Genomic DNA, 57671 nt, shown 5'->3' with positions numbered 1-57671 from the left:
AGCGGCACGCAGTGACCGCCGACCGCGGTGGCGTCATCGACGCGGATCTGCCGATCACTCTCTCCCCCGGGTGGCACACCATTACCCTCTCGACCGCCGAGTCCAAGCCTGTCGAGGCGCCCGTCTTCATCGTGCGGCCTGAAGCCCGCCTCGGTGTCGTCTCCGATGTCGATGACACCGTGATGGTGACCGCGCTCCCCCGCCCGTTCGTGGCGGCCTGGAACACTTTCGTCCTCGACGAGCACGCGCGGATGCCCACTCCCGGCATGGCAGTGTTCCTTGACCGCTTCGCTCGTCAGTACGAGGGCTCGCCCGTCATCTACCTCTCGACAGGAGCGTGGAACGTCGCTCCGGCGCTGACGCGATTCCTCTCGCGGCACCTTTACCCGGCCGGTGCCCTCCTTCTGACCGACTGGGGGCCCACGCACGACCGTTGGTTCCGCAGCGGGAAGCAGCACAAGGAGGAGAACCTCCGCCGACTCGCTAAGGAGTTCCCGGACGTGCGCTGGCTGCTGGTGGGGGACGACGGGCAGCACGACGAAGAGATCTACTCGGACTTCGCGCACGAGCATCCCGACCATGTGGCCGCTATCGCGATCCGGCAGCTCTCGACGGGAGAAGCGGTGCTCGCGGGCGGCCGGTCGACGGCGCAGGACCGCTCCCGCACGAGCGGTACACCGTGGGTCTACGCGCCCGACGGCGCCGGCATCTCGGAGCAGCTGAGGGAACTCGGCATCCTCTAACGCACCACCCAATCACGACGGAGCCGCCCGTTCCCCCGAAAGGGAGGGGCGGCTCCATCGGACGGCGCGGACTACGCCTGGTGTGCGGCCTGGAGGTCGAGCGTGATGGTGACCTTCTCGCCGATGAGCACGCCACCGGTCTCGAGGGCGGCGTTGTAGGTGAGACCGAAGTCGGTGCGGTCGATCGTCGTCTTGGCGGTGAGTCCGGCCTTGTAGTTGCCGTACGGGTCGGTGCCGAAGCCGCCGAACTCGACCTCGAAGGTGACGGGCTTCGTGGTGCCCTTGATGGTGAGGTCGCCGTCGACGAGGAAGTCGTCGCCGTTCGGGCGGACCGCGGTCGACACGAAGCGAATCTCGGGGTACTGCTCGGCCTCGAAGAAATCGCCGGTTCGGAGGTGGCCGTCGCGGTTGGGTTCGTTGGTGTTGACGGAGGCGACCTCGGCGGTGGCCTCGACCGTCGAGTCGAGCGGGTTCTCACCCGTGGTGAACGTCGCGGTGAAGCGCTCGAACTTGCCCTTGACCTTGCTGATCATCAGGTGGCGAACGCTGAAGGCGACCTCGCTGTGGGTGGGGTCGATGGTCCAGGTGCCGGCCTTGTAGCCGGGGATGGTGATGATGTCGGTCATTGTTTCTCCTCGAGAGTGACGGTCGTCGCGGGGAGGTCGTCCCCCTCCGATGTATGCAAGCGCATCGACGTCGATCAGTATTGCATGTAGCGACAACTATTTCACCTCCGACTCTTCGTAGAGTGCACGCAATCGGCCCGTCGATGGGCGCCACGCCCCGAACGGGGGCGTCTGTGCAGGCGAGCCTGTTCCCTCTCCGCGGAGTCAGCGGTCGGCCGAGGGAGGATTCCGGATGCCCAGCAGAGAGACGGCCCCGCCCACGAACAGGAGCGCCGCCGTTGCCACCGCCGCCCGGGAGAAGCCCGCGACGTCGAGCGAACCGTGGACGACGAAGGAGGTCGCGGCGATCGCCACAAGGCCCGCGATGCGCGAGACGGCGTTGTTCACCGCGGACCCGACCCCGCTGTGCTCGTTCGCCACCGCGCCCAGGATCGTCGAGGTCAGCGGCGCCACGGTCACCGCGAGACCCAACCCGAAGAGAAGAATCCCGGGCAGCAGGTGGGTGACGTACTCGGCCGACTCATCGACGACGGAGAGGAGGAGGAAGCCGAACCCGGCCAGGAGAGGGCCGACGCCCATGAACAGCCGCGGGCCGAACCGCGCCGAGAGGGTGCCGAACACCTGCGAGAGCAGGAGGAGCAGGATCGTGGGCGGCAGCGTCGCTAGGCCGGCCATCGTCGCCGAGAAGCCCAACGTCTGCTGCAGAAAGAGCCCCAGGGCAAAGAACCCGAACGACAGCGCGCCATAGACGAACGCCGTCGAGACATTGCCGACCGTGAAGTTGCGGGAGGCGAACAGCGAGAGCGGCAGCATCGGATGCGGCGCGCGACGCTCCCACAGCACGAAGGAAAGGAGAGCGGCGACGCCTCCGATCAGCGCGATCAGGACGAGCGGATGAGCAAGACCAAGGTGCTCCTGTTCGATCAGCGCGAAGACCGGACCGCCGAGTCCGACCACGCCAAGCAGCGCGCCCACACCGTCGATCGGCACACGACTCCCCGAGTCGACCGCGCCGAGCCGGCGTAACAGCACGAGGGTAACGGCGATGGGCAGGATATTGAGGGCGAAGACGTAGCGCCAGGACCCGGCGTCGACGAGAAGGCCACCGAGGAGGGGGCCGGCGATCGTCGCGGTCCCCGTCCACGCCGTCCAGGCGCCGATGGTCCGGCCCTGAGCGGCTCCGTGCACGGTCGCGATAATGAGCGCGAGCGAACTCGGCACCAGGATCGCTCCTGCGGCGCCCTGCAGCATCCGGGCGACGATGAGCACTTCCGCCGTCGGCGCGAACGCGCAGAGCAGCGAGGTGACACCGAAGCCGATCAGACCGATCATCATGCTGCGCGCGCGCCCAATGCGGTCGGCCAGCGAACCGGCGACCAGGATGAGCGCGCCCAGAGTGATGAGGTAGCCGTCGACGACCCACTGCTGCACCGCAAGACCGCCGCCCAGCTCACGAGTGATCGCGGGCAGCGCGACGTTCACGACCGTGCCATCGAGGAAGGCGACGAAAGAGGCGAGAACGGCCACCACGAGAACCGCGCGGCGGCGCGTCTCGGCGGGGTCGATGGAAGAGGTCATGCGTGGGCTCGGCTCACGTGTTCACCGTACCCGTGGGCGGCGTGGCGCGCCGGGTTCAGCCGCGTCGCCTACTCTCGTAGCCATGTCTGCGCAAGGAACCGCCCGCAGCGGCGTGCTCGCTCGAGTCCTCGGGATCGTCGGGGCCAGTCTCGCGGGAGGGCTGCTGATCACTGTCGGCGTCACTCCGGCGCTCGCCGTCACCGGACTCGCCTCCAACAATCCGATCGGCCTGTTCGAGACCGTGCCCGAGTATCTTGAACTCGGCCAGCTGGCCCAGAAGACCGAGATCTACGCGAAGCGCACCGACGGCTCTGACGAACTACTCGCTTCGTTTTACGCGCAGAACCGCGAAGAGGTCGCCTTCGACCAGGTGAGCCAGTTCGCGAAGGACGCCGCGATCTCGACGGAGGACCCCCGCTTCTACGACCACGGCGGGGTCGACCTCCAGGGCACGATCCGCGCCGTGCTCACCAACCTCGTCGGCGGCGACCTGCAGGGCGGTTCCTCGATCACTCAGCAGTACGTGAAGAACGTCCTGGTGCAGAAGGCGGAGGCACTCAGCGCAACCGATGAGGACGCCTCCGCCGCCGCCTATGCAGAGGCGACGGCGACCACTCCCGGCCGCAAGGTCAAAGAGATGAAGCTCGCCGTCGACCTCGAGAAGAAGTACAGCAAGGACGACATCCTGCTCGGCTATCTCAACATTGCCGGATTCGGCGGACAGGTGTACGGGATTCAGGCAGCCGCCGAATACTACTTCTCGACCAACGCGGCCACTCTCAGCCTCGCTCAGGCCGCCAGCCTGATCGCGACCGTCAATAATCCCAACAGCCTCCGTATCGACGACCCGGAGAACATCTCGGCCAATAAGGGACGCCGCGACTACGTTCTCGGTCAGATGCTGCAGGAGGGCAAGATCTCGCAAGCCGACCACGACGCCGCCGTCGCGGAGGAGGTCGTCCCCGCGATCACACAGACGCCCACCGGCTGCCAGACCGCGGGAAACGCGGCGTTCTTCTGCGACTACATCACCCGCGTCGTCCAAAACGATCCGGCCTTTGGCGATGACGATACGACCCGCTTCGCGAACTTCCAGCGCGGCGGCTACAAGATCTACACGACCCTCGACCGCGACCTCCAGGACACCGCGGCCAACGCGACGAACAATGCGGTGCCGAAGGTCCCGACTCTCTCAACCAACATCGGCAGCTCGACAGTCTCGATGGAGGTCGGCACCGGCCGCATCCTGGCGATGGTGCAGAGCAAGGACTACGACGCGGCGGGCTCGCTCAACGGGGCGAATTTCTCGGCCGTGAACTTCAACACCGACACTGCCTACGGCGGCTCAGCAGGGTTCCAGGTCGGATCGACGTACAAGGTGTTCACACTGGCGCAGTGGCTCGCGAGCGGGCGGACGCTGAACGAGACGATCAACGGGCGGGAGCGGACCTTCCAGGGCTTCCCGGCCAGCTGTGCGCCGGGTGGCGAGAACAACTCCCCCTTCCCCGTGAGGAACGACGACAGTGAAAACGGCAGTTACAGCGTGCTCACCGGAACGATGAAGTCCATCAACACGGTGTACGTGTCCATGGCGCAGCAGCTCGACCTGTGCGCGATCCGCGACCGAGCCGCCGCGTTCGGGGTCAAGGCGGCCAACGGCGGGACGCTCGGTGCGCAGCCGTCCTCGGTGCTCGGCTCCGACTCCAACATCTCGCCGCTGTCGATGGTGACGGCCTTCGCCGGCCTCGCCAACAACGGCAACGCCTGCTCCGCGATTGCCATCGACTCCATCACCGACCCGACTGGAGCGGCGGTGCAGCCACCGGTCTCCACCTGCAACCAGGCCCTCAGTCCCGAGCTGACGGCGGTCGCCAACTATGCCCTGCAGCGGGTCGTGACTTCGGGAACCGCCGCGCAGTCCGATCCCTCGGACGGGATCGAGCACATCGGAAAGACGGGCACGACGGACAACGCCGAGTCGACGTGGATGGACGGTGCGAGCTCGCGGGTCGCCACGGTCGTCTGGGTCGGCAACATCGACGGGCACACGTCGATGCGCGAGGTCCGCTTCCCCAACTCCGACCTCGGCACCCGGCCGTATGCCTCCAACATCCGCCACTACATCTGGAACTCGGTCATGACCCGGGCCGATCAGAAGTACGGCGGCAGCGCCTTCGCCGCGCCGACCAGCGCACTGCTCAACGGCCGCCAGATCGCGGTGCCGGATGTCTCCGGCCGCTCAGTCGCCGACGCCACCGAGGCTCTCCAGGACCTCGGCTTCGACGTGACGAAGGGCGCCACCGTCGACTCGGCCGCGCCCGCCGGCACGGCCGCGGGCACCACTCCGGCCGCGGGGACAACCGTCGCCCGCTACTCGAACATCACGCTCCAGATCAGCAATGGTTCGCAGGCTCCCGCCGTGCCCGCACCTCCTGCGACCGGTACGCCGGATCCGACCGCGCCTACGGCGACGCCGACAGCGGATGTGACGGAGTGAGCTTCGACGCGGAGTTCCTTGGGGTCACCGCCGCGGCGTTGCGTCCCTCGTCCGAGCGGGAGGTGCGGCTGCTGTCGTACACGCACTTCGAGGTGGTGCTCGCTCCGGAGCGACGTCTGGCACTCGCGACCGCCGTGAACATCGACGGTGCTCGCCTGGTCGACCTCGGCCGCGGCGACGACTGGCACCTCGACGAGCGCATCCCGGCCTCCGAGCAGACCGGCCCGGAGGTGTACGCCCGCAACAACCTCGACCGCGGCCACCTCGTGCGCCGCCGCGACCCCGTCTGGGGCGAACCCGCCGACGCGCGTGCCGCCAACCACGACAGCTTCTGCTACACGAATGCCGCTCCACAGGCCAGCGGGTTCAACCAGTCGCAGGAGTTGTGGCTGGGACTTGAGACGCTGGTGCTCGAGTACGCGCAGACGTGGCGGACCCGGCTCAGCGTCTTCACCGGCCCGGTCCTCGCCGACGACGACCCGGAGTACCGCGGCGTCGGCATCCCTCGGCGATTCTGGAAGATCGCGGCGTGGAGCCCGGACGGAGCCTCACTCGCGACGAGCGCCTACCTGCTCGATCAGAGCGACCTCGTCGAGCGCGTCAGCGAGAGCCTTGTACCGCTCGGCGGCTTCCGCACGTTCCAGCTGCCCGTCGCCGAGATCGGGTCGCTGACCGGGCTCGACGTCGCGGCTCTGGCCGACGCGGATGTGCTGCCGAAGACGGGGATGCTCTCGGAGCCGTGGCGCGAACTCTCGAGCGCCGAGGACGTGGCGAACGGGCTCCTCCCCCGCTGAGTCGGCGACGGGAGCAGGATGGGTGTGTGACAGATCCCGTCCTCGTGGAAATCGACTCCGGTGTCCCCCTGCTCCGCGATCCGCGAGCGCCGCTCGTACATGTCGACGAGGCCGGTTACCTTCGCGGTGACGGTGTCTTCGAGACGGTGGCGGTCCTTCGAGGCCGGCCCCGAGCGCTTCCCGAGCACCTCGACCGGCTCGACGCGTCGGCGCGTGCAATTGGGCTGTCGATCCCCGAAGCGGCGATCTGGTCGCGGGCACTCGATCTCGCTGTGGCCGAGCACGAGGCGGTCGACGATCTGACGGTGCGGTTCGTCGCGGCGTACGGCAGGGACGACACTGCGCGGTGCACGGTCCGCGCCTCCCCCACGCCGGATGCGCGGGAGCTGCGGGAGCGCGGGGTGGCGATTGTCGTGCTCGACCGGGGCTACGCGAGCGGGCCTCTGGCGCCGTGGCTCCTGGGTGGAGTGAAGACAACCTCGGGCGCGGTCACCCGGGCGGCCTTGCGCGAGGCCGCGGCGCGCGGTGCGGAGGACGTCGTCTGGCGGACGAGTGACGGGCTGCTTCTCGAGGGAGCGACGTCGAGCCTCGTGCTGCTCGTGGACGGTGTGCTGGCGACGCCGTCCTCGAGTGGGGTGCTCGCGGGGACGACCGTGGAGCGCATCCTCGCGCTGGGTGTGGAGCACGGGCTGGAGCCAGCGCGGCGCGAGCTACCGGTCGCGGCGCTCACGGGGGCGGAGGCGGCCTGGCTAGTGTCGAGCACGCGGCGAGCGGTGCCGATCCGCGCTGTGGACGATGCCGTACTGCCGGTGCATCGGGAGCTGACGGCGACGTTCGAGACCGGACTGCTCGCCTGAGGCGAGCCGCCTCGACGGCCGGAACGGACACGCACGGGGTTACGCCGACTCCGCACGGGCGTGCGCGGTGTGCGGGCCGACGCCTGCTTTCTCGGCATCGTGCAGGTCGCTGAGGGTGTCGACATCAAGCCGCACGGTCGAATTCGACGGCAGGTCGACGAGGGCGCAACCCGCGGCGCGGTGGCGTGCCAGCGAGTCCGGTCCGAACGCCGGAGTGATGAGCGCGCCAGCAGCGAGCAGAAGCGCGGTCGTGCCGCTCCCCTCCCGATCGGGCACGACCGCCGGGAGGGAGGTGGCCACGGCGAGAGCCTGCTCGAGGTCGGACGTCAGCAACGCCGGCAAATCCCCGGTCAGCACGATCACGGGAGCCTCCGGGCGCAGGCGCAGAGCCGCCGCGCTGCCGGCGGACACGGCGGAATCGAGGCTGCCGGGATCGGGCACGACGACGAGTTCCGGATGCTCGATGCGCGCCCGCTCGGCCACGACGGTGTCCGAGGTCACCAGGAGAAGCGCCGCCACCGCGGCCGCGGCCGCAGCGAGCGTGTCGAGGAGGAATGCCTCGGCGAGTTCCCCTCGTGCAGCGACGTCGAGGCGAGTCTTTGAGTTCCCACGCCCCTTGAAGACAACGACGGCGCTCCAGGGGGGTGTCACTCGCGCTCTCCGCGGGCCGCCGCGACTCCCGCCGCGTAGCCCTGGGCGAACGCCTCGTCGGCGCCCAGCCGGAACATGTCTTCCGGCCCCGTCCGGGTGAGCGAGCGGGCGCCAGGGGCATCCAGCCCGCTCACCAGCCGGGACAGCCCTCGAACGACCGCGACAGGACGGCCGTTGGCCTTGCCCTTCACCAGATCGCCGAGCGCGGCGATCTCATCCGCCACGGCGGGCAGGGTGACGGCGAGCGCGCGACCGAGCGCATCCACCCCGCCGCGCAAGTCATCCACGACGAGCACCCCCGCAGCACCGATCGCGGCGTCGGTTTGGCCAATGCGCCAGGCGCGGCCGAGGGTGTCGCTCACCAGCACGCCGACGCTGATGCCGAGACGCTCACGGAGCCCCGCGCAAAGCGCCCGGGCCGAGGCGTCGGGATCGACGGGGAGGAGCAGCACGGTGCCCTCCGTGACGTTGCTCGCATCGACTCCGGCCGCCGCCTGGACGATGCCGAGGCGGTTCTCGACGATGCGGGTGACGCCGGTGGCATGGGACCGCGTGGCGACGACACGGACGGTCTCGGCGGTGATGGCGTCCTCGCGGTCGGCCGCGGCGACGACCCGGCCCTCGGCCTTCGAGACGATCTTGCTGGTGACGACGAGGATGTCGCCGTCGACCGGTCGGTCCTCGGTGTCTGCGGCGGAGGCGGCTGCGAGGATCAGCTCGAGCAAATCGTCCTCTGCGGTCACCTCCGGGATGCCGTCGAGGGCCCAGGCTTGCACACGCGCTTCGCTCACCGGTCCATTCTCTCGGCTGCGACCTCGGACGTCGCGCGAGACGCGGTGTGGGTCAGGAGGCGGCGAGGTAGGCGGCGACCGCGCGCGGGACATACGGGGCGACGTCCCCACCGAGGGACGACACTTGGCGGACGAGCGAACTCGACACGTGCGCGTGGGCCGGGTCGGGCAGGAGGAAGACCGTTTCGACGTGCGCCAGATTGCGGTTGACGATCGCCATCGGGGTCTCGTAGGCCACGTCGACCTGCGAGCGGATGCCCTTCACCAGGATGCTCGCGCCCACGTCGGTGCAGTAGTCGACGAGCAGACCCATGCTCCAGGAGGCGACGACGATCCGTCCCGCGATTCCCGCCTCCGCGATCGACTGCTCGATCAGAGCGACCCGCTGCGAGATCGGCAGCAGCGCAGACTTGCCGGGGTTGTGCACGACCACGACGTGCAGCTCGTCGACCAGGCGCGCGGCTCGCTCGATCACGTCGAGGTGCCCCAGAGTGACGGGGTCGAAGGAGCCAGGGACGACGGCGATGCGGGCCATGCCGACAGCGTAGGGGACGCGGGCTCGCCGGCGTCTGGCCCGGGCAAGTCGCAGCTAGCTCTTGGCCAGGAACTCCCGGTCGCGGTCCTGCACCCGGCGCTCCAGAGCGGCGCGGAGCAGCTCGTGCGCGGCAAGCGTTGGATCCTCCTCGAGGAGCCGCTCCGCCAGGGCTCGCGCCTCGACGATGACGTGGGCGTCCTGGACTACGCGTAGCAGACGCAGCGAGGAGCGGCCGCCAGACTGCGAATCGCCCAGCACGTCGCCCTCGCGCCGCAGCTCGAGGTCCACCTCGGCGAGCTCGAAGCCGTCGAGGGTCGCGGCGACCGCCTCGACCCGCTTCCGCGCGAGGGTGCCCTCCTCCGCCGCCGTGACGAACAGGCAGACGCCTGCCACGCCACCGCGCCCGATCCGCCCGCGCAGCTGGTGCAGCTGCGAGACACCGAACCGCTCGGCGTCGAGCACCACCATCATCGAGGCGTTCGGCACATCGACGCCCACCTCGATCACGGTGGTCGAGACGAGCACGTCGATGTCCCCGGCCGCAAACGCGCGCATGACGGCGTCCTTCTCGTCGGTGCTCATCCGACCATGCAGGGCCGCGGAGCGTCGCGTGCCGAGCAGCGGATGCGCGCGCACGCCCTCGATCGTCGCCGCGACCGTCGAGAGCGGCGCGGCGGTCGGAGCATCCTCCGCGGCGCGCTCGGTCGGCTCACCCGGCTCGATCGCCGGGCAGACGAGGTAGACCTGGTGACCGGCGCGGATCTCCTCCTCCGCCCGCTCCCACGCCCGGGCGATCCACGCAGGATGCTCGGCGAGCGGCACCACGTGGCTCGTGATGCCGGGGCGGCCGGCGGGCAACTCCCGAATGGTCGAGGTGTCGAGGTCGCCGAAGACGGTCATCGCGACGGTGCGCGGGATGGGCGTGGCCGTCAGCACGAGCACGTGCGGCGGCTTCGCCCCCTTGCGCCGCAGTGCATCGCGCTGGTCGACGCCGAACCGGTGTTGCTCGTCGATCACGACGAGTGCGAGGTCGTAGAAGGTGACTGCATCGCCGAGCAGCGCGTGTGTGCCGACGACGATCTTTGCCGTGCCCGAGACGATCCGCAGCAGTGCGGAGCGACGCTCAGCAGCTCCCAGCCCGCCGGTCAGGAGCGTCGGCACGAGTTCCGTCGCGAGTTGGGGCCCCAGCGTGCGCACGATCGAGCGCAGATGCTGCCCGGCCAGGACCTCGGTCGGCGCGAGCAAGGCAGCCTGGCCGCCGCTCTCGGCCACCGTCAGCATGGCGCGGAGTGCGACGAGCGTCTTGCCCGAACCGACCTCACCCTGCACCAGCCGGGTCATCGGGCTCTCGGTCGCAAGGTCGGCCTCGATCTCACGACCCACCGCGCTCTGTTCGCCGGTGAGGCGAAAAGGCAGGGCGGAGTCGAAACGCTCGAGGAGGCCGCCGGGCGAGGGCACGCGGGCGGTCGCGGAGGTGCTGCGCGCCGAGGCGCGGCGCTCGAGGAGGGCGAGTTGCAGGAGGAACGCCTCGTGGAAGCGCAGTGTCTCGCGCGCCTGCGCCTCCTCGCCCTCGCGCTGGGGCCGGTGGATCAGCTCGAGCGCGTCGCCGAGCGGCAGCAGCGCACGGCCGAGCCATACCGGCTCCGGCATCGGGTCGGGCACGTCGCGCAGCCCGTCGAGGAGCACGCCGATCGCCGCCTGGAGCTGCCAACTCGAGAGCGCACTCGTCGCCGGGTAGATCGGGATAGGCCGCTCCGCCCAGTCCTTCGCTAGTTCGGCGCCGCCCGAGGTCACGGCCGCCTCCTCGTCGTCGAAGAGCCGGTAATCGGGATGCGTGAGCTGCGGAGTGTCGCGGAACATCGAGACGGTACCGGCGAAGATCCCGCGCACACCACGGTGCAGCTTGGCCGCGCGCCACGGCTGCCCGAAGAACGTCAGCGAAAGGGTCCCCGACCCATCCGAGATGACGACCTCGAGCAGCGTGCCCCGTCGGTTGCGCATCGGGCGCTCCCGCACCTCGCGCACCTCCGCGACGATCGTGACGCTCTCACCAATGGGCAGTCGCGAGAGCGCCGTCAACTCACCGCGCTTGGCGTAACGGCGCGGGTAGTGTCCCAGCAGTTCGCCGACCGTGCGGTAGCTGAACGCCTTCTCGACCGCACCGGCGGTACGAGGCCCGATCAGCGGCGCGAGAGAGGCGTCGAGGGGGTCCGAGATCACCTAGCGATCATAGGTCGGACCTCCGACGCCCGAATCTGGCCAGCGGGTCGAGCGCCGATCGTGGCACCAGCGCTGCGAAAGTTCGCCGCCCAGGTCCGGCGCTACCGCGGAGAGCGGCGACCACCGCGGCCGCAGCATCCCACGACTCCGCCTCGGTCGACTGCGGGGCGTAGCGCCGGCGCTCGATCCGCTCCCGCAGGCGGCACAACGACTCCCGCGCCGCTGCGTTGAGTTCTGGAGCGATGTGCGCTTCCTGAGCCCGCGGCGACTCTCCGGACTCGACCGGGATGCCGAGGTCCCGCGCGCTCGCGAGCAGCTCAGCCCAGGCGGCCTCGCTGGAGCCGGCACGAGCGGCGCGACGGCGCAGGGTCCGCTGGAGAACGCGGAGTAGCCAGGGCACCAGGAGCACCAGGAGCAGGAGCACCCAGAGCGTCACGGCTGGAGCGGCGCTCGTCGCCGTGTCATCAATTGCACCGGCCGTCGGAGTCGGTGTGGCGGCCGAGGCGGCGCCAATCTCCGCAGGTGCGCTCGACGCCCCGGGCGCCGCGCTCGGCGTCGCGCCCGGAGTTGCCGGCCGCGTCGAGGCGGTCGCGCTCGGCAGCGTGTAGGAGGCGGGCGCGCCGCGGCTCGGTGTGGGCTCGAAGGGCAGCCAGCCGACGCCCTCAAAGTAGAGTTCGGGCCACGCGTGCAGATCGGAGGAGAGAACGCGGTAGCTGGTCAGGTCGTTGCCGCGAGAGGGCACGACCGATCCGGGCTGGTAGCCGATCGCGAGACGCGAGGGAATGCCCAGCTCGCGCGCCATCACCGCCATCGCCGAAGCGAAGTGCACGCAGTACCCCTCGCGCGCGTCGAGGAATGCGGCGAGGACGCCAACACCGTCCCCGTCGTAGCCCTCCTCGGCAGGCGTCTGCTCCGAATAGCGGAACTCGGACGAGCGGAAGAACGACTGCAGGGCCCGTGCGCGGTCATAGCCGGTCGGAGCGTCGACCGTGGCCTCGAGCGCCGTCGAGCGGACAATCTCGGGGACGTCGTCCGGGAGCACCAGGTAGCGGTCCAGTCCCGTCGGAGCGGGCGCGTCGACGAGCTGCTGCGGATCCGGCGCGAGGCGCAGCGCCTGAACCTCGTAGTCGTCGCCTGCCCTGGTGGTAGCCTCGCCGCGAATCGAGCCATCCTGAACGTCCTGCAGCCAGCTCTCGCCCACACCCGACATGGAGGACACGGGGTAGGGCACGGGGAGCCATGTGCTCCGCAGCGTCTCGATCGAGACGTCGACCTCCTCCGCCTCGCGCGGAACGCCCTCGCCGAGGCCTTCGGGAGGGATCGGCGCGTCGATCGCGGCCGTCTGCTCGGTGTCGCTCGGACCCCAGTTCTCGCCGGCGAAGTCCGAGACGGTGAGCACGCGAAGATAGACGGGCAGGTCCGAGTCGGTGGCGTAGCGCAGCACCGTCACCGGATTCGGTCGGCGCAGATCGCTGCCGAGCGCGACCACCGGATCAATCGCGCCATTGAAGAGCGCGCCCGAAACCCCTGAGCTGGCGGTGGTCCGCGCGTAGCCGGTCGCCGACCCCGCGAGTAGGCCGGCGCCGATGACGACGACCGTCACGATCGCGAGCGACGGCAGGGACGCGGCCGGTGCGACCCGCCAACCCTTGCTCCGCTCCGGTGTCGCGCTGACCGCGAGAACGCCCGCGTAGGCCACGGCAGTGACCACCAAGCTCGCCCAGGAGACGTCGGAGGGGTCGATGACCGCGGGCACGGCGAGCAGCGCGGCAGGGAACAACCCGGTCAGCGCGGGCAGGCGGATGGAGAACGCGAAGAGATCGGCCGCCCACGTCAGCACCACGACGCCGCCGATCAGGAGTAAGGAGATCCCCGCATCAGCGACAGCCGGCAAACCTTGTTGGGCGATGGAGACGAAACCGCCCTCGGCGAGCGCCTTCGCCTGCGCCACGGCACCGGGCGTGGGCACGACAAACAGCAGCGCCCGTGCCGGCACGAACATCGCCGTCAGGACGCCGACGGCCGCCAGCGTCCCCAGGATTGGCGGGACGACCGGATGCGAGCGGAGCGCCCGCGCAGCGGCAGGGACCGCAAGCACCACGGCCGCGGCCACCGCCAGCTGCACCAACCAGCCGACTCCGACGAACAAACGCCCGGCGCCCGCCGCGGCCGCGACGATCGCGAGCCAGAGCAGCGCAGTGAGCAGCACGGACCCCGAGCGCGGATCACGCTCGGAGCGGCGGCTCACGTGACCACCCGCAGAGCGAGGGCCTGCGCCCACGCATCCTCCACTGAACTGTCCGGATCGACCACGACGGGGTACCAGCCGAGCGCAGCCAGAGCACCCTCCTCCTCCGCGGTTCCACCCACCAGAAATGCGATAGCCGGCCGAGCGTGCGTGGCGAGCGTGGCAAGGGCGTCGAGGTCCTCCTCGTGCAGACGCGAGAGCACCGCGAACACCGGACGGACTCCCTGCGCCTCGCGCATCTGGGCGACGACCCGCGGAACGGCCGGAACCGACTCCTGCGAGGGCACGAGCTCGGCGAGGCGCAGCAGGACGTCGTGCGCTACCTCGCGCTCGTCCTCCGAGTGCTCCCCCTCCTCCGTCGCCCCGGTCTCGACAAGATGCGTCTCGAACCCGCGCTCGAGCAGGTGCACGGCCAGCGACGCGGTCATCGAGACCGCCCACTCCAGGCGCTCGTCCCCTCGTCGGTCAGCGATCCGCTCCGCCCGCGTCTCGAGCAGGATCCAGGCGTGCGGGTCAGTGCTCTGCTCGTCCTGGCGGACCATCAGCTCACCCGAGCGCGCACTGGCGCGCCAGTGCACCCGCCGCATCGCGTCGCCAGGACGGTAGTCGCGCGGGATGACATCGTCGGTGCCGGCTCCGGCCGTCGCGTGGGCGACCGGGCTCGATCCCCCGGCGCCACGCGCGTCGAGCACGTCGCTCTGCAGCGGGACCGCGCGCGGGGTCACGACGAACGGCTGCGCGGCTCCCACGATGCTCTCGCGCACAGCCAGGCCGAGCCCGTCGCCGCGCACCAGGCGGAGAGGACCGATGCGGTGGATCCCGCGCCGCTCCGCCGGAAGCCGATACCGGGCACGGACTCTGCCCCGCGGTGAGACGGCCGGGAGTGCGAACTTGCCCTCCGCGACAGCCCGACCGACGACGGCGCCGCGCTCGATCCGCTCGAGGCGGTCCTGTGCGCTCGCGCCGGCACGCAGAGCACCCGCGCGGTTCTCGAGCACGACATCGACCTCGACGATGTCGCCCGCCGAGACGGTTTGCGGAGCGAATCGACGCTGCACACGAAAGGACGGCGTCGAGAGGACAAGCGACACGAGCGCTCCGAGCGGCAAGCCGAGCAGAACGAGGCCGAGGAACAGCAGCTCGCGGAACTCGGCCAGCGGAGCGATGACCACGCCCGCGAGCCCAAGCAGCACCAACACCCAGCCGCGCAGGGTCAGCGCCACCCCGGCAAGCGCGGGCAGGCCGCGGAGACTGGCCGACGGGGCCTCGGTCTCGCGCGCCTCAGTCGCCACGGCCGCTGAAGGGGACGGGGGTGGCGGCGACGATGCGCCGGACGATCTCAGTCACCGAGTGCGACGCTCCGACGCCGGAGCGGCCGGGGAGGCGGGTGGCCGGCAGGAGGCGGTGGCCGAGCACCGGCACTGCGAGGGCGTCTACATCATCGGGGACCACGAAGTCGCGGTCGTTGATCGCAGCGAGCGCCTTGGCAGCGGCGATGAGCTGCAGTGTGGCGCGCGGACTCCCGCCCAGACGCAGCTCAGGATCGATACGGGTCGCCTGCATGATCGCGACGACGTACTCCTGCACGGGAGGTGCGACGTAGATCGAGCGCACGTAGGCCATCATCCGCTCGAGTTCGACGAGCGCGACCACCGGACGCAGATCATCGAGCGGGCTGGCCGCGTCGCGCGTGCGGATCATCTCGAGCTCGGCGCGCTCGTCCGGGTAGCCGAGCGAGAGACGCGCCATGAAGCGGTCGCGCTGCGCCTCGGGGAGGCTGTACGTGCCCTCCATCTCGACCGGATTCTGGGTGGCGATCACGGCGAAGGGGCTGGGGAGGCGGTGGGTAACGCCGTCGACCGAGACCTGCCGCTCCTCCATGCACTCCAACAGGGCTGACTGCGTCTTCGGCGAAGCGCGATTGATCTCGTCGCCGATCAGGATGTTCGCGAACACCGGGCCCGGCTTGAACTCAAAGTCGCGGGTCGCCTGGTTATAGACCGAGACACCAGTGACGTCGGAGGGCAGCAGGTCAGGAGTGAACTGGATCCGCGCGACACTGCCGCCGACGGAGGCGGCCAGCGACTTCGCCAGCACCGTCTTGCCCGTGCCGGGGACGTCCTCCATCAGGAGATGCCCGCCGGCCAGGAACACGGTCAACGCCATCGAGACCTCGGCCGATTTTCCGTCGATCACGCGGGTGAGGTTCCTCAGGACAGCGCCGCAGCGCGCCGTGAACTCCTCGCGGGTGAGCGGCGTCTCGGGTACCGCCCGGCGGCCGGCAGCGGAGCGGGTGTCTTCCAGAAACGTCATAGCTATGGATTCTCGCAGTGTCAGCGGGAAAAGGACTCAGGTTTCCCGAGTTCGGCGCGCATGCCCGCGTCGAGATGCCGGAATTACTGGCGAAAGCCGACGTATACTTCGGCGTCCCGGCGAGAGCGGGCCATCTCGCTGCGTGGGAGGCACCCCGCCCTATGCTCGTGCGGTGACCAGGATCATCGCCGGATTCGCCGGCTCGCTCACCCTCCGGGTTCCGCGCGCGGGCACCCGCCCCACCAGCGATCGCGTGCGCGAGGCCGTGTTCTCGGCCCTCGAGGCGCGCGACGCTCTTGATGGAGCGACCGTCGTCGACCTCTACGCCGGCTCCGGCGCTCTCGGTCTCGAGTCGGCCAGCCGGGGCGCGAGCGCCGTGGTTCTGGTCGAGCGCGACCCGAAGGCCGCCCGCACCGCCGACGAGAACGCTCGGGCAATCGCGACGGCAGCCACGAAGAACAGACGGCCCGTGCCGCGGATCGAGGTGGTGACCGGCTCCGTCCGCTCCTTCCTCGACTCCTCACCGGCGCTGAACACCGACACGGTGTTCCTCGATCCGCCCTACGACCTCGGTGAGGATGACCTCGCCGCCGACCTGGCCGGCATCATGCCGATGCTGCGCGAGGATGCGGTCGTCGTGGTCGAGCGCAGCTCGCGCAGCCCGGAGCCGCGCTGGCCCGCGGGCCTGGCGCGGGAGCGGAGAAAGGACTACGGCGAGACCACGATCTGGTGGGCCTCAGCCGCTTCCGACTAGGCGCCATTCTTAAGAACGAGTGGCACCGGATGATGTGAGCGAGCACCACCGCGTGACCTTATTGCGACAGCTCGGTGTCGAGGCGATCGAGGAGCGCTTCGAGGGAGATCTCGAACTCTTCGTCGCTGCGGTCTTCGCTGAGGAGAGTACGAAGGCGGCGGACCTCGGGTGCGACGTCCAGCGAGACGTTGCCGTCTCCCTGGGGAATGGTGGCGCCGCCTTCATCGAGGGGGTCCTCCGCCGGGCCCGTCTCAGCTCCGTGCACTGCCGACTGCAGGAGCAGTTGCCCCAGCAGGAAGCTGCTAAATGAGCGGTAGGCGCCGACGGCTTGCTCGTCGGTGAAGCCGTCAGCAGTCAGTGTGCTGAGGAAGGTGTTGACGACCTCGACGCTCCGCAGCGGCGGGCGCAGCCAGGGCGCAGCGGGATGTCGGGTCGCCACGAGGGGGAATGCGCGGGGATGATCTGTTGCAATTCGGCGGACCTCGTGGGCGACAGTCTGCAGGAACTCCTGCCAGTGCTGCGCAGTCGCTTCGGCTAGGCGCGCGGTGAGGTCCACCATCAGCATCGCGATGACGCCCTCCAGCAGATCTTCCTTCCCGTGCACGTAGCGATACAGGGACATGGCTTCCACGCCGAGCTCCTGGGCAAGGGATCTCATCGACAGCCCTTGGGCTCCGAGGCGGTCGATCTGCTCAAGGGCGGTGCCGACAATCAGGGCGCGGCTCAGCTTGGGTGCGCCAGAGCGTCCCCTGCCCGACTTGCCCTGTTCTTCCATCGACGATGCCTTCCTCCGGGACGCCCAAATAGCAGCGCAGAAGCGCGAGGGTCAACCACCGCGAACTTCTTCAGCGTAGACGAATGTACGCCGTTACCTTGTTATCAACTTACGTCGTAAGCAACCGCTACGACTCACGTGATGACGGGCACCGCCCCGAGGAAAGGCAGTTATGGCCAGCCACTACACGAACGGCACCACCACAGCACATTCGGTGACGAAAGACGACGACACCACACAGGAGTCGCTGATCGGAACCGAACGCAGTCGGCGTGACTCGAACATCTCGTGGGGCTCGGTGATCGCCGGCGTCATCACCTTCCTCGCCGTGACCATCCTCCTCTCGCTTGTCTCAGCAGGCATCGGACTCGGCGGCTCCGGCGTCGGCGCCGGGATCTGGAGCATCATCGCTCTCGCTCTCGCCCTCGTCGCGGGCGGCTTCGTCGCGGGAGCGCTCGCTGTGCGCAGCGGACTTCTCCACGGCTTCCTCACCTGGGCCACCTCGCTCGTCGTCGCCCTCGCCCTGGCCGTTGGCCTCGGCGCCGGTGTCCTCGGCGCAGCCGGCGGCATCGTCGGCGGCGTCGTCTCTTCCGCCTCGCAGGCCGCATCCGGAACCGACCTGAACCAGGCCGCCGACCAAGCAGAAGGCGCCGTCAGCGAGGAGGACGTTCAGAATGCGCAGGACAAGGCGGACGAGGCGCTGACTGACGCGCAGCAGGTTGCCGATGACGCCGCCGAGACCGCGCAGGCCGCCTCCTGGTACGCCTTTGTCGGGCTCTTGCTCGGCGCGATCATCGCTTCCGTCGGTGGGGCGCTGGGAGTTCGCAGCGTCCTCTCGCGTCGCGAGCGTACGACCGCCGCTGTGACGAGCAACCGCTAACCGACCGCTTCTCGCAGAGTCTCCACGGCGTCTCCACTCCCCCACTCGTGGAGACGCCGTGGAGCGGGCTCTCCCGCTCCTTCCGACCTATCCCTTCACTCCGACCAGCGCCGGCCCCTGCCGGACGAAAGCGAGCACACCATGATCGACAGCAGCATCATCAATGACCTGATCGGCGCTGAGGTGCGCGGCAGCGACGACACGAAGATCGGCACCGTCGGCCAGATCTACATCGACAACGACACGCAGCAGCCCAGCTGGGTCACCGTCCGTACGGGACTGTTCGGCTCCTCGGAGTCGTTCGCACCGCTCTCGGATGCCTCGTTCGAGGGCGGCGTCGTGCGCCTCGCCTACGAGAAGACGTTCGTCAAGGACGCCCCGCGCAGTGCTGACGACGGCGAACTCCGCGCCGACGAGGAGCAGGCGCTGTACTCCTATTACGGCAACGGTGACGGCGATGACCGCCCCGCCCGGACCGAGCAACCCCTCTACGACCAGGACGCCGACCGGACCGCAGACGCTGTCGGCACCGAGGGCTATGACACCTCAGGCCCCACCACCGACGACGCGATGACCCGTTCCGAGGAGCGCCTACACGTGGGCACCGAGCGCGTCGAGGCCGGACGCGCCCGTCTGCGCAAGCACATCGTCACCGAGCAGGTGACCACGACTGTCCCCGTCCGCCACGAGGAGGTCGTCGTCACCCGCGAGCCGATCACCGATGCGAATGCCGGCGACGCCCTGGCCGGTCCCGACCTCAGCGAAGAGGAGCACGAGGTCGTCCTCTCCGCCGAGCGAATAGTGACCGCGAAGGAGACAGTCCCGGTCGAGCGCGTGGCGCTGGGCACCGAGACCGTCACCGAGCAGCGGACCGTGAGCGAGGACATCGCCCACGAGGAGATCGAACTGATCGACCCCACCACGGCTCCGTCGACTGCCCCTCATCGCTCTCGCTGACACCCTCGGCGTCCCCTAGCTGTGGGACCGATTACCCGGAGCCCGCCATGGACACGACATCCCCGACCGAACTCATCGCAACGAGTGAGTCGAGCTGGATCATTGCCGACGCCTCTGCCAGGGTCCGCGGATACGTCACGTATGACGGTGGCTGTTACACCGCCTTCGACGCCGACGAAATGCCCATCGGCAATCATGCCGCTCGTCAGGACGCTATCGACACTGTTCTCCGCCGAAGCCGACCTCAATGACGCTAGGGGCGCAGAGCCCCATCATCCCTCCAGCCCGCGACAGACGAGCCCGGCGCCCGCGCCACCTCGTCGGCGGAGCCCCACTTCCTGCCCCCTTTCCGGGGTTCAGCGGAGGATCTCGCGCGTTCCAGGGATCTGTCAACCGGCCTCCATTCTTCATTCAGCAGCCATACCGTCGGAGACGAGCAATGCACCTCGAGAAGCCGCCAAGCACGTCGCCCCCTGCGGTTCTCCTGGTCGTTCTCGATGACTCTGACACTTTCGAGAAAAAGGAAGTCCCATGATCGACACCACGAACATCGACAGCATCTACGGCTCAAGCGTCTACGGCTCGGACGGCGACAAGATCGGCTCTGTCGAGCAGGTCTACCTCGCCGACGACTCCGGCGCCCCGGTCTGGGCGACCGTCAGGACCGGCCTTTTCGGCACCTCGGAGTCGTTCGTCCCGCTTGAGGGCGCGTCCCTCGACGGGGACCGTCTGAGCGTCGCCTACGACAAGTCCTTCGTGAAGGATGCCCCGCGCATCGACGCCGACGGGGCCCTCACCGAGCACGAGGAGGCGGAGCTGTACCGCTATTACAACCTCTCCGACACCGCCGACCGCGCGGCCGGCTACTCCGACAGCACTACCGGCGTCGACACGAGTGTCGGACACGACACGTCCGGTCCGACCACGGACGACGCGATGACCCGCTCCGAGGAGCAGCTGCACGTCGGTACTCAGCGCGTCGAGGCGGGCCGCGCGCGGCTGCGCAAGCACATCGTCACCGAGCAGCAGACGGTCACGGTCCCTGTCAGCCACGATGAGGTTCGCGTCGTCCGAGAGCCGATCACCGACACGAACGTCGGCTCGGCGACCTCGGGTCCCGAGCTCAGCGAGGAGGAGCACGAGGTGGTCCTGGGTGAGGAGCGGGTCGTCACCGCGAAGGAGACGGTCCCGGTCGAGCGCGTCGCGCTCGGCACCGAGACGATCACCGAGCAGCAGCAGGTAACCGAGGACGTCCGCCACGAAGAGATCGACGTCGAGGACGACGGCGTTACCCCGCGCCGCGACCGCGACCGCCTCTGACAAACCTCTGCCGGTAGTAGGAGGCCCGCCGCCTCCTACTACCGGCGCCATCGTTGTTACCCCCAGCGTTTCCCGCGTGAGCAGATTGAGAACGACCGTGGCCCAGACCAGCACCCAGCGAGAGCGCACCGCGCCGGACCCCGACGACGCGCGCAAGCCGGATGACCCGACCGACGTCACCAAGCGGTCCTGGGGCTACGTCCTGAAGAAGACCCTCCGCGAATTTGGCGCCGACCAGTGCACCGACATCGCCGCAGGCCTCACCTACTACGCCGTCCTCGCGCTGTTCCCGGGGCTGCTCGCGATCGTCTCGATTCTCGGCCTCTTCGGCCAGGCCGAAACGACGACCGACACGGTCCTGGAGCTGCTTGGCGGCTTTGTCTCAGCCGACGTCCTCGACACCGTCCGCGGACCGCTCCAAGAACTCACCTCGACGCCCGCCGCCGGCCTGGCCTTCATGACCGGTGTCCTCGGCGCCCTCTGGTCCGCCTCCGGCTACGTTGGCGCGTTCGGCCGCGGCATGAACCGCGTCTATGACATTGACGAGGGGCGCCCGATCTGGAAGCTGCGTCCGACAATGCTCGGCGTCACCCTCGTGACCGTCATCTTGCTCGTGGCCTCGGGCCTCATCCTCGTCCTCAGCGGTCCGATCGCGCGAACGATCGGCGACGCGATTGGCCTGGGCGACGTCGCCCTGACCGTCTGGAGCATCGTGAAGTGGCCGGTGCTGATCGCGATCATGATAGTGATCATTGCCGTGCTCTACCACTGGTCGCCCAACGTGCGGCAGCCGAAGTTTCGCTGGACCAGCTTGGGCTCGGTCCTCGCACTCGTCGTGTGGGCGCTCGCGTCCGCCGGCTTTGCGTTCTACGTCGCCAACTTCGGCAACTACAACAAGACCTATGGTGCCCTGGGCGGCGTGATTGTCTTCCTCCTCTGGCTTTGGATCACGAACCTCGCGCTTCTCTTTGGCGCCGAGTTCGACGCCGAACTCGAGCGCGGCCGCCAGCTACAGGCCGGCATCCCAGCCGAGGAGCACATCCAGCTCCCGCCGCGCGACACCAGGCACAGCGAGAAGAAGGCGAAGAAGCACGCCGAGGACATCGCCGACGGCCGCGAACTCCGCGAAACCGCCGGACACCCCGACCGATGAGCACCACCGAGTCCGCAGAGCCCGGGCAGGAACCGATCACCGTCGTCCGGTCTGAGGAGCGCCTCGACGTCAGGACCGTCTACACGCCGACCGAGCGCCTGCACATCCGCAAGGTCATCGTCACCGAGGAGCGGACCGTCACCGTGACACTTCGGCGCGAGGAACTCGTCTTAGAGCGCGAACCCCTCGGCGCGTCGCTCGACGGCGGAGAGCTTGGGTCCTCCGAGGAGAGCCCCGAGCCGGTCACCTTCGTCCTTCACGCCGAGGAACCAGTGCTCACCACCCGAGTCGTCCCTGTCGAACGCGTGCACGTCGCAATCGACCGCATCGTTGCAATGCAGTCGATGACCGAGACGGTAAGGAAGGAGCGCGTCGATATCCGCACCGAGCCGCAGATCCTCGACGACAACGCCGAGTAAATCGCGTGCTCCGGGTTCGCCCTCCGACTCACCCAGCCGCGGGCGTCAGCCCTTCGAACCGTCCCACCCCAGGTAGGGATCCCACCCGCCGCGCTCCACGAGCGGCGCACCGCCCAGTCGCACCTCCGGCGTGCCCTCCCGCACGACTCCGAGAGCCGTGAAGCCCGCGGGGAGCGGGGTACGGGACCCGAAACATGCCAGCATTGCGTGGTCCTCGCCGCCGCCCAACACGAGCGCCCGCGCGAGATCGGGACTGACGACCTCGAACGTGAGCAAGTCCCTCGCATGCACGTCCACCGCCGCCGGATCCAGGTCGATCACCACACCGCTCGCCCGCGCCATCCGCCGCGCGTCGAGCACCACACCGTCCGAGACATCCATCATCGCCGTCGCGATCCCGCCCGCCGCCATGCCCTGCGCGATCGGCGCCGTTGGCCGCAACTGGGCGTCGAGCAGCGCCGGGAAATGCTGCCGGAGGCGCGCGGCGAGGGCGGCCGACGGCTCCCCCTCCTCCCGCGCCTGCTCGAAGAGCAGCCGCAGCCCGAGCCCCGCTCGACCGAGTGGGCCGGCCGTCGCCAGTACGTCGCCCGGCTGTGCGCCGCTGCGCAGCACCGGTGGTCGGCCGTCGAGCGAGCCGAACGCGGTGATCGAGAGTGTCAGCGTCGCGGAGGCGGAGAGGTCGCCACCGACGACTCCGCAGCCCGGCGCCATCGCGGCGCACCCCGCGGCGAGCCCCCTCGCGATTCCCTCCACCACGTCGATGCCGAGCGTCTGCGGCGCAGCGAGCGCGACGACGAGCCCGGTGGGACGTGCGCCCATCGCGGCGATGTCAGCGAGGTTCGACGCGGCAGCCTTCCAGCCGAGATCATCGGGGGTCGACCAGGCGAGCCGAAAGTCGGGCCCGTGCACCATCATGTCTGTCGTCACGACGAAGCGGCCGTCAGGCGCCCGCAGCACGGCACTATCGTCGCCCGGTCCAACCAGGGTCTCTGAACCGGCCACTCCCCCGCGCTCGAACCGGGCCAGCACCCGCGCGAGCACATCACCCTCGCTCAGCTCGGCCAGGGTGGGACTGCGATCGGCTGCCATGCTTCACACGGTAGCGTCGACGACAGTCCCGTCACGACATGCGTTCTTGTGAACCAGGCTCTCAGCGGTCGCTTGATCTGAGGGCACCTCTGCGGCCCAACAAGTTATCCGACTCGTCCACCCATCGACGACCAGAGGGCATGCTGCCCTCCACTCATGCTATAGAGCACGAAATTACTGTCATCCTGCATGACTACTTTAAATTCCTCCCCGGAGTGTCCATTCGTCCCGGAACTCCAGAGAGCGCGGTCGCCCGGGCCGTATACAACGATGTTGCCATCGCCCTGGAGATGCAACTGCCTCCCGGACGACCGCGTATTTGAGGCACAGTACGGCGATCTATTCGCGTCGTGCGCTACGAAATTGCCGTCCATGCGAGCGCTGTCACCAGAAGTGCCGTGTTCACCTTCGAGTTCTTAACCATATACTTTCCCTCCGTGATTGACAAAGCCTAAGGTTAGCGATGCGACCCGGTGAATATGCTCAGCCGACCCGCCGCGTACCAATTTCGCAGAAGAGTCCGACACACATCAGGGAACATCCTGTAGATCTTTACATTTGAGCCCACCACTGGGAGCCAGACCATTCACCGCTTGGTTGAGATTATCGAGCACAGTACTCCCGGATATCTTTTCGCTATCTATGATTACCTCAATAGCCGGGTCTCGCCCAAAGGTGATGAATCGGTAATTCGGGGCATCTGTGTCGTCCGGAATCCAGTCGATTCCATCAACGTTCAGGCAGCGCGGATCTGCAGCAGGCGGTTCTATGCCGCAACGGAGCAAGACGATCGCTGGCGATCCCCAAGCCGCCGTACCTTGAGCACTAGTTTCACGTCGCGCTATTTCGCCGCCGTTGCCGTCATCTAAGGCATCCGGCAACCGAGCCGACACTGATGCGCAGCCAACGCTAGCTGCGTCTTGTGCCGGCTCTAGTGCGACCGTCGGGGAGCATCCGCTGAGGACAAACATACCCGTCACAATCGTGACAACGAGCGCTGTCGACCTCACGATCCTCTCACGAGGTGTGCGCAAACAATACCAATTCATAAGAATATCCAACCTGTCGCCTAACTTACCAACGAGGATACGGATTGCTCACCATGTACAAGACTGGCAGTCAAAGCCACTCCGACGACCCGCAGCGCCGCCTCCCCCGTCACTCCGAGCTCGCGCGCTCGCGCCGCATACACCGCAGCCGCCGCCTGTAGCTCGCGCTCGAGCGCGTCGACCCCGCCAGCGACGATCGTGCCCGCGCGACCACGCGTCTCGACCACGCCTGCCGCTTCCAGCTCGCGATACGCCCGTGCGACGGTTCCGGGAGCAAGGCTCAGCGTCTCGGCCAACGCGCGGACCGGTGGGAGCCGCGTGCCCACCGGCAGCTCCCCCGCCGCGACGAGTGCGGCGATCTGCTCGCGGATTTGCTCGAACGGCGCGGTCGACGCTCCCGAATCGATGTCGATGGCGAGCGCCGAAGTCATCGCGCGGCGACCGGGACGCGGTCGAGCGCCGTGTCGATCAGCTCGCTGATGAGGTCGGGGTACTCGACTCCGCTCGCGCCCCACATCCGGGGGAACATCGAGATCGGCGTGAAGCCCGGCATGGTGTTGATCTCGTTGACGACGAAACCCTCAGCCGTGAGGAAGAAATCGACCCGGGCGAGCCCCTCGGCACCGATTGCGTCGAACGCTCGGACAGCGAGAGCACGCATTTCGGCCAGCTCGTCATCGGTCAGGTCGGCGGGGCAGACAAGTTCGATTCCGGCAGCGCCCAGGTACTTCGCCTCGAAGTCGTAGAAGCCACGGCCGGTAACGACGACCTCCCCGGCGACGGAGGCACGCGCCGGCGCACCGTGGTGGCCGCCCAGAACCCCGATCTCGACCTCGCGGCCGAGAATTCCCGACTCGATCAGCACCCGCGAGTCGTGCGCGAAAGCTTCCTCCAGCGCTGCCTTGAGCTGTCGCGGTTCCTCGATTCGGCTGACACCCACACTCGATCCGGCACGGGCGGGCTTGACGAAAGCGGGCAGTCCCAGCTCTTCGAGAGCGGCGGAGGCGTCGCCGGGATCGGCGCGCCACCGGGCCTCGGTCACGGTGTACCAGGGAGCGACCATCAGCCCCGCGGCCCGCAGGACAGTTTTGGCGAAGTGCTTGTCCATCCCGAGCGCCGACGCGAGCACCCCCGAGCCGACGTAGGGCAGCCCGACGAGTTCGAGCAGTCCCTGGATCGTGCCATCCTCGCCCCACGGACCGTGCAGGATGGGCAGCACCACATCGATCTCGCCGAGCGAGCGGACGGCATGGTCGGCGGTCGTGACGGTCATCTCGCGCGAGAGCGCCGACTCCGGCCAGCTCACCCGACTCCCGTCGTCCTCGACGCGAGGCAGCGCAGCGGCGTCGAGTGCGAACTTCTCGGGGCGGTCCTCCTCCAGCACGAACGCACCGTCGGCGGTGATCCCGATCGGAATCACCTCGAAGCGCTCGCGGTCAATCGCCCGCAGCACCCCGGCCGCCGTTGCGCAGCTGATCGAGTGCTCGCTGGAGCGCCCCCCGAACAGAACGGCCACGCGGAGCTTGCTGGTCATCGAGGTTCCTCTCACCCTGTGGCTCGTCCGAATCCGTGGTCAGGTGCGGCGCGATGTCCTTGGGATCGAGCGTACCGGCGAGCACCTGCGCGACCTGCTCAACGATGGGCATAACGACGCCTCTCGCGCGAGCCAGTTCGAGCACCGGGGCGACGGACGCGAGCCCCTCAGCCGTCTGCTGCATCGACTTCACCACGTCGGTGAAGCTGTACCCCTGACCGAGCAGACGGCCGGCCGTGTTGTTGCGCGAGAGCGACGAGCTGGACGTCGCGATCAGGTCGCCCAGCCCGGCGAGCCCCGACATGGTCTCGGGCCGTCCGCCGTAGGCGACCGCGAAGTCGGTCATCTCGGCGAGGCCGCGCGTGATGATCGAGGCCTTCGTATTCTCGCCGTAGCCCACGCCGTCCACGATGCCGATCGCGACGGCGATCAGGTTCTTCAGCACTCCGCCGAACTCTGTGCCGATCACGTCCGTGTTGACATAGGACCGGAAGTAGCGGTTGGTGGCCGCCAGGGCCACCTCCTGTGCGGTGCTGAGACTCGCGGAGGCGATGACGGCGGCGGTCGGCTGCTCCTTCGCGATCTCGAGGGCGAGGTTGGGTCCGGAGGCGACCGCGATGCGATCCGGAGCGACAGGCAGCATCTGCGCGATCACCTCGCTCATCCGCTGGCCGGTGCCCTTTTCGACGCCTTTCATCAGGCTGACGAGCACGGTGCGATCGGTGAGGAACGGCGTGATCGCTTCGAGGTTGCTGCGCAGCGATTGCGACGGGATCGAGAGATAGACGTGGTCCGCGCCCTCCAGCGCCTCCTCGATCCGAGGTGTCGCACGGATCGTGCGCGGGAGGTTGATGCCGGGGAGATAGTCGCTGTTGCGCTTGGCCTCCGTGATCTCACGCGCGAGTTCGGCCCGCCTCGCCCACATCACCACGTCTGAGCCGCCGTCCGCGAGAATCTTTGCGAACGTCGTCCCCCAACTGCCGGCGCCCAGGACGGCGACGCGTCGCGGCACAGGGATCGGCGTCTTCCTACTACTCGGACTCAAAGCGACCCGTGCCCTTCTGATTGTGGTCGGCCGGGTTCCAGCGCTCGTCGGGCGCTCTCTCACCGCGCAACTCCTCGAGCAGGCCGGTAATCGCCGCCATCACAACCGCGGAGGCCTCGTTCAAAGTCGCGGAGTCAAGACTCCGCCCACGGAAGGCGGAGAAGTCGACGGGGTCGCCGACGAGGACGTCGACCCGCTTGCGCCGGAAGAGCGTGATCCGCCGGGAGTAGCGGCCCATGAGCTGCTGCGCGCCCCAGTGCGCGACGGGGACGACGGGGAGGCCGTACTGCAGCGCCATCCGCACCGCACCGGTCTTGCCGCGCATGGGCCAGAGCTCGGGATCGCGAGTGAGCGTGCCCTCGGGATAGATGATGATCGAGCGCCCCTCGTCGACGAGGGCCTTCGCGGCTTTTAGCGGCTCTCTGCCGCGAACGGAACCAGCGCGCTCGACGGGGATCTGGCCGGAGCTGCGCAGGACGGCGCCAACGACGGGGACCGAAAAGAGCGATGCCTTGGCGAGAAAGCGGGGCGCGCGGCCAGAGCGCCAGAGCGTCCAGCCGGTAATAATCGGGTCGATTTCGCTGTAATGGTTCGGCGCGAAGACGAAGGCGCCGGTGCTCGGGATCTTGTCGGCGTCCCGAATGCGCAGGTCGACCGACGCGGTCATCGCCGGGATCACCGCCGCCGCCAAAAACCAGAAGATGGACGGACGACTTCTCTCAGACACCCGCCTATCCTCCCATCCCCGCTCCCCCATTCCTCCACGCCGGGGAACCCCGGGGGCGACGAACCCGGGGGCTACGCGTCGAGGGAGAAATCGGCTCCCAGCAACTCGAGCTTGGTGAGGAAATTCTCGTAGCCCCGGCTGATGATGCCGACGTTCGAGACCGTGGAGGTGCCCTCGGCCGAGAGAGCCGCAATCAGGTGAGAGAAGCCGCCGCGCAGGTCCGGCACGACGATGTCGGCGCCGTGCAGCTTCGACGGACCCGAGATCACAGCCGAGTGCATGAAGTTGCGCTGGCCGAAGCGGCACGCTTGCCCACCCAGGCACTCGCGGTGGATCTGGATGGTCGCGCCCATCTCGACAAGGGCGTCGACGAAGCCGAAGCGCTGCTCATAGACGGTCTCGTGCACGATTGAGACGCCCTTGGCACGGGTCAGCGCCACGACCAGTGGCTGCTGCCAGTCGGTCATAAAGCCGGGGTGCACATCGGTCTCGATGATAACCGGCTTGAGTTCGCCGCCAGGGTGGTAGAAGCGGATACCGTCCTCGGCGATCTCGAATGCGCCGCCGACCTTACGGAAGACGTTGAGGAAGGTCGTCATTTCCTGCTGGCGCGCGCCGCCGACGAAGATGTCGCCGTCGGTCGCCAGCGCCGCGGCGGCCCAGGATGCGGCCTCGTTGCGGTCGAAAAGAGCGCGGTGCGAGTAGCCGGTGAGGCGATCCACGCCCTCGATGCGGATCACGCGATCGGTATCGACCGAGATGATGGCGCCCATCTTCTGCAAGATGTTGATGAGGTCCATGATCTCGGGCTCGATCGCCGCGCCCGAGAGTTCGGTGATTCCGGAGGCGCGCACTGCGGTCAGCAGAACCTGCTCTGTCGCCCCGACGCTCGGGTAGGGCAGCGAGACTTTCGCGCCGTGCAGGCCCTCAGGAGCAGACATCCGGATGCCCGAGGGCAGCTTCTCGACGACGGCACCGAAATTGCGGAGCACCTCGAGGTGGAAGTCGATCGGGCGGTCGCCAATGCGGCAGCCACCGAGATCGGGGATGAATGCCTCGCCCAGGCGGTGCAGCAGCGGTCCGCAGAAAAGGATCGGAATGCGGCTGGAGCCGGCGTGCGCGTCAATGTCGGCGAAGTGCGCGGACTCGACGTTGGAGGGATCGAGGATCAGCTCGCCCACCTCGGCACCCTGCTTGACCTTGACGCCGTGGACCTCGAGAAGACCCTTCACGACGCGGACGTCACTGATATCCGGGACGTCCCGCAGGGTGGAAGCGGTCTCGCCCAGGAGCGCTGCGACCATCGCCTTGGTAACGAGGTTCTTCGCCCCCTTGAGTTCGATCCGGCCCTTCAGCGGACGTCCGCCGTTGATGGTGATCCGCTCTGTGGTCATTCCCACTCGGGCTCCCGCGGCCTTGGCGTCCTGAAGAAGTGTGTTCACGCTATTTCACCGGCAATGTCTTGGGCCGCCAGCTCGCGCGGCGGGTCTCGAATTCGGAAATGAGCGCTTCGTCGCGCAGGGTCAGGCCGATGTCGTCCAGGCCTTCGATCAGGCGCCATCGAGTGTAGTCGTCGATCTCGAAGTTGAAGCTCTCGCGACCGGCGGTGACCGTACGAGCAACCAGGTCCACCGTCAGTTCTATTCCCGGTGTGCTCTGGATGATGCGCCACAGGCTCTCCACGCCCGCCTCGTCGACCACGGCGGCGAGCAGGCCCTGCTTGCCGGCGTTGCCGCGGAAGATGTCACCGAAGCGCGGCGAGATGACGACGCGGAAGCCGAAGTCCCGCAACGCCCAGACAGCGTGCTCGCGGCTGGAGCCGGTGCCGAAGTCGGGACCGGCGACCAGGATCCGGGCTCCCCGATAGCGCTCCTGGTTGAGGACGAAGTCCTCGTCCTGGCGCCAGCCGTGGAACAGCGCATCCTCGAAGCCTGTCTTGGTGATGCGGCGGAGATACACCCCGGGGAGGATCTGATCGGTGTCGACGTTCGCGCGCATGAGCGGCGCGGCGATCCCCGTGACTGTCTCGAACTTCTGCATTCTCAGACCCCCGCCGTCTCGCGAGCCGGCTCCAGGTCGGAGGGGCTGGAGAGCGTACCCCGCACCGCCGTGGCGGCGGCGACCAGTGGCGAGACGAGGTGGGTCTTCGCGCCCTTGCCCTGCCGACCCTCGAAGTTGCGGTTGGAGGTCGACGCGACCCGCTCACCCTGAAGGAGCTGGTCGGTATTCATTCCCAGGCACATGGAGCAGCCGGCAAATCGCCACTCCGCGCCGAACTCCGTGACGATCCGATCAAGCCCTTCGGCTTCGGCCTCGAGCCGCACCCGCGCCGAGCCAGGCACAACCATCACGCGGACGCCGGGAGCCTTGGCGCGGCCCTTGACGATCGTGGCGAAGGCGCGCAGGTCCTCGATTCGGGAATTGGTGCAGGATCCCATGAAGACGACATCCACCGGGATGTCCTTCATCCGAGTTCCTGGCGCGAGAGCCATGTACTCCAGGGCCCGCTCCGCGCTCGCGCGCTCGTTGAGGTCGTCGAGCGACTCGGGATCGGGTACCGACTGCGAGAGTGAGACGCCCTGTCCGGGGTTCGTTCCCCAGGTGACGAACGGCTCGAGTGCATCCGCGTCGATCACGACCTCGGCGTCGAACACGGCGCCCTCATCGCTCGGCAGCGTCCGCCAGTAGGCGAGGGCGGCGTCCCAGTCTTCTCCCGAGGGGGCGTGCGGTCGGCCCTTGAGGTAGGCGAAAGTCGTCTCGTCGGGGGCGACCATTCCCGCGCGGGCACCCGCTTCGATCGACATATTGCAGATGGTCATCCGCCCCTCCATCGAGAGCGCGCGGATCGCGGAGCCGCGGTATTCGAGGATGCAGCCCTGGCCACCGCCGGTGCCGATGCGGGCGATGACCGCGAGAATGATGTCTTTCGCCGTGACCCCCTCCTTGAGGGTGCCCTCGACAGTGATGGCCATCGTCTTGAACGGTGTGAGCGGAAGGGTCTGTGTGGCCATGACGTGCTCGACCTCGCTGGTACCGATGCCCAACGCGATCGCGCCGAACGCGCCGTGGGTGGAGGTGTGCGAGTCGCCACAGACGACGGTCACTCCGGGCATCGTCAGGCCGAGCTGAGGGCCGACGACGTGCACGATGCCCTGCTCGATATCCCCGAGCGAGTGCAGGCGCACGCCGAACTCACCCGCGTTGCGGCGCAGGGCGTCGATTTGGGCGCGACTGGTCGGGTCCTCGATCGGGCGGCCGATCTGGAGGGTCGGCGTGTTGTGGTCCTCCGTCGCAATCGTGAGATCGGGACGGCGAAGAGGGCGCCCGGCAGCCCGGAGCCCGTCAAACGGCTGCGGGCTCGTCACCTCGTGCAAGAGGTGCAGGTCGATGTAGATCAGGTCGGGCGCGCCGCCCTCACCTCGGACCACGACGTGGTCGTCCCAGACTTTCTCGGCGAGGGTTCGGGCTTTCTCGGCGAGGGTTCGGGCTTTCTCGGTCATGACGGTTCCTTCTCCTTCTGGGCAGTCGCTGCTCGGCCAGGCGAGGCACCGCGACGAAAGAGGCCGATCAGATCAAGGTCTCGTCGCGGCACAGAAGAAGGTGCAGGCCGCTGAACATTCTCAGAGAGTAGCACCGCGCTGTCCAGCGGCCATGGACCTCGGGCGCGAACATCCCGTCAGGGGCGCGGATCGAGAACAGCGTCGACAACAACGACGGTCACGTTGTCGCGGCCTCCTGCGTCGACGGCGGCGCGGACGAGAGTGATCGCGAGGTCTGCAGTCTCTCCGGAATCCCGTCGGGCGAACGCGGCGGCAATGCGCTCGTCCGCTAGCTCCCTGGTCAGGCCGTCAGAGCAGAGGAGGTAGCTGGCGCGTGGCACGATCGGCAAGGTCCAGACGTCGGCCTCGACCTCGTCGTCAGCGCCGAGAGCGCGGGTGACGATGTTGCGATCCGGATGCGACTCCGCCGTCTCTCGGCTGATGAGCCCGGCCGAGACCAGCTCCTGCACCGCGGAGTGATCCACAGTGAGCTGCTGGAGTTCGGCGCCGTCCCAGCGGTACACCCGGGAGTCGCCGACGTTGAACAGCGCCCACCGTGCCGGTCCGGCAGGCTCGGGCCGGACGAGCATGAGCCCGGTGAGCGTCGTGCCGCAGAGCGCCCCGCCCACATCGAGTCCGCGGACGGCTGTGTTCGCTGCCTCGACGAGATCGAACACGGCGTCGGCCGACCCCATCTCCGAGGGGCGGCCGGCGCGTAGAGCGTCCATCGCGGCCGCGCTGGCGAGGTCCCCGCGCGCGTGGCCACCCATGCCGTCAGCGACCGCCAGCAACGGCACGTCCACAAGGAGCGCGTCCTCATTGATGCGCCGCACCACTCCGACGTCGGTGCTGCTGCTCACGGTGAGCCGAAGCACACCCTGGGGCAGCTCGAGCGTGATCGCACTCATCGTCGGCTCATTTCCCCTCGGCGGCGGATCCCGCGTCATCCGAGACCACCTCCGGGTGCCCGTCATGGAGCTCGATGTGCTGGTGCTCACGGCGCATCTTCGCCAGGCTCGCGAGCGTGGCGACGGTCATGCTCAGCACGATGACCACCAGCGACGTGATCGTGTCGATGTCCCAGACGGGCACTGGCTCGCCTCCGTTGAGGAACGGGAGATCGTTCTCGTGCAGAGCGTGCAGCACGAGCTTCACGCCGATGAAAGCGAGGATGAAGGCGATCCCGTACTTGAGGTAGTCGAGCTTCTCGATCAGCCCGCCGAGCAGGAAGTAGAGCTGGCGGAGCCCCATCAGAGCGAAGATATTCGCCGTGAACACGATGAACGGGCTCTCAGTGATGCCGAAGATCGCCGGAATCGAATCCAGTGCGAAGAGCAGATCCGTCGATCCGATCGCGAGGAACACGATCAGCATCGGCGTGAAGTAGCGGGCGCCGTCAATCGTCGTGCGAATCCTCGAGCCGTCGAAGGAGTCGGAGATCTTCACCCGGCGACGCAGGAGGCGGATGAGCAGGTTGTCCGTGCCCTCGTTCTCGTCCTCCTTGCCGAACGCCTGGTTCCAGGCGGTATAGACGAGGAACGCGCCGAAGAGGTAGAAGATCCAGCTAAAGCTCTCGATGAGCTGCGCGCCCAAAAGGATGAACACGCCGCGGAGGATCAGCGCGATGATGATCCCCACCATCAGCACCTCCTGCTGCAGCTTGGCCGGCACAGCGAAGCGCCCCATGATGATGACGAAGACGAACAGGTTGTCGATCGACAGGCTGTACTCGGTCAGCCAGCCGGCGACGAACTGACCGGCCGTCTCGCCGCCACCCAGGAGCAGCATCAGTAGCGCGAACACCAGAGCGAGGGCGACGTAGAAGCCGACCCACAGACCCGACTCCCGCAGGCTCGGCACGTGCGGGCGGCGGTAGACCAGAAGCAGGTCGGCGGCGAGGATCAGGCTCAGCACGACGAACGAGCCGATCACGAACCAGACGGGCAGATCAAGCATGGGGGCCTTCCGAGTGGGTGAGGGGCCGAAAGTCTCTCCCCGGGGAGCGGACGGCACGTGCCTCGTCCGCATCACCCGTCCCACCCCCGGCGCCGCGCAGGGGCGGTGCGTACTGACGGGAGCGGAAAGGTCGGGATACTCCCCTTCGCGGATGCGATCTTAGCGTCGATCCGGCCGCGTTCCGTCGCCCGGCGTCGAAGCGGGATCGCCGTGAAACGAGAAGAACCCCCGGGCTGACCGGGGGTTCTTCTCGTGTTGCCGTGGTGACCCCAGCGGGATTTGAACCCGCGTTACCGCCGTGAGAGGGCGACGTCCTAGGCCGCTAAACGATGGGGCCGCGTTTTTGCAACTCGAAGAGTGTGGCACACCGAATTGCACGAATGCAACTTTCCCCGCACGTGTGCAATTGTGAGCCGCGCAGGGCCGGTCTGCTCGCCGATCCCGGGCCTTGCCCGGGGACCGCCGAGCCGCTTGGCTCGAGGACATGAGACTGACCAAACTCGAGCACGCGACCCTCCTCATCGATCACGCGGGCGCACGCCTGGTCATCGACCCAGGCTCCTTCACCCGCCCCTTCGAGGGGAGCGGAGAGACCGTCGCCGTGGTGCTGACCCACGAGCATGCCGACCACTGGACCCCTGAGCACCTAGAGCGAGTGCGCGCCGCCTCCCCGTCGCTGCGCATCCTCGGACCGGCCGGGGTTGCCGCGGCCGCTGAGGGCTTCGACGTCGAGACGGTCGCCGACGGCGACGTCGTGACGGTTGGACCCTTCGAGCTGCGCTTCTTCGGCTCGCGGCACGCGGTGATCCACAGCAGCATTCCCGTCATCGACAACGTCGGTGTCCTGGTCAATGGACGCGTCTACTACGCGGGCGACTCCTTCACGGTGCCCCAGGGCGTCGATGTCGAGGTCCTGGCTGCACCGTCCGGCGCCCCGTGGATGAAGATGGCGGAGGCAATGGACTACGTCCTGGAGATCGCGCCGAGGCACGCCTTCGCGACGCACGAGCAGGTGCTCTCGGAGGCCGGGCGAGCGCTCGGGCACGACCGCCTCGGCTGGGCCGTTCGCGAGGGCGGCGGGGAGTACCACGCGCTCGAACCGGGCGACTCGCTCGAACTCTAAGCGCCTTTGAAGACGGCAGCGGCCGGGCCGGGGGTGCACCCCCGGCCCGGCCGCTGTCCGTGATCCGCTCAGCGATTCAGTAGTACTCGCCCTGGCGGTAGTCCCAGGAGTTGAACTGCTCCGAGAGGTTGAGCATGATGCGGTCGTAGTCCAGGCCGCGACGAATCAGCACCGGTCCCGGCGTAATCGAGCGCTCGCCGCCCTGCACGGGGATGAGCGCGCCCGACGCGTCGACCATCGAGACCATGACGCCCTGCTCGTGGCGTGAGTCTTCATCCTTGTCCGGCTGGATGGACGAGACGTAGCCGTCAGCGGCGACGATCAGGTCGGCCTCGCTCTCGATCCGCTCCCCGATATTCGCGACGCGGCCCCGGTTGCCTACGCCCGAGGGGTTAGCGGAACTGGCGAAAACCAGGGTGCGGTCGCGCTCCCACAGCGTCGACACGATCTGCTCGGAGGGGCGGCCAAAGCGGATGACGAAGCAGCTCGTGCCACGGCGGTCGCGGACCAGCTCGCGGGCGTCCTCGTCGATCATGTCGACGGCTTCGGCCTTCCACGGCAGGATGCAGCCGAGCAGGATGTCCTGGTCCCAGTGCTTCTGGTAGAACGCGAGGATTTCGTCGTTCAGCTCGGCGAGTTCGGTGAGTTGCTCGATGCTCGAGCAGAGAAGAACTCCGGGCTTATTACGGTTGCGCTGCTTGGCCGAGAACTTGCGCTCGAGACCCGCCGCATCGGTCGCCATCAGGATATAGCCGACCTTCGTCGCGCTGACGACCAGTCCACCGGGAGCGGAGAGCGCATCCACCGCCTCCGCAGAAACCTGCTCACGCCATTCGATCACCGTCGTGCTGCTCATTCTCTCCCTTTCGTCATGTCCGACAACGCCGCGGCCACGGCCGAGCCGAAGCCTAGCGGACGGCCTTCCACGGGCAGCCGCGGTGTCACGTGCCGCAGCTCCCCCCGTTGGTCCGTCGCAGAGGGTCAGTGCACGCGAGGCGGCGCGGGCCCTTCGTGACGGATCGATGACGCGGTGACAGGACGCGTCGCGGCGCTCCGGCGAGGGCGGAAGCATTTCTCTCTGGACCGGAAAATGGAAAAGTGGGCTTCATTACTCCTCTCGTCGCGGTAGATAATCGGTCACCTGAGACGACGCACGGCGGAATCTTCAGCGTTCTGACATTCCAGTCAGTGCGCTTGTCCTTTTCTCTACTCGCTTGAGGAAGAGAGCTCCGATCGTCTGCGCAATGACCGCGAGGACGACGAAGAGAATCAGTGTCGGTCGAGCCGTGCCAGCGAGAGGGACGAGCATCCCCGCCCCCAGGAGAAGGATTGCCTGGAGAATTCCCTGATGCCTCTCAAGCCCTCTCATCACCGCCACTCGAGCAGTGTCGTCGAGCTCCTCCATTGCCGGCGCGAGGGCGATCATTGTCGCCGGTCGCACGAATCCGCCCGCGATACCGAGGAGCGCCAGACCGGCCACTGCGGCACCGAAGTCTCCGAGGGTCAGCACAGAAAGGCCGATGATCTGCGTGAACGCCGTCAGCCGGAATACCAGGGGCGTGCCTGCGATCCGCGGCGAGAGACGCGCCGCGGCAAGACCGGCCAGAGTGTAGAGGCCCAGGACGAGTCCAAAGGTGGGCAGGGACAGCCGGAACTCGGTGAACAAGAGCAACGGGACGACGAAGGTGTACGTGGCGAGGAGGACAGCGCGGTTGAGTGAGTAGTAAAGCGACCAGAAACGGACCGCCGCCGGCACGCCGAGAGGGCGCAACGACCGGGCGCGAGCTCCGAAGGAGACCTTCCTGCGAAGCGTCAGCCGAGACGCGAGCACCACGGCTAGAGCACAGCACGAGACGAGCGCGCTCAGGAGAAACGGCAGCCTGTCCCAGAGGGCCAGAGTGCTAGCCCCAACGACTCCGGCGCCGAACGAGGCGAGGAACATGCCGCTCTGCACAGTCGTCTCTTGCCGTCTCGCATCGGCGCCCGCACGCAGGGACGAGGCAAGGGCGGCATCGCGTCCGGCGGTCAATGCGAAGCCACAGCCTGCAAGGAACTGGCTCATCACGACCGCAACCGGATCGGCGTCCAGAACGAGAACGAGCAGCCCGAGTATTTTCAGGCTCTCGCCGAGCACGAGCGCTCCAGCGGAGGAGAGTCGGCTTGTTAGAGGCGAGAGGGGACCATCGGCAAGCGCCGCGACGAGCCCGTAGAGCGCGAGGAGTGCCGCGACGGAGAGGATCGAATACCCGCGCGCGAGAAGGAAAACAGCGACCACGGGCACGTGGAAATAGGCGCGGGACACGATCCGGTAGGTCGTGATGAGAGCAATGGCCCTCCGCGTCGACCCGGCAGTCGAAGGGAGGCCGTCAGACAAGGGACGGGACGACACTGCGCAGTGCCTTCGCGCTCAGGTCGCCCTGGCGGACGATGGAGGCGCCATCGACCAACGAGACGATGGTGCTACTCATCGTCGAATCGGAGGCATTCGCGCTCCGGACGATGTAGTCACACTTGCGACCGAGGTGCTCGACCGCGAGATCGAAGTCGACGAGGCCGGATGCGACGGTGCCGCTGATGTTCGCGGACGTCGCCGCGAGGGGCAGACCCGCGAATATCGAGAGGTGGTTGATCGGGGCGCTCAGGTTGTGCACGACAGACACAGTGTCCTGGCCTGACGTGACCCAGTCGGGCACAACCGGCTTCTTGCGGAGGATCACGTTGAGGGGCCCCGGCCAGAATGCCGTCGCGACGGCGACCATATCGGCGGCGCCGGGAGCGAAAGCCCAGGTCACCCAGTCGATGGGGGACGAGAGGAAGAGCGTGAGCGGCTTGGCTCCGTCGCGCTTCTTCATGTCGTAGAGACGGGTACACGCGCTGCGCGAGAACGGACTGCAGAAGACACCGTAATTCGTGTCGGTTTGAGCGATGACGGTCGCCCCTTCTCGGAGTTCCTGGGCCACCCGCCGGAGTTCGTCGAGATCGTTCGCGTCGATGATCTGTGCCGTCATGGGGTGGGGCTCCTCATTGCTCAGGGCGTCGAGTGCGTCCGGACGCTCTGGATAACATCGATATCGGGAATATTTCGGTGAATTCGACTCCTCGAAAGGTCGCGGACGACACACCGGGAGAAGTGGGGTATAAGACCTCCGCAAGAAAGAAAGTACCACGGGTTGATTCACCGCAGACGGTCGCGCCAAGCGCAACCGACAACGGCGTCACAGTCGATGCGATCGGAAGAGGCGCACAGTGACCACTGATTCAGCCGACCGTGTTTCCGACACTCCCCAACGCCTTCATGTGCTTCGCAGAACGAGATGCCGCAGTTCTCTCCCCTTTCGGGGCACGTCCTTATACTTATGTCCCCTCGCGGTCGTCGAATCGCCGCTCTGTGCATCCGCCGCGACGCCGGCGCTGATCGAGGGCGGCGGGACGACGCAGAACCCGCGTAATGCTTGTACATACCGTGCGCCGCACGGACAGGGGCTTGCGATAGCCGTCGTAGGCTTGCCCGGTGACAACGACCGCGCTCGAGCGCTTCCAGGCCCTGCTGCGGGTCAACACGATCTCGAACACGAACGAGGCGGCGACCGACTGGAGTCGCTTCCACGCGTTCCGGGATCTCGTGGCCGAACTTTACCCCGCTCTCCACGCCGCCCTTGAGTTCGAGACCGTCGCCGGCCACTCCCTTCTCTGGCGCTGGCGCGGCCAGGAGCCGGGCGAGCCCGCCGTGCTGATGGCGCACTACGACGTGGTCAGCGTCACCGCGTCGGAGTGGTCACACCCCCCTTTCGCGGCCGAGACCGTCGTCGGCGCCGACGGCCGCACCTCCGTGGTGGCGCGCGGTGCGCTGGATGACAAAGGCTCCCTCGTGGCGCTCCTCGAGGCGGTCGAGGCGGCGGTCCTGCGCGGCGAGCGTCCGCGCCACGACATCTACCTCCTCTCCACGCATAACGAGGAGACCGCCGGCGATGGGGCGCCTGCCGTGGTGGCGCTCCTGGCCGCTCGCGGCGTCCGCCCGCGCTTCGTGCTGGATGAGGGCGGCAGCGTCCGACACGGAATGCTGCCCGGCGTGACGGGTCCGATCGCGGTGATCGGCGTGACCGAGCGCGGGATCATGAACCTCGAGCTGACCTGCCGCGCTGTCGGTGGACACGCCTCAGCGCCACCCCCGCCTCCCGAACTCCTCGCCACTCAGCGACTCGCGCGCGCGATCCACCGACTCACCGAGACTCCGTTCCCCTCCACTCTGCCGGAGCCGATCGCCGAACTGGTGCGCGCTGCGTCCACACACGCCGATCCCGCCCACGCGCTCTGGTATTCCCGCCCGCACGAGCATCCGGACGCCGTCATCGGCGCTCTCGCAGCGCACTCACACCGCTCAGCCGCGATGCTGCGCACGACGGTCGCGATCACGGAGCTGCGCGGGAGCACCGGGGCGAACGTGCTCGCCTCTCGCGCCAGCGCCACGGCAAATGTGCGGATCAACCCGGGCGGCACCGTCGCGGGAGTGGTCGAGCGCATCCGCGCGGTCATCGACGATCCCGAGGTCGAGGTGTCCATCAAGGTCGCGCACGACCCTTCCCCCGTCTCCCCCACCGGCACGCCCGGCGACGGCGGGCCGTACGACGTCCTGCACGACGTGGTGCAGGAGTCGTTCCCGGAAGCGGTCGTCGCCCCTTACGTGCAGACCGGGGGCAGCGACGCCCGACACTTCCACGCCATCAGCGACAACGTCTATCGCTTCCTCCCCTTCGAGATCAGTCCGCGGCACCAGATCGGGGTCCACGGGGTCGACGAGTCGATCGAGGTCGACCAGTTCGAGCGGGCCGTCGACTTCTACGCGCGCCTGCTCGGCCGACTCTGAGGCGGTCGAGCAGCCGGGTAGGCCGCGCCCTCAACCTGGGAGAAGCGTTCAATGACGCGCCAGTCGGTGTTGGCCGCACGTTCATCCCGCAATGATGGTCTGGTTGAAGCGGGGTTACCTCCGCTGACACAGTTCGCAAGTACCGACGCCGGGTCGCTCGATCCGGCCCCGCCGATCGTGGAACCCGAGGATCATGTCCCTCCGCCAGGCCGAATACCCCCGGCCCCACCACTTCATTCTTCACCTCAGCGACACCCACTTCATCGCGGGTGACGGCGGTCTCTATGGATCGGACGTCGATAGCGAGGCCCAGTTGCGCCTCCTCTTCGACGAGGTCGAGGAGTCCGGCGGCCGTCCGGAGGCGATTGTCATCACGGGTGACCTCGCCGATAAGGGCGCGCCGGAGGCGTACGCCAAGCTCCGCGCGATCGTCGAGCCCGCGGCCGAGCGGTTGGGCGCCGAGGTGGTCTGGGTGATGGGCAATCACGACGACCGTGGAGCCTTCCGCGCCGGCCTGCTCGACCAGCTGCCCACCTCCCAGCCCATCGACCGGGTGCACGACGTCAACGGCCTGCGGATCATCGCGCTCGACTCCACGGTGCCGGGCGCCCACCACGGCGAAATCTCGAGCGCCCAGCTCGACTGGCTCGCGGAAGAGCTCTCGAGCCCAGCGCCGCACGGCACGATCTTGGCCCTGCACCATCCGCCGGTCCCCAGCGTGCTCGACCTCTCGGTGCTCGTGGAGTTGCGGGATCAGCCCGCGCTGGCCGAGGTGCTCGAAGGCTCGGATGTCCGCAGCATCATCGCCGGTCACCTGCACTACTCGTCCACCGCGATGTTCGCGGGCATCCCGGTCTCGGTCGCGTCGGCCACGTGCTACACGCAGGACCTGAATGTGGCGGTGGGCGGGACGCGTGCCCGCAACGGCGCCCAGGCGTTCAACCTGATCCACGTCTACGACGGCACGGTGCTGCACTCGGTTGTACCGATCGGCGCGTCCACGGAGGTCTCGTATGTCTCGGCTGTCGAGACGCAGCGCATCCTCGCGGAGCACGGCGTCGAGATTGCGGCGGCGAGCGCGGCTCCGCTCGAGCAGGCCGAGGCACTATACCCGCCGCTCGTCGAGCGCACGGCCGTGAGCGCGTAGTAGCGCTCCGTCGGCCCGCGCGCCATCGTCAGGCGCTCCCTGTCTGCGAGATCCGTGCGATCTGCAGGCCCGCGTGCGATGTGCAGGCCCTGGTGCGATCTGCAGGGGTTCTCGCGCTGAGAGCGTTCTCCGCCGCGTCAATTCACGAGTCGGGGCGGGAACTCCTGCGAATCGCACGCGACCCTGCACATCGCACCAGAGCCTGCACATCGCACCAGAGCCTGCACAACGCACCAGAGCCTGCACATCGCACCAGAGCCGGCACAACGCACGGGAGCCTGCAGATGGCGCGGGAGTCGGCTCAGTCCGCGCGCTCCCACGGTGCCGGGATCGGATAGTACTCCTCAAGGAAGCCGATGACCGCCTTGGTGCGTGCCTCCGCCGAAATCTCGGGAAAGCTGCCGTCGTTCAGGCAGAAGAAGTCGACGCCGCGATTCTTCAGAAGCTTGCGCATGTCCTTCACACCCTGGTGCATCGTCGTGTCGACGTACTTGACGGCCGCATTCTCTTGCACGACCGCACGGCCGGTCATCAGCGCGTAGTAGTGGTACAGCGAGTTGGTCACGGACACATCGCTCGCCGAACGGAAGCGGCTCGCGGCCGTGGCGGTGAACTCGGGCTCGAACTCCGCCTCGAGTTCGGCCATCACGCTCTTGCGCAGTGGAGTGGCCGCGTGCTCCAGGTGCCTCGTCGTCATCGCTCCGAAGCGCTCGCGCAGCAGGCGGCGGTTGACACGAGCGGCATTCTCGAAGCCGCTGCGGGAGGCGTTAGAGTCGCCCATCCCGATGCGCGTGGTCGCCTCGATGAATTTCGTGATGCCTCCGGGCGAGAAAAAGATCGACGGGTCGACGGGGCGCCCGAAGAACATGTCGTCATTGGAGTAGAGGAAGTGCTCGGCCAGTCCCGGGATGCGGTGCAGCTGGCTCTCGACCGCGTGCGAATTGTGGGTGGGTAACACCGACAGGTCGCGGAAGTGGTCCTCGCTGCGCACGAGCGTCACGTCCGGGTGCTCGTCGAGCCAGCGCGGGCGCGGGGAGTCGGTGACGATATAGATGCGCCGGATCCACGGCGCGTACATGTAGACGCTGCGCAGGGCGTACTTCAGCTCGTCGATCTGGCGGAAGCGCGCCGGGGCGTCGTCGCCCTCACCGACGACGTAACTGGCCAGGCGCGCAGCCCGAGCTCGCTGGAATTCGAGGTCGGTGCCGTCGACCCACGAGAAGACGATGTCGATATCGAAGCGGATATCGCTGACCAACGGCTCGAACATGCCCTCGAACGTCGGCCAGGTGCGGCCGTACGCCTCGACGTGGGCGTCGATGGCCTCGGCGACGGGGAGACTATTGCGCATCAGGGCATTCTCGGCGGGAGTGATGATCTCTTCCTCGCCCACCTTCCACAGCTCGAGCCGGACGCCGCTGCGGGCGCCATAGCGGAGGGAGCCGGTCGAGGAGACGCGCGGACGGAAGAGCTTGAACACCGAGGCACGCGGGTACGGGGCGAGCACGCCTTCCGCGAGCAACTGCGCCGGCGTGCCCCGCTTATCGATCGTCTTCGCGTAGAAGGGCTCGGTCGCGAAGGCGCGGGCGAGCAGAGTCGCGAGTTCGGCGCCGAGGACGCGGTCGACCGCGAGGAAGGGCGAGCCGTTGTTACCGCGGATCAGTCGGTACGGGAACTCGGCCGCATCCAGCACCTCGCCGAGGGCGATTAGGTCTTCGGTCCACGCCGCGCGCGGTGTCGTACTCGAGTTCACCAGCGAGAACAGGCCAGCGTGCACCACGACATCGTCGCGGTCGAAGTGGCGCGGGCGCAGGAGCGGTGGCTGCAGAGCACGGACAGAAGGCATGATTCACATTATCCGCCGTGCGTTTCGTGTCTGTGACCGGTCGGTGAGCTTGACAGTGACTCCAGGTGCCCTAGCGCCTTCCGTGCGGACCTCGCCGCTCGCTGGGCTCGATGCGATTCCTCGGCGAGGATCACCCCGAGCGCGAACGCGCCCTCGCCGCTGCGGTCGCCCTCGCGCAGGATCAGCTCGCGCGCGGCGAGCGCATCGCGCTCCTCCCCCAGCGCATCGGCCAGCGCCTCGCCCGCCTTCGCCAGCGAGCGACGACGCGCTCCGATGGCCGCAGGCGCCACCGTTCGCCAGGCCTCGACCGTGTAACGGAGGCGTTTCGCCGCCTTTCGCAGGTCGTGCCGCGCCTCGAGCGAGCCGCTCTTCGCAGCCGCGCGAGCGGCGGCGATCCGCGTGAGGTCCTTCGTGAGGGAGCGGCGGACCAGCTTCTTCACGCTCGACACGGCCGCCGTCGTGCGCGGCGGCTCGGCACGCAACGCGTCGAGCGAGGCGAGCAGCGCCAAGTAGCGCTCGCTGCGCAGGGTGCGAGCGATGTGGTCCAGCGCCGCGGCATACCTCCGCTCGATCGCGTCGAGGAGGGCGGACGGACGGCTCGGGGCGCCATCGACGGCGGTGCGCAGACGACGACCAAGCACCTCCTGGTCGCGCGCGGCACCGAAGACGCCACCGAGCCAGCGCAATTCGTCGCGCAGCGGGTCGGTCGCGGCCCGGTCGAGCACGGAGCGGGATGCGGCGAGGACGGAGCGCAGACGCCGGGTGAGCACGCGCATCCGGTGCAGAGCGTCGTCGGCGCCCAAGCGAACGCGCGGATCGACGGCGCGGAGCTCGCGGACGAGGACGTGGACCGCGGCGAGCGCTGCCTCCCCGCCGTCCCGCGGCTCCGCAACTGTGTCGTCAAGCGGGCCGCCGGTGGCTCGCGCGAGCTTCGAGGCACTGGCGGCGGTGCGAGCGCCCACCGTACGCAAGCGTTGCTCGATCGCGTCGAGCACGGCCTCGCCCTCCTCCCCCGCGACCTCGACCAACTCGACCTCCCACTCGCGCCAGCGGCGCTCGCGGCCCGTGCGCTCGTCGTGGGCGATCACGAGGTCGTCGGCGATTTCGGCCAGCTGCCGGCCGTTGGCGTCGAAGGCCCGAGTGATGGAACGGACCGTCTCGAGCAGCGCGAGCGGCTCCAACGGCGCGTGGCCGACGTGGCCGAGGACGGCATCACGGACGGCGGAGGGCGCGGTCCGCGACTCAGTCAATGCCACGTGGATCTCGGTTCGGCCGGCCGAGCCTGGCAGCTTGACATGCCAGCCCTGATCCACGCCGCCCTCGCGCCGGCGGAGAGTGATTCGGGCCCGCGAGAGTGCGCGGTCGGCGGTGTCGAAGTACTCGGCACGGAGGGTGACGGGCTCCTCTTCTCGGATCGCGGCAACGGAACCGGCGCCGGTGACGTCTGGCAGTTGCGTCTCGGCGCCCACGTCGTACGTGCGCTCGACCTCGATCTGGACTCTGCGACCACCATTCGTCGTGGACGTCGCCGATTCGTTCTGCGTACCGCTGGCCATGCTCCATTGTGGCCGCGTCCGGCCCGGGGCGGGCACCCGGCGCCCGCGAGCGCGCCTCGCCCTAGGGTGGAGGGATGACCGCGCCCGTTGCCCCGATCGCCCGCCGTGTCCCCCTCGAACGCCGCCATCACGGCGATCTGTTCGTGGACGAGTACGAGTGGCTGCGGCAGAAGGACAACCCGGACGTCATCGCGCACCTCGAGGCGGAAAACGCCTACACCGAGGCTGCGCTCGCTCCGCTGGTGCCGCTGCGCGAGAGGCTTTTCGAGGAGATCCGCTCGCGGACGAAGGAGACCGACCTGTCGGTCCCGGTGCGCGAGGGTGACTGGTGGTACTTCTCACGCTCATACGAGGGACGCCAATATGCGGTGCACTGCCGGGCGCCCATCACCGGACCGCACGACTGGACTCCACCCTCCATCGCCGAGGGCGGTCCGCTCGACGGCGAGGAGGTCGTGCTCGATGGGAACACGGAGGCGGACGGTCACGACTTCTTCTCGCTCGGCAGCTTCGACGTCTCGGCCGACGGGCGCTACCTGCTCTTTGGCACCGACGTCGACGGCGACGAGCGCTACACCCTGCGCATCCGCGATCTCGCCACCGGCGAGGACCTTCCCGATGTCGTCGAAGGCACGGGCGGTGGAGCGACTTTCGGCGCCGACGCGCGCTTCGTCTTTTACCCGACCGTGGATGAATCGTGGCGTCCCGATACGATCTGGCGCCACGCGGTCGGCACCGATTCCGCCGCGGACGAGGTCGTGTTCGCCGAGCCAGACGAGCGCTATTGGATCGGCGTGGGCCTGACCCGCAGCCGGCGCTTTCTCGTCATCGAGATCGGCAGCAAGATCACCAGCGAATGCCTGCTGCTGGACGCGAGCGATCCGACCGGCGACTTCCGCTCCGTGTGGCCGCGCCGTGAGGGCGTGGAGTACGACGTGGAGCACGCCGTCCTCGACGGGCGCGAACGCCTCCTGATTGTGCACAATGACGGCGCCCTCGACTTCGAGATCGTTGAGGAGCCGGCCGATCTCGCCCTCGACGCCGATGCCCGCGCCCGTCAGCGCCGCGTCGTCATCCCGCACCAGGAGGGTCGCCGCATTGAGGGCGTGGACGCCTTCGCCGGGCACGTGGTCGTGTCCTACCGTTCTGAGGGAGCGACCCGCCTCGGCCTCCTCCGCGAGGAGGGCGACGAAGCCCGTCTCGAGGAGTTCCTCTTCGAGGAGCCGCTGTACGACGCCGGTCTCGCCGGTAATCCGGAGTGGGAGCAGACGTCGCTCCGCGTCGCCTACACGTCGTTCGTCACGCCGTCGACCGTGCTCGCACTCGATGTCGCGACGGGCGAGCGGACGGTCCTCAAGCAGCAGCCGGTGCTGGGCGACTACGATCCCGAGCGTTATGTGCAGCGGCGCGAATGGGCGGTGGCGGAGGACGGCACGCGGATTCCGCTCTCGCTAGTGTGGCGCCGGGACGCGGCCGACCCCGACGCGGCGCCCGCTCCCCTCCTGCTCTACGGCTACGGCTCGTACGAAGTGAGCATTGATCCCGGCTTCTCGATCTCGCGTCTCTCACTGCTGGACCGCGGAGTCGTCTTCGCCATCGCGCACGTCCGCGGCGGCGGCGAAATGGGGCGCTCCTGGTACGAGAACGGGAAAACGCTCGCCAAGCGCACGACCTTCACCGACTTCGTCGCAGCAGCGCAGCACCTTATCGAGTCGGGCTTCAGCACTCGGGAGCGGCTGGTCGCCCAGGGCGGCTCCGCCGGCGGCCTGCTAATGGGCGCGGTCGCCAATCTCGCCCCAGAGTCATTCGCCGGCATCCTCGCGCAGGTCCCGTTCGTCGATGCACTGACCTCAATCCTCGACCCATCGCTGCCGCTGACGGTAATCGAGTGGGACGAGTGGGGCGACCCGCTGCACGACGCCGAGGTATACGCCTACATGAAGTCGTACTCGCCGTACGAGAACGTGCGGAAGGGTGTGCAATATCCGCGGATCCTGGCAACGACGAGCCTGAACGACACACGCGTGCTCTACGTCGAGCCGGCCAAGTGGGTCGCTCGGCTGCGCGAAGTCGGCGCTCCAGCCCTCCTCCGCACCGAGATGTCGGCTGGCCACGGCGGTGTGAGCGGGCGCTACGAGCGCTGGCGAGAGACGGCCTTCGAGTACGCGTGGATCCTCGACGTACTCGGGCTCCACTGAGCACGAGGAAGGGGTGGTGATTCCGCAGACGGAACTACCACCCCCTCCTCGTTCCGCAGCTACTTGCCGGAGCCTGCGTAAGCGACCCGATAACTCTGCCGGGTGCCATCGGCGGCCGTCGCCGTCACTCGGAAGAATCCGCCAGGCACCGTCGCGAGACGGGTGTCCACGGTGACCTTCTTCGTCTGCCCCTCGGCTAACGAGGTCACCCGGAGCGCACCGAACGGCGTCGCGAGGCGCAGCGTGACCGCGCTCGTGCTGGTGTTCACCGCGGTGGCCGTCAGCACCACCTTTCCGTTGCGTTTCACGCTCGTGATCGAGACGTCGACATCCACCACGCTGGCCGGAGCGACGACCGTGATCGCGGGCAATGCCTGCCGGACCTCACCCACCGCCGCGGTGATCGAGACGGTGCCCGCCTTGGGGCCAGCGGTGGCCGCGGGCAGGGACGCGGTGCCATCGGCTCCGGTCCTCGCCCGTGCCACAGTGCTGCCGTCAGCGAAGTGCGCCGGCCCGTCCACCGTGAAGTCGACATCGGCGTCTGCGACCGGCGTTCCGGCAGCGTTGACCGCTCGCACGCCAGCACCGGTGATCGTCGCCCCAGTCTCGACCGTCTGCGCTGACCCCGTCGGGGTCAGCGACACGACCGTGGCCAAGTCAGTGAACATCGCGGCGTCCAAGGGGGTGACCGTCAGGCTTTCCACACGCGCTGTCCCTCCCGAGGAGAGGAGCGATATGCCGGTGCTCGCTGCGTCGGGGAAGATCTGATCGGTGATGGTCGCGACTCCGCCCTGCACGAAAGTCTCGACCGAGGCGGTATCGACGTAGAGCTCCAGGTGCAACCGGCCGTCCTGGAGTGCGACCGGAGCCGTCTCCACGGATGGGAAGTCGGCGTCGAAGCCGACGGCGCCCGAGCGGGTGCGGTCGAGGCTCAACTGTCCGGAGGCGACGTCATAGGTGATCGGCGTGCGCTGGCTGCCGTCGGCGGAGTTGCGGACGGAGAGGCCAAACGAGTCGGCGTCGCCCGGGCTAAAGGTGGCATCGACCTTGTAGACGCTACCCTCGGCGGCCGTGGGGAGCGCGGTCTCGCCCTCGGTCACATCGCTCCGGCCGAGCGTGAAGGCATCCTCGGTCCGTTCGAGGCCGGCAGTCTGATCGACGACCTTCTGCACGAGGGTCGGCGCTCCGTCGATGCTCTGCAGAGTCAGCTCGCGAGGCAGGGCCATCGCTCCGCGCCACTGGTCGGTCGGGATCTCCTCTCCGTACTGCCAGTTATTCATCCACGCGATCATGATCCGCTTGTCCTCGGGCGCGTTGTCGAAGGTGACTCCGGCGTAGTAGTCACGTCCCCAGTCGAGCCAGTCATAATCGACGAGGCGACTGCGTGCGGGCTGATCGGCGAGCATGAACTGGTCGGCGAGGATGTGCCCCCAGCCGAAGCGGTTGTTGTCGACGATCTGCACATGGGCCGTACTTCCGGCGAGATCGCGCAGGTCCCAGGAGGTCCAGTCAAGGCTTTCGCTGTCTCCGCCGGTTGCCGTGCGCACGACCTCCCCGTCGACGACGAGGTTCACGCTGGTCTCAGCAGAGCGCACCTGCGCCGGACTGTCCGCGAGAACGACGTGATCAAGCGTCAGGTGACCCCAGCCGCCCGTCGCACTGTCCTCAACGACGAGAGTCGCGGTCTTGCCCTGGTAGGCGGAAACATCCCAACTCTTCCAGTTGAGCGCACCGTCGTTCGACCCCGCGGTCGATGCGACCGCCTCGCCGTCGATGACCAGACGCACCTCGAGGGTCTGCCCGGACGCCGCATCCCGGCGACCGCCGCCGACGAGCATGCTGAGGTGGCTCTTATCGATCGTGAATGCGGGTGAGGTCATCGAGCCAAGATTGTCGTCGCCCTTGGGCCCGCCGTCGAAGGTATTGATGCGCTTCTGCCCGAGGAAAAACTCGCCGCCGCTGGTGGAGGGATTCGTGCCGTCACTGAAGTCCCCCGTGACGCTCCAGCCCGTGTCCGCGAGGCTCTGGCCGTCGGGGAACTCGAACCCGTCGAAAAGCAGCTCACTCCCGGCCGGTGGATCATTGGCGATCTGGGTGCCGTCGGCATGCGGATGACGTCCTCCGCCGACGAGAAAGTTGAGATAGTCGTCGGTCACCGTGAAATCAGGCGACTCCACCGTGCCGACGGGATAGTCGCCGTCGGTGAAGCTGTTCACGAGGCCGGCTCCCGAGAAGCCGGTCACGGTCTGCTGCCCGTCGATGGATCCGCCGGCGGGGGTGGCTCCGAAGGGTCCGTTTTTCCCGTTCCCCGGTTCATTGGCGACCGTCCAGCCGTTGTAGCTGCCGTCATCAAAGCCGGCGAGAACAGTGCCCTCGGGGAGAGTGTCCACCCCGACCGTCGACTCGGAGGTGAACGTGGTGCCGTCGAAGTCTCCGACGAAGTATTGACCGCCTGATCCGCCGCCCACGGCACCCGGATTGAGGTTGACCACCATCACCCACTTCACGTTCGCGGGATCTCCGTCAACCGCGAGCGGGAACAGATCGGGGCATTCCCAGACACCGCCGGTCGCATTCGCCGGGCCGAAGGTACTGAGGAACGTCCAGTTCTTTAGGTCCGACGACTTGTACAGCAGCACCTGATGATCGGCCGCCTCCACGGTGGCGACCACCCAGTAGGACGTTTCGGGCGTGCCACCGTCATACCAGAACATGTGCGGATCGCGGAAGTTTTTCGAGTCGCGATCAATAACGGGGTTGCCCTCGTACTTCGTCCACGTCTGACCTGCATCGACGCTGTAGGCAAGAGCCTGCGCCTGCTCCCCCGTGCGGTACGCAGCGGTGTACATCGCGACGAGCGGTGGATTCTCCGCGGTGCCAAAGCCGGAGGTATTGGCGTGGTCGACGACGATCGAGCCGGAAAAGATGTCCGACTCCGCGTCACCGGGTATCGCGAGCGGTTGCTCGCTCCAGTGCAGCAGATCGGTGCTGGTCGCATGGCCCCAACTCATGTTGCCCCACCGGGTGCCGGCGGGGTTGTACTGGTAATAGAGGTGATAGACGCCTTTGTAATAGACGAGGCCATTAGGGTCATTCATCCAGTTCCGAGTCGGCGAGTAGTGGATCGCCGGACGATAGCTCTGGGAGGCGGCATCCAGAGGAGCCGCTGAGGCGGCGGGAACACTGAGCGTTCCGCCGACAAGGCACAGAGCGGCGGCGGCGGCGAGGAGACCGCTACGACGCCGTGCTGGCGGCGAGTTGACAAGAGACAGCATGAAAAGACGCCCTTCGTTGCGCGTGTGATGCGGTGACAACGTTGTCATCGTGAATGGCAACTTATGGAGTGTCTTTCGGACACTTCAAGGCGCGGGCGGGATTGGACGGAAGTCTGGCGGAGATCACCTGAGAGAAAAGGCGGTCTGAGGAACGAAAGCTCAGAGAGCGTCGTTCATTCGCTGACGGGCAGCTCCGCGGACCCCCGCGCGAGAAGAGTCGTCGGGATAACGAAGGTCCGGGCGGGCTGGTTGTCGCCGTCGAGTCGCGCGAATACCCGCTCGGCCGCCGTCCGCCCGATCAGCGACGGATTCTGCGCAATGACGGAGATCGCCGGGCGCAGCAACTCCGCCAGCGGGATGTCATCGAAGCCAATCAGCGCGATGCGCCCGTGCAGCTGCCGGCGACGTAGGGCCGCGAGCACGCCGATAGTGATGAGATTCTGCCCGCCGATGATCGCGGTCGGTGGAGTCTCGAGTTCGAGGAGCCGGCTCGCCACCTCCTCCGCGACCTGCTCGTTGTGGGCGCCGCCCCGTACGTAGCCGGGCAGGATTGACAGACCGAGCCGCCCCATCTCCTCCAGAAAGCCGCGCTCCCGCTCGCGGGCTGTGAAGATCTCGGGCCGGTCCCCGACGAAGGCGATGCGCCGGTGCCCGAAGGAGGCGAGGTGACCGACGGCGCGCGCGACTCCCGCGGCGTTGTCGGTGATTACCGCGTCGGCGGTAATCCCGGTGGGGACACGGCCGATGAACACCGCCGGCGTGCCGCGGTCGACCTCAAGACCGAGGTACGCCTGACTCGGGGCCACCGTGGTGAGGATCAGACCATCAACACGCCGGGCCACGAACGCGTTCACCGAGGACCGCTCCCGCGCCGGATCGTCATCGAGACTCGAGGCAAAAACCGCAACGCCACGCTCGTTCGCGAAGTCCTCGACAGCCCGATGCAGCGCTCCGGAGAAGGGATTCGCGACGCTGCCCACCAGGAGGCCGAGGGTGCCGGTGCGGCCGTTGGAGCGGCGCAGATTGCCGGCGTGCAGATCAGGCTGGTAGCGCAACTGGTGGGCTGCGGCCTGCACCCGCTCGATCGTCGCAGCCGAGACGTTCGGCTCGCCGTTGATGACGCGCGAAACCGTTTTGATCCCGACTCCGGCGAGCGCCGCCACATGCTTCATCGTCGGCCGACGTCCGGGTGCCGGTTCTCCTCGGGTTCCTGACAACGGTGTCACGTTATGGCTCTCTTTCTCAATGATCGCTTGACCTTAGCGCTCTTAACGCACTAGACCTGGCGATGACATCGTTGTCGGGAGTGCTCTCCCGCCCTAGGAACAGGATTTTCAATGACGAATCGATCCCCCCGCTTTACCCGTGCTCTCGGGCTTGGCTCGGTCGCGGTCCTCGCCGCACTGGGCATGACCGCGTGCTCGGCGTCCGGCACCTCCGGCTCACCCGCCGGTAGCAGCGATGGCGTCGGCGTCACGCTCATCGTGAAGACGACCTCTAATCCGTTCTTCGTCGCTATGGAGGACGGCGCCAAGGAAGCCGCGACATCGGCCGGAGTCACCCTCACACTCGCCGCGGGCAAAGAAGACGGTGATGAAGACACTCAGATCCAGGCCATCGAGAACGCCATCTCAAAGGGCGATAAGGGCATCCTGATTACCCCGAATGGCCCCTCGGTCGTCGATGCCATTCAGAAGGCCCGCGACGCCGGTCTTTATGTGATCGCCCTGGACACCGCTCCCGATCCCGCTGACGCCGTCGACATTACCTTTGCGACCGACAACTTCACCGCGGGAGAATCTATCGGTCAGTGGACGGCCGCTCAGCTCGGCGGCAAGAAGGCGACCATTGCGATGCTCGACCTCTTCGACGACAAAGTGGTCTCGGTCGACTACAACCGCGACCAGGGTTTCTTGACCGGTATGGGCATCGACGTCGCGGACAAAGAGGCCAACGGCGATGAGGCGAAGAGCGGAGCCTACAGCGGAGGCGACTACGAGATCGTCGGCAACGAGGCGACTCAGGGCGCCGAGGACGGCGGCCGGACCGCGATGGAAACACTGCTGTCGAAGAACTCCGCCATCAACGTCGTGTACACGATCAACGAGCCCGCCGCGTACGGCGCGTACCAGGCCCTCCAGGCCGCGGGCAAGGAGAAAGACGTCCTCCTCGTCTCCATCGACGGCGGCTGCGCCGGGGTGAAGAACGTGAAAGAGGGGATCATCGGCGCCACGGCGCAGCAGTACCCCGTGAAGATGGCGCAGCTCGGCGTCGAGGCGATCGCACAGCTCGCCAAGGACGGCACCAAGCCGAGCACCAGCGCGGGCCTGGACTTCTTCGACACCGGATCGGCGCTCGTGACGGACACGCCGGTCGCGAACCTGGACAGCATCACCTCCGATGACGCCAGCGGGATTTGCTGGGGCAAGTAGCGCACTCGGGCGGGGCGCCTCGGAGCCCCGCCCGCTCCTCACCTTCCCAGCGACCCAGAAAGGCCATCGTGGCTCAGAAGACGACCGACCCGAATCCGCCAACCTCCGCACTCGATCTCGCCAGCGAGTTCCTCGACCGCCGCACGCCGCTCGACCGCGTCCGCGGAGTTCTGCACCGTTACCCCGCTGTCAGCCCGGCAGTCGTCCTCGTCCTGGCGATCATCGTCTTCGGCCTGCTCAACGACCGCTTCCTCGCCCCGGCGAACCTGTCCCTCATTACCCAGCAGGTCGCGGTCGTGGGCACCCTCGCCGTGGCGCAGACACTAATCATCCTGACCGCCGGCATCGACCTCTCCGTCGGCGCCGTCATGGTGCTGACCTCCATGGTCATCGCGCAGACCGCGACGCAGAACGGCCTCCCGGCTCTCGTCGCCCTGCTTCTGGGTCTGATCGTCGGCCTCGCCGCCGGCGCCTTCAACGGCCTGCTGGTCACGCGGCTGCGGCTCCCCCCGTTCATCGTCACCCTCGGCACCCTGAACATCTTTGTGGCGCTGACACTGCTCTACTCGAGCGGATCGACGGTCCGCGGCACCGACATGCCCGCCCTACTCCCCTCCACCGGTGGCACCTTCGACATTCTCGGCGTGCGGATTAGCTACGGCGTCCTGCTGATGCTCGTGCTGTACGTCATCGTCGCGTTCATCCTCGGCAAGACCGCGTGGGGCCGCCACGTCTATGCCGTTGGCGACGACAAAGAGGCGGCCCGCCTCGCCGGCATCAGCGTGAACCGCGTGCTGATGAGCGTCTACCTCGCCGCCGGCGCGATCCTCGCCATCGGCGCCTGGATCCAGATTGGCCGCACCAACGCGGCGAGCCCCAACGCCGGAACCGACCTCAACCTCGACTCGATCACCGCTGTGGTGATCGGCGGCACCAGCCTCTTCGGCGGTCGGGGCACCGTCTGGGGAACCCTCCTCGGCGCTCTCATTGTCGGCGTCTTCCGCAATGGGCTCTCGCTCGCCGGGCTCGACGTCCTCTACCAGACCCTTGCAGTGGGCGTCCTCATCATCGTCGCCGTCTCCATCGACCAGTGGATCCGAAAGGTTCGCAAGTGACCCTCATCGACTCTGCGGGATCCGCTCCCGCCGCCGTACGCACACCCGTCCTCCAGGCCAAACGCCTCGTCAAGACCTTCGGCCGCGTCGTGGGACTGGACGGCGTGAGCCTCGAACTCTTCCCCGGCGAGGTCCTGGCCATCATCGGCGACAACGGCGCGGGCAAGTCCACGCTGATCAAGTGCCTCACCGGCGCCGAGATTCCCGATGAGGGCGAACTCTTCCTCGATGGGCAACCCGTCTCGTTCAAGCGCCCGCAGGACGCGCGCGGAGCGGGGATCGAGACCGTCTACCAAAACCTGGCGGTCTCGCCCGCGCTGGACGTGGCCTCAAACCTCTACCTCGGGCGCGAGAGGCGCAAGAAGGGCATTCTGGGCTCCGTGTTCCGGATGCTGGACACCGCAGGAATGCGCAAGGAGGCGCGCGCCGAGCTCACCGAGCTGGGCATCTCGACGCTCCAGGATGTGACCGTCCCGGTCGAGAACCTCTCCGGTGGCCAGCGCCAGGCGGTCGCGGTCGCCCGCGCCGCCGCCTTCGGCTCGAAAGTCGTCGTGCTCGACGAGCCGACCGCGGCTCTCGGCGTCCGCGAGTCGAACCAGGTGCTTCAGCTGGTCCGCAATCTCCGCGACCGCGGCATCCCGGTGATCCTGATCAGCCACAACATGCCGCAAGTCTTTGATGTGGCGGACCGGATCCACATCCAGCGCCTCGGGAAGAAAGCGGCGACCATCACGCCGCAGTCGCACTCGATGACGGACGCCGTCGCGATCATGACGGGAGCGGCGACCGCGTGAGCGCAGTAACGGGAGTTCGAGTGCTGTACGCGGAGTTCACGGCGAAGCCTGGCAGTGAGGATCGCGTAGCGAGGATGATCGCCGACCTCGCGACGCTCGTCCGGGACGAGCCGGGGAACATCGAGTTCGCTCCCTACCGCCGTGAGGATAATCCCGCCCGCTTCTTCGTCTACGAGGTCTACCGCGACGAGGACGCGTTCCAGGCGCACATCTCGGCCGATTATGGAGCGGTCTTCAACGACGACCTCGCACCCCTGATCCTCGAACCGCACTCGCAGCTGACCTGGCTGCGCGCAGTCTGAGCGTCCGCGTGCCCCGCCCACCAACGGAGTGGTCGGGGCACGCGCGGCTGCGCCCCGACAAGCGGCACCCGCCGCAAGCCCTCTCTCGGGGTCGATCGCGACGCGTAGGGTTCGGGGTGCCGACGGAGGGAAGAGCATGAGCGCAGGCCTGTCGATCGACCGGATCGCCACATGGGTAGCGGATCAGAGGTGGTACGCGAGCAAGGGGCGGCGCCCCGAGCTGGAGATACGCGGGGCGTGGACCCTGCCCTCCAACGGCGGCGAGATCGTGGACTACCTCGTCCTCGACCGGGCGGGCACCAGCCCTGTCCTTTATCAGGTGCCCGTGACGGTGCACGCCGCGGCGGTCACCGGTCTCGAGGACGCACTGATCTACTCCGATGAAGAGAGCTGGGTCTATGACGCACCGCGCGATCCCTTCTTCGCGCGGGCTCTGCTCGGAATGATCGCTGACGGCGGGCGCTCGGAGACGGACGACGCAGAGGATGGGGCCCGCGCCGAGGGCCACAGGCAGCCGGGAGCGACGATCGGAGCCTTCGCCTCGTCGGCGGTGCTCAGCGGCGAGCAGTCCAACACCTCCGTCATCGTGCGGACCACGGCGCCGGACGGCACGGACGCCACCCCCGTGATCGTGAAAATCTTCCGCGCGCTGCACCACGGCGCCAATCCCGACGTGAGCGTCCAGTCCGCCTTGACGGCCGCCGGAAGCACGCTCGTGCCACCCGTGATCGGCAATGTGATGGGCGAGTGGAACGACGAGGGCGAGGACAGCGGCCGCGCCTTAGGCCACCTCGCCTTCGCCCAGGAGTTTCTGCCCGGCGTGCAGGACGCCTGGCGCGTCGCGCTGGACGCCGTCGCCGCCGACTCCGACTTCACCGGCCCTGCCCGCGAGCTCGGGCGCGCCACAGCCGAGGTTCACGCGACGCTCGCCGATGTCTTGCCGACCGAGGACACCACCCCCGAGGTCATCGAACGCATGGTCGCGACGATGCGGCGGCGGCTGCGGATCGCGTCGTCCGAGGTTCCGGTCGTGGCGGAGGATGCAGAGGCGATCAAAGCGGTGTTCCAAGCGGCCGAGAGCGCGCCGTGGCCACGGTTGCAGCGCATCCATGGGGACTACCACCTCGGGCAGGTCCTCTCGGTGCCCGATCGCGGCTGGGTGCTGCTGGACTTCGAGGGCGAGCCGCTGCGGCCGATGCGGGAGCGGCTCCTGCCCGACGTTGCTCTGCGCGACGTGGCCGGGATGCTCCGCTCGTTCGACTACGCGGCCGGAGCGCACGAGAAGGCCTCGCCCGGCTCCTCCCGGGCAACGTGGGCGGCGGCCAGCCGGGCCGCCTTCCTCAAGGGGTACACGGAGCGGGCGGGCGACGCGGTCACCGCGCACCGCGCCGTCCTGGACGCGTTCGAGCTCGACAAGGCGATCTACGAAGCCATCTACGAGGCACGCAATCGGCCCGACTGGTTGTCGATCCCGGTCACCGCAGTGCAGCGCCTCGTCGGACGCTCGTAGGGTGGCAGGCATGAGCGACGACACTTCGGACAAGAAGCCCCTCGATCCCCTGAGCGATTTCAGCATCCCCGGGGACACAGACCTGCACGTGACCGGCGATGCCTCAGGCGCCGACGGCGAGGAGGTTGCGGAGCCCGGTACGGACGACTCCTCCACGTCCTAATGGGGCGAGCGAGCGTGCACTCCCAGAGCGTGCACTCCCGATCAGTCAAACCAGCATTACTCGATGGTGTTGCGACGCTTCGAGATGTGGACGCCGAGAAGGGCGAAGACTACATATCGTGTCCTGTCGAAGTGAATACTGCTGATCAGCACTGATTTCCAAGCCGTGGATCGTGTGCTCTGAATAAGCCTCTGCGCCCCAGTACATAGCGCAGTCGGTGACCCAACCGTTGAACCTCTCCTTCCGGGATAACGGTTCGGAGATGCTTCATTGCCACCCGCGCATCCCGATCTCGACGACGCTTATACGGCTACGATCTATGCCCCTCGAGGGACTCCCGCCCGAACATTAAGGCTTATGTAAAATTCAGGTTAAGTGCCGCAAATGCGCAGGTCGGTGAAATCTAGGTTGAGCGTGTAAGAGTTTTTGCATAAGCCTTTGTTTCGTTCCGTTCGCGATCGGGTTCTCCGAGATACTAGGCCCTTCGTGGTCTGCGCCATCGGCGTTCCACTTCGTGCCTGAGTGGCGACGTCCTGGTGGACTTTATCGCGAGACGGCTTTGGCACTAGTACGGGTGCCCTCCCCGGCAGCGATCGACCGTCACCCTGCCTCAGGAGTCAACTGAATCGTCCAGTGGAACGCCGAAATGACGGGGAATCTGCGTACCGGTCATCGCAGCGAGGTGCGTGCATGTCGATGGAGCTACCGGCAGCAGCACCGCTTGTAGTTCCTGGCCGAGGTGTGGGGATGCACAGTGACGATTGCCGGGGCTCCTGTTCGCGTGTTGGCGGCGTGCTATCGTCTCGGCCAATATTACGAAAGGGAGCGTTCCATGGCTCAGATTAGTGTGACGCCGGAAGAACTGAAGCAGCAGGCTGAGGTGTATACCCGGTCGAAGGAAGAGATCGAGCAGGCTATTCAGAAGGTGAACCAGATGAATTCGACCATTGCTGAGCAGTGGAAGGGTCAGGCGTTCCAGGCGTATCTCGCGCAGTACGACCAGCTGTCTGAGAGCGTGAAGAAGTTCGAGGAGCTGTTGGTGAACATCAACGAGCAGTTGAACAAGTATGCGGACACTATCGCTGAGCGTGACGCGCAGGATGCGCAGAGCTTCGGCTTCTAGCCGCTTCCCGTACGCAGACTCGGCACGGCACGTTCTGCGCAGGCTGACGCGAGAGCCGTGAACTGAACGAGACGGTGAGGAGGCGAAAGATGATGGGCTCAGACACACGAGTTATACGTGACGGGTTCCATGAGGAGACTCGGACGGTGTCCGCTCTCACGTCCCGCGTGGCGGGGACGAGTGGTGGAGGGGATCGCATCGCGTCGTCTGGTGCGGTGGCGCAGACGGACACGAACGAGTTCGACCAGCTCGGGGTGAATATCGAAGTGCAGCACGCTCAGGATGCGCAGGGTGGCGAGGTGTCCGAGTGAGTGTGGTGGAGTTTTCTGCGGATTCGTGGCAGGCGTCGTCTCCGGGGTTGCAGAAGAGTCTCGCGGAGCGGGGTGAGGCCCTTGACGCGCTCCTGCAGGGGCTTGAGAGACTCGCGGCCTCGGGGAATATCAGTGGTCAGGGTGCTGATGCGATGCGCGCGTATATTCGGGAAGTGCATGTCCCGATCGTGCAGTCGCTGTTGGTGTGCCTGTCCACGTTCCAGACCGCGATCGGCGTGTATTGGAACGGGTATTCTCAGGTGGATACGGACGGGAATTTCCGGCTCGTGAACGACGAGTACGACGCGCATCTGGCTCAGCTTGATACCGGCATTGGGCAGTTGCGGGGGTTCGCGGCCGATCTGCGGTCGATTGCTGCTCGCGCGTCGCATCTGGTGGCGTTGGACGGTGCGGGCGCTGGCGCGGCCGATGCCGCTGCGGAGGGTTTCGAGCGGATGCGGTCGATCGCGAAGTCTCAGCAGGAGACGTGGGCGGCGTATGAGGCCACCGATCCCGGGTTCGGTCAGGTGAAGAACCTTGTGGCGGAGTTGACCCGGGTTGTCGGGAACCTGGGGAGTCTGACTGTCGGGCAGGGACGCTCCTACACCCCGGGAAGCTTCAACCTCACCCTCGGACGCCTGTCCGAGCTGACCGGGGGGATGCTGGAGTATTGCCGGACGAACCAGCAGGTCGCCTCTGACGGGTGGCAGGCCCTGTTCTCCGGATACGTCGATGACGTCAAGGCGGAAGCGGAACGCCAGCGCAAGGAAGACGCCCTGTCGGGCCTGCTCTGGGATGGGCTGCAGACCGTCGCGGGCGCGGTCATTGTCACAGTGGGTGTGGCGGGGACGCCGTTCAGCGG

General features: G+C 67.6%; 52 protein-coding genes and 1 tRNA gene (1 of these 53 running past the window's edge). 24 read left to right on the top strand and 29 right to left on the bottom strand.

The features are described 5' to 3' along the window. Positions 1-743 carry the 3' portion of an App1 family protein gene (locus B0H03_RS09835; RefSeq protein ID WP_104264499.1) on the top strand. The gene continues 313 nt to the left of window position 1, outside the view, so 743 of the gene's 1056 nt are visible here — the last part of the coding sequence; its start codon lies off the left edge, out of view; it ends in the stop codon at positions 741-743. A gap of 71 nt (positions 744-814) precedes the next feature. On the opposite strand, the gene B0H03_RS09830 is transcribed toward B0H03_RS09835, so the two are convergent. Together B0H03_RS09830 and B0H03_RS09825 are read right to left on the bottom strand one after the other, a co-directional pair. Further along, positions 815-1369, bottom strand: a complete 555-nt coding sequence (locus tag B0H03_RS09830; RefSeq protein WP_104264498.1) for a YceI family protein — start codon at positions 1367-1369, stop codon at positions 815-817. A gap of 204 nt (positions 1370-1573) precedes the next feature. Further along, on the bottom strand, positions 1574-2947 hold the full coding sequence (locus B0H03_RS09825) for a DHA2 family efflux MFS transporter permease subunit (protein WP_104264497.1): 1374 nt from the start codon (positions 2945-2947) through the stop codon (positions 1574-1576). A gap of 82 nt (positions 2948-3029) precedes the next feature. Between B0H03_RS09825 and B0H03_RS09820 the strand changes: the two genes are divergently transcribed. Genes B0H03_RS09820 through B0H03_RS09810 form a run of 3 tightly spaced genes read left to right on the top strand, consistent with a single transcriptional unit; the run spans position 3030 to position 7095 of the window. Further along, positions 3030-5444: a transglycosylase domain-containing protein gene (locus B0H03_RS09820; protein WP_160487324.1), complete on the top strand. Its 2415-nt coding sequence runs from the start codon at positions 3030-3032 to the stop codon at positions 5442-5444. After that, on the top strand, positions 5441-6238 hold the full coding sequence (locus tag B0H03_RS09815) for a DNA/RNA non-specific endonuclease (protein ID WP_241560406.1): 798 nt from the start codon (positions 5441-5443) through the stop codon (positions 6236-6238). Before B0H03_RS09820 ends, B0H03_RS09815 begins: the two co-directional genes overlap by 4 nt. Positions 6239-6264: 26 nt before the next feature. Further along, positions 6265-7095 (top strand): aminotransferase class IV, encoded by an 831-nt coding sequence (locus B0H03_RS09810; RefSeq protein ID WP_160487323.1) that lies wholly within the window; start codon positions 6265-6267, stop codon positions 7093-7095. Positions 7096-7134: 39 nt separating this feature from the next. Here B0H03_RS09810 and cofC read toward each other — a convergent pair whose 3' ends face one another. Genes cofC through B0H03_RS09775 form a run of 7 tightly spaced genes read right to left on the bottom strand, consistent with a single transcriptional unit; the run spans position 7135 to position 15853 of the window. Continuing rightward, positions 7135-7746 carry a 2-phospho-L-lactate guanylyltransferase gene (gene cofC, locus B0H03_RS09805; protein ID WP_104264494.1) on the bottom strand — a complete coding sequence of 204 codons (612 nt, stop codon included), beginning with the start codon at positions 7744-7746 and terminating at the stop codon, positions 7135-7137. Continuing rightward, a complete protein-coding gene (cofE, locus tag B0H03_RS09800; protein ID WP_241560407.1) occupies positions 7743-8537 on the bottom strand; it encodes a coenzyme F420-0:L-glutamate ligase in 795 nt (264 codons plus the stop codon). Before cofE ends, cofC begins: the two co-directional genes overlap by 4 nt. 52 nt (positions 8538-8589) lie before the next feature. Beyond that, positions 8590-9072: a pantetheine-phosphate adenylyltransferase gene (gene coaD / locus B0H03_RS09795; protein WP_104264492.1), complete on the bottom strand. Its 483-nt coding sequence runs from the start codon at positions 9070-9072 to the stop codon at positions 8590-8592. 54 nt (positions 9073-9126) lie between these two features. Continuing rightward, complete coding sequence (locus tag B0H03_RS09790; RefSeq protein WP_104264491.1) at positions 9127-11292, bottom strand: ATP-dependent DNA helicase RecG; 2166 nt, start codon at positions 11290-11292, stop codon at positions 9127-9129. 7 nt (positions 11293-11299) lie between these two features. Next, complete coding sequence (locus B0H03_RS09785; protein ID WP_109714874.1) at positions 11300-13540, bottom strand: transglutaminase TgpA family protein; 2241 nt, start codon at positions 13538-13540, stop codon at positions 11300-11302. After that, the gene (locus B0H03_RS09780) at positions 13537-14832 is read right to left on the bottom strand and encodes a DUF58 domain-containing protein (protein WP_104264489.1); all 1296 of its coding nucleotides are present in this window, start codon (positions 14830-14832) and stop codon (positions 13537-13539) included. Before B0H03_RS09780 ends, B0H03_RS09785 begins: the two co-directional genes overlap by 4 nt. After that, positions 14822-15853 (bottom strand): AAA family ATPase, encoded by a 1032-nt coding sequence (locus B0H03_RS09775; protein ID WP_104264488.1) that lies wholly within the window; start codon positions 15851-15853, stop codon positions 14822-14824. Before B0H03_RS09775 ends, B0H03_RS09780 begins: the two co-directional genes overlap by 11 nt. A 172-nt stretch (positions 15854-16025) precedes the next feature. On the opposite strand from B0H03_RS09775, the gene rsmD reads away from it, so the two are divergent. Further along, complete coding sequence (gene rsmD / locus B0H03_RS09770; RefSeq protein WP_104264487.1) at positions 16026-16607, top strand: 16S rRNA (guanine(966)-N(2))-methyltransferase RsmD; 582 nt, start codon at positions 16026-16028, stop codon at positions 16605-16607. A gap of 58 nt (positions 16608-16665) precedes the next feature. Here the strand turns inward: rsmD and B0H03_RS09765 are convergent, their stop codons facing one another. After that, on the bottom strand, positions 16666-17382 hold the full coding sequence (locus B0H03_RS09765) for a TetR/AcrR family transcriptional regulator C-terminal domain-containing protein (protein ID WP_104264486.1): 717 nt from the start codon (positions 17380-17382) through the stop codon (positions 16666-16668). A 172-nt stretch (positions 17383-17554) separates the two neighbouring features. On the opposite strand from B0H03_RS09765, the gene B0H03_RS09760 reads away from it, so the two are divergent. The 6 genes from B0H03_RS09760 to B0H03_RS09735 all read left to right on the top strand — a co-directional run bounded on the left by B0H03_RS09760 (position 17555) and on the right by B0H03_RS09735 (position 22111). Further along, entirely contained in the window at positions 17555-18262 is a 708-nt protein-coding gene (locus B0H03_RS09760; RefSeq protein ID WP_104264485.1) for a YrzE family protein, read from the top strand. A 141-nt stretch (positions 18263-18403) separates the two neighbouring features. Further along, positions 18404-19219, top strand: coding sequence for a DUF2382 domain-containing protein (locus B0H03_RS09755; protein ID WP_104264484.1), 816 nt, complete (start codon positions 18404-18406; stop codon positions 19217-19219). A 47-nt stretch (positions 19220-19266) separates the two neighbouring features. Continuing rightward, complete coding sequence (locus tag B0H03_RS09750) at positions 19267-19470, top strand: hypothetical protein (RefSeq protein WP_104264483.1); 204 nt, start codon at positions 19267-19269, stop codon at positions 19468-19470. Between the two features lie 280 nt (positions 19471-19750). Further along, positions 19751-20539, top strand: a complete 789-nt coding sequence (locus tag B0H03_RS09745) for a DUF2382 domain-containing protein (RefSeq protein ID WP_104264482.1) — start codon at positions 19751-19753, stop codon at positions 20537-20539. Positions 20540-20615: 76 nt separating this feature from the next. Continuing rightward, the gene (locus tag B0H03_RS09740) at positions 20616-21692 is read left to right on the top strand and encodes a YihY/virulence factor BrkB family protein (RefSeq protein ID WP_419956911.1); all 1077 of its coding nucleotides are present in this window, start codon (positions 20616-20618) and stop codon (positions 21690-21692) included. After that, positions 21689-22111, top strand: coding sequence for a YsnF/AvaK domain-containing protein (locus B0H03_RS09735; protein WP_104264480.1), 423 nt, complete (start codon positions 21689-21691; stop codon positions 22109-22111). Before B0H03_RS09740 ends, B0H03_RS09735 begins: the two co-directional genes overlap by 4 nt. Positions 22112-22156: 45 nt before the next feature. Here B0H03_RS09735 and thiL read toward each other — a convergent pair whose 3' ends face one another. The 12 genes from thiL to B0H03_RS09670 form a co-directional block, all read right to left on the bottom strand. Then, positions 22157-23200 (bottom strand): thiamine-phosphate kinase, encoded by a 1044-nt coding sequence (gene thiL / locus B0H03_RS09730; RefSeq protein ID WP_104264479.1) that lies wholly within the window; start codon positions 23198-23200, stop codon positions 22157-22159. 530 nt (positions 23201-23730) lie between these two features. After that, the gene (locus B0H03_RS09720) at positions 23731-24249 is read right to left on the bottom strand and encodes a DUF3515 family protein (protein ID WP_104264477.1); all 519 of its coding nucleotides are present in this window, start codon (positions 24247-24249) and stop codon (positions 23731-23733) included. A 20-nt stretch (positions 24250-24269) separates the two neighbouring features. Further along, complete coding sequence (locus tag B0H03_RS09715; protein WP_104264476.1) at positions 24270-24680, bottom strand: GntR family transcriptional regulator; 411 nt, start codon at positions 24678-24680, stop codon at positions 24270-24272. Then, positions 24677-25783: a D-alanine--D-alanine ligase family protein gene (locus B0H03_RS09710; RefSeq protein ID WP_104354291.1), complete on the bottom strand. Its 1107-nt coding sequence runs from the start codon at positions 25781-25783 to the stop codon at positions 24677-24679. Before B0H03_RS09710 ends, B0H03_RS09715 begins: the two co-directional genes overlap by 4 nt. Continuing rightward, positions 25686-26795, bottom strand: a complete 1110-nt coding sequence (locus B0H03_RS09705; RefSeq protein ID WP_164860188.1) for an NAD(P)H-dependent glycerol-3-phosphate dehydrogenase — start codon at positions 26793-26795, stop codon at positions 25686-25688. Before B0H03_RS09705 ends, B0H03_RS09710 begins: the two co-directional genes overlap by 98 nt. Before the next feature lie 19 nt (positions 26796-26814). Further along, entirely contained in the window at positions 26815-27585 is a 771-nt protein-coding gene (locus B0H03_RS09700; protein WP_104264474.1) for a lysophospholipid acyltransferase family protein, read from the bottom strand. A 41-nt stretch (positions 27586-27626) separates the two neighbouring features. Continuing rightward, positions 27627-28997: a UDP-N-acetylglucosamine 1-carboxyvinyltransferase gene (murA, locus tag B0H03_RS09695; protein ID WP_104264473.1), complete on the bottom strand. Its 1371-nt coding sequence runs from the start codon at positions 28995-28997 to the stop codon at positions 27627-27629. A 1-nt stretch (position 28998) separates the two neighbouring features. Beyond that, positions 28999-29595, bottom strand: coding sequence for a 3-isopropylmalate dehydratase small subunit (gene leuD / locus B0H03_RS09690; RefSeq protein ID WP_104264472.1), 597 nt, complete (start codon positions 29593-29595; stop codon positions 28999-29001). A 2-nt stretch (positions 29596-29597) separates the two neighbouring features. Beyond that, on the bottom strand, positions 29598-31055 hold the full coding sequence (gene leuC, locus B0H03_RS09685) for a 3-isopropylmalate dehydratase large subunit (protein ID WP_104264471.1): 1458 nt from the start codon (positions 31053-31055) through the stop codon (positions 29598-29600). A 176-nt stretch (positions 31056-31231) separates the two neighbouring features. Beyond that, positions 31232-32002: a PP2C family protein-serine/threonine phosphatase gene (locus B0H03_RS09680; RefSeq protein ID WP_104264470.1), complete on the bottom strand. Its 771-nt coding sequence runs from the start codon at positions 32000-32002 to the stop codon at positions 31232-31234. A gap of 7 nt (positions 32003-32009) precedes the next feature. Beyond that, the gene (locus B0H03_RS09675) at positions 32010-33050 is read right to left on the bottom strand and encodes a TerC family protein (protein ID WP_104264469.1); all 1041 of its coding nucleotides are present in this window, start codon (positions 33048-33050) and stop codon (positions 32010-32012) included. A gap of 261 nt (positions 33051-33311) precedes the next feature. Next, positions 33312-33387, bottom strand: a tRNA-Glu gene (locus B0H03_RS09670). A 147-nt stretch (positions 33388-33534) separates the two neighbouring features. Here B0H03_RS09670 and B0H03_RS09665 point away from each other — a divergent pair. After that, positions 33535-34173, top strand: coding sequence for an MBL fold metallo-hydrolase (locus B0H03_RS09665; protein WP_104264468.1), 639 nt, complete (start codon positions 33535-33537; stop codon positions 34171-34173). A gap of 76 nt (positions 34174-34249) precedes the next feature. Here the strand turns inward: B0H03_RS09665 and B0H03_RS09660 are convergent, their stop codons facing one another. The 3 genes from B0H03_RS09660 to B0H03_RS09650 form a co-directional block, all read right to left on the bottom strand. Then, positions 34250-35029, bottom strand: coding sequence for an L-threonylcarbamoyladenylate synthase (locus B0H03_RS09660; protein ID WP_104264467.1), 780 nt, complete (start codon positions 35027-35029; stop codon positions 34250-34252). A 309-nt stretch (positions 35030-35338) separates the two neighbouring features. Beyond that, positions 35339-36562 (bottom strand): MFS transporter, encoded by a 1224-nt coding sequence (locus B0H03_RS09655; protein WP_127843921.1) that lies wholly within the window; start codon positions 36560-36562, stop codon positions 35339-35341. After that, entirely contained in the window at positions 36540-37181 is a 642-nt protein-coding gene (locus B0H03_RS09650; RefSeq protein WP_104264465.1) for an L-threonylcarbamoyladenylate synthase, read from the bottom strand. Before B0H03_RS09650 ends, B0H03_RS09655 begins: the two co-directional genes overlap by 23 nt. 503 nt (positions 37182-37684) lie before the next feature. Between B0H03_RS09650 and B0H03_RS09645 the strand changes: the two genes are divergently transcribed. Beyond that, a complete protein-coding gene (locus B0H03_RS09645) occupies positions 37685-39037 on the top strand; it encodes a M20/M25/M40 family metallo-hydrolase (protein ID WP_104264464.1) in 1353 nt (450 codons plus the stop codon). Between the two features lie 193 nt (positions 39038-39230). After that, positions 39231-40184 carry a phosphodiesterase gene (locus B0H03_RS09640; RefSeq protein WP_104264463.1) on the top strand — a complete coding sequence of 318 codons (954 nt, stop codon included), beginning with the start codon at positions 39231-39233 and terminating at the stop codon, positions 40182-40184. A 301-nt stretch (positions 40185-40485) separates the two neighbouring features. Here the strand turns inward: B0H03_RS09640 and B0H03_RS09635 are convergent, their stop codons facing one another. Beyond that, positions 40486-42030: a stealth family protein gene (locus B0H03_RS09635; RefSeq protein ID WP_104264462.1), complete on the bottom strand. Its 1545-nt coding sequence runs from the start codon at positions 42028-42030 to the stop codon at positions 40486-40488. Positions 42031-42038: 8 nt separating this feature from the next. Further along, positions 42039-43586, bottom strand: a complete 1548-nt coding sequence (locus B0H03_RS09630) for a CYTH and CHAD domain-containing protein (protein WP_104264461.1) — start codon at positions 43584-43586, stop codon at positions 42039-42041. 74 nt (positions 43587-43660) lie between these two features. Here B0H03_RS09630 and B0H03_RS09625 point away from each other — a divergent pair, with 74 nt between their 5' ends. After that, a complete protein-coding gene (locus B0H03_RS09625) occupies positions 43661-45784 on the top strand; it encodes a S9 family peptidase (protein ID WP_104264460.1) in 2124 nt (707 codons plus the stop codon). A 59-nt stretch (positions 45785-45843) separates the two neighbouring features. Here the strand turns inward: B0H03_RS09625 and B0H03_RS09620 are convergent, their stop codons facing one another. Further along, positions 45844-49059 (bottom strand): GH32 C-terminal domain-containing protein, encoded by a 3216-nt coding sequence (locus B0H03_RS09620; RefSeq protein ID WP_104264459.1) that lies wholly within the window; start codon positions 49057-49059, stop codon positions 45844-45846. 173 nt (positions 49060-49232) lie between these two features. Further along, positions 49233-50285 (bottom strand): LacI family DNA-binding transcriptional regulator, encoded by a 1053-nt coding sequence (locus B0H03_RS09615; protein WP_419956910.1) that lies wholly within the window; start codon positions 50283-50285, stop codon positions 49233-49235. Positions 50286-50396: 111 nt separating this feature from the next. Here B0H03_RS09615 and B0H03_RS09610 point away from each other — a divergent pair, with 111 nt between their 5' ends. The 9 genes from B0H03_RS09610 to B0H03_RS09580 form a co-directional block, all read left to right on the top strand. Then, positions 50397-51491: a substrate-binding domain-containing protein gene (locus B0H03_RS09610; protein WP_104264457.1), complete on the top strand. Its 1095-nt coding sequence runs from the start codon at positions 50397-50399 to the stop codon at positions 51489-51491. A gap of 68 nt (positions 51492-51559) precedes the next feature. Further along, positions 51560-52606, top strand: a complete 1047-nt coding sequence (locus B0H03_RS09605) for an ABC transporter permease (RefSeq protein ID WP_104264456.1) — start codon at positions 51560-51562, stop codon at positions 52604-52606. Continuing rightward, positions 52603-53400, top strand: a complete 798-nt coding sequence (locus B0H03_RS09600) for an ATP-binding cassette domain-containing protein (protein WP_104264455.1) — start codon at positions 52603-52605, stop codon at positions 53398-53400. Before B0H03_RS09605 ends, B0H03_RS09600 begins: the two co-directional genes overlap by 4 nt. Then, positions 53397-53702 (top strand): putative quinol monooxygenase, encoded by a 306-nt coding sequence (locus B0H03_RS09595; protein ID WP_104264454.1) that lies wholly within the window; start codon positions 53397-53399, stop codon positions 53700-53702. The genes B0H03_RS09600 and B0H03_RS09595 overlap by 4 nt, the downstream gene beginning before the upstream one ends. Positions 53703-53838: 136 nt before the next feature. Then, positions 53839-55212, top strand: a complete 1374-nt coding sequence (locus tag B0H03_RS09590) for a maltokinase N-terminal cap-like domain-containing protein (protein WP_104264453.1) — start codon at positions 53839-53841, stop codon at positions 55210-55212. A 10-nt stretch (positions 55213-55222) separates the two neighbouring features. Next, entirely contained in the window at positions 55223-55375 is a 153-nt protein-coding gene (locus B0H03_RS16585) for a hypothetical protein (protein WP_160487322.1), read from the top strand. 832 nt (positions 55376-56207) lie between these two features. Continuing rightward, complete coding sequence (locus B0H03_RS09585) at positions 56208-56498, top strand: WXG100 family type VII secretion target (RefSeq protein ID WP_104264452.1); 291 nt, start codon at positions 56208-56210, stop codon at positions 56496-56498. Positions 56499-56644: 146 nt separating this feature from the next. Then, positions 56645-56809, top strand: a complete 165-nt coding sequence (locus B0H03_RS16580; RefSeq protein ID WP_160487321.1) for a hypothetical protein — start codon at positions 56645-56647, stop codon at positions 56807-56809. Beyond that, positions 56806-57671, top strand: an 866-nt coding sequence (locus B0H03_RS09580) for a T7SS effector LXG polymorphic toxin (protein WP_133248942.1), incomplete at its 3' end; no start/stop codon positions are given. The genes B0H03_RS16580 and B0H03_RS09580, both read left to right, overlap by 4 nt.

Source organism: Rathayibacter iranicus NCPPB 2253 = VKM Ac-1602, assembly GCF_003149025.1.
GTDB lineage: Bacteria > Actinomycetota > Actinomycetes > Actinomycetales > Microbacteriaceae > Rathayibacter > Rathayibacter iranicus.
The sequence above is the reverse complement of the archived record's forward strand: the minus strand, read 5'-3'. Positions and strand labels throughout refer to the sequence as shown.

What these genes read in the sequence shown, in the direction of transcription:
- B0H03_RS09830 (WP_104264498.1), bottom strand. Translation starts at nt 1,369, where the DNA reads ATGACCGACATCATCACCATCCCCGGCTACAAGGCCGGCACCTGGACC.
- B0H03_RS09825 (WP_104264497.1), bottom strand. Translation starts at nt 2,947, where the DNA reads ATGACCTCTTCCATCGACCCCGCCGAGACGCGCCGCCGCGCGGTTCTC.
- B0H03_RS09820 (WP_160487324.1), top strand. Translation starts at nt 3,030, where the DNA reads ATGTCTGCGCAAGGAACCGCCCGCAGCGGCGTGCTCGCTCGAGTCCTC.
- coaD (WP_104264492.1), bottom strand. Translation starts at nt 9,072, where the DNA reads ATGGCCCGCATCGCCGTCGTCCCTGGCTCCTTCGACCCCGTCACTCTG.
- B0H03_RS09775 (WP_104264488.1), bottom strand. Translation starts at nt 15,853, where the DNA reads ATGACGTTTCTGGAAGACACCCGCTCCGCTGCCGGCCGCCGGGCGGTA.
- B0H03_RS09765 (WP_104264486.1), bottom strand. Translation starts at nt 17,382, where the DNA reads ATGGAAGAACAGGGCAAGTCGGGCAGGGGACGCTCTGGCGCACCCAAG.
- B0H03_RS09760 (WP_104264485.1), top strand. Translation starts at nt 17,555, where the DNA reads ATGGCCAGCCACTACACGAACGGCACCACCACAGCACATTCGGTGACG.
- B0H03_RS09755 (WP_104264484.1), top strand. Translation starts at nt 18,404, where the DNA reads ATGATCGACAGCAGCATCATCAATGACCTGATCGGCGCTGAGGTGCGC.
- B0H03_RS09750 (WP_104264483.1), top strand. Translation starts at nt 19,267, where the DNA reads ATGGACACGACATCCCCGACCGAACTCATCGCAACGAGTGAGTCGAGC.
- B0H03_RS09745 (WP_104264482.1), top strand. Translation starts at nt 19,751, where the DNA reads ATGATCGACACCACGAACATCGACAGCATCTACGGCTCAAGCGTCTAC.
- B0H03_RS09735 (WP_104264480.1), top strand. Translation starts at nt 21,689, where the DNA reads ATGAGCACCACCGAGTCCGCAGAGCCCGGGCAGGAACCGATCACCGTC.
- thiL (WP_104264479.1), bottom strand. Translation starts at nt 23,200, where the DNA reads ATGGCAGCCGATCGCAGTCCCACCCTGGCCGAGCTGAGCGAGGGTGAT.
- B0H03_RS09720 (WP_104264477.1), bottom strand. Translation starts at nt 24,249, where the DNA reads ATGAATTGGTATTGTTTGCGCACACCTCGTGAGAGGATCGTGAGGTCG.
- B0H03_RS09715 (WP_104264476.1), bottom strand. Translation starts at nt 24,680, where the DNA reads ATGACTTCGGCGCTCGCCATCGACATCGATTCGGGAGCGTCGACCGCG.
- B0H03_RS09710 (WP_104354291.1), bottom strand. Translation starts at nt 25,783, where the DNA reads ATGACCAGCAAGCTCCGCGTGGCCGTTCTGTTCGGGGGGCGCTCCAGC.
- B0H03_RS09700 (WP_104264474.1), bottom strand. Translation starts at nt 27,585, where the DNA reads ATGGGGGAGCGGGGATGGGAGGATAGGCGGGTGTCTGAGAGAAGTCGT.
- leuD (WP_104264472.1), bottom strand. Translation starts at nt 29,595, where the DNA reads ATGCAGAAGTTCGAGACAGTCACGGGGATCGCCGCGCCGCTCATGCGC.
- leuC (WP_104264471.1), bottom strand. Translation starts at nt 31,055, where the DNA reads ATGACCGAGAAAGCCCGAACCCTCGCCGAGAAAGCCCGAACCCTCGCC.
- B0H03_RS09680 (WP_104264470.1), bottom strand. Translation starts at nt 32,002, where the DNA reads ATGAGTGCGATCACGCTCGAGCTGCCCCAGGGTGTGCTTCGGCTCACC.
- B0H03_RS09675 (WP_104264469.1), bottom strand. Translation starts at nt 33,050, where the DNA reads ATGCTTGATCTGCCCGTCTGGTTCGTGATCGGCTCGTTCGTCGTGCTG.
- B0H03_RS09665 (WP_104264468.1), top strand. Translation starts at nt 33,535, where the DNA reads ATGAGACTGACCAAACTCGAGCACGCGACCCTCCTCATCGATCACGCG.
- B0H03_RS09660 (WP_104264467.1), bottom strand. Translation starts at nt 35,029, where the DNA reads ATGAGCAGCACGACGGTGATCGAATGGCGTGAGCAGGTTTCTGCGGAG.
- B0H03_RS09650 (WP_104264465.1), bottom strand. Translation starts at nt 37,181, where the DNA reads ATGACGGCACAGATCATCGACGCGAACGATCTCGACGAACTCCGGCGG.
- B0H03_RS09640 (WP_104264463.1), top strand. Translation starts at nt 39,231, where the DNA reads ATGTCCCTCCGCCAGGCCGAATACCCCCGGCCCCACCACTTCATTCTT.
- B0H03_RS09635 (WP_104264462.1), bottom strand. Translation starts at nt 42,030, where the DNA reads ATGCCTTCTGTCCGTGCTCTGCAGCCACCGCTCCTGCGCCCGCGCCAC.
- B0H03_RS09630 (WP_104264461.1), bottom strand. Translation starts at nt 43,586, where the DNA reads ATGGCCAGCGGTACGCAGAACGAATCGGCGACGTCCACGACGAATGGT.
- B0H03_RS09625 (WP_104264460.1), top strand. Translation starts at nt 43,661, where the DNA reads ATGACCGCGCCCGTTGCCCCGATCGCCCGCCGTGTCCCCCTCGAACGC.
- B0H03_RS09620 (WP_104264459.1), bottom strand. Translation starts at nt 49,059, where the DNA reads ATGCTGTCTCTTGTCAACTCGCCGCCAGCACGGCGTCGTAGCGGTCTC.
- B0H03_RS09610 (WP_104264457.1), top strand. Translation starts at nt 50,397, where the DNA reads ATGACGAATCGATCCCCCCGCTTTACCCGTGCTCTCGGGCTTGGCTCG.
- B0H03_RS09590 (WP_104264453.1), top strand. Translation starts at nt 53,839, where the DNA reads ATGAGCGCAGGCCTGTCGATCGACCGGATCGCCACATGGGTAGCGGAT.
- B0H03_RS16585 (WP_160487322.1), top strand. Translation starts at nt 55,223, where the DNA reads ATGAGCGACGACACTTCGGACAAGAAGCCCCTCGATCCCCTGAGCGAT.
- B0H03_RS09585 (WP_104264452.1), top strand. Translation starts at nt 56,208, where the DNA reads ATGGCTCAGATTAGTGTGACGCCGGAAGAACTGAAGCAGCAGGCTGAG.